At 72.6% G+C, this 57,671-nt stretch carries 46 protein-coding genes and 1 pseudogene (2 of these 47 only partly in view); 19 read left to right on the top strand and 28 right to left on the bottom strand.

Annotation, left to right across the window (positions count from 1 at the left end; all coding sequences use genetic code 11):
* Positions 1-1,390: the 3' portion of an excinuclease ABC subunit UvrA gene (locus AB0J87_RS28525; RefSeq protein WP_350735160.1), read on the top strand. It extends 908 nt beyond the left edge of the window; the window shows 1,390 of its 2,298 coding nt (coding positions 909-2,298); its start codon lies off the left edge, out of view; its stop codon occupies positions 1,388-1,390.
* 34 nt (positions 1,391-1,424) lie between these two features.
* Here the strand turns inward: AB0J87_RS28525 and AB0J87_RS28520 are convergent, their stop codons facing one another.
* Complete coding sequence (locus AB0J87_RS28520; protein ID WP_363969956.1) at positions 1,425-2,294, bottom strand: hypothetical protein; 870 nt, start codon at positions 2,292-2,294, stop codon at positions 1,425-1,427.
* Positions 2,295-2,327: 33 nt separating this feature from the next.
* Positions 2,328-3,221: an LD-carboxypeptidase gene (locus AB0J87_RS28515; RefSeq protein ID WP_363969954.1), complete on the bottom strand. Its 894-nt coding sequence runs from the start codon at positions 3,219-3,221 to the stop codon at positions 2,328-2,330.
* Between the two features lie 58 nt (positions 3,222-3,279).
* Here AB0J87_RS28515 and AB0J87_RS28510 point away from each other — a divergent pair, with 58 nt between their 5' ends.
* Positions 3,280-4,164, top strand: coding sequence for a sulfotransferase (locus tag AB0J87_RS28510; RefSeq protein ID WP_363969953.1), 885 nt, complete (start codon positions 3,280-3,282; stop codon positions 4,162-4,164).
* On the opposite strand, the gene AB0J87_RS28505 is transcribed toward AB0J87_RS28510, so the two are convergent.
* The 4 genes from AB0J87_RS28505 to AB0J87_RS28490 form a co-directional block, all read right to left on the bottom strand.
* Positions 4,136-6,022: an ABC transporter ATP-binding protein gene (locus tag AB0J87_RS28505; RefSeq protein ID WP_363969951.1), complete on the bottom strand. Its 1,887-nt coding sequence runs from the start codon at positions 6,020-6,022 to the stop codon at positions 4,136-4,138. The two genes, AB0J87_RS28510 and AB0J87_RS28505, sit on opposite strands and share 29 nt — an antisense overlap.
* A gap of 288 nt (positions 6,023-6,310) precedes the next feature.
* The gene (locus tag AB0J87_RS28500; protein WP_363969949.1) at positions 6,311-7,126 is read right to left on the bottom strand and encodes an enoyl-CoA hydratase/isomerase family protein; all 816 of its coding nucleotides are present in this window, start codon (positions 7,124-7,126) and stop codon (positions 6,311-6,313) included.
* 151 nt (positions 7,127-7,277) lie between these two features.
* Complete coding sequence (locus AB0J87_RS28495) at positions 7,278-7,493, bottom strand: helix-turn-helix domain-containing protein (protein WP_020547488.1); 216 nt, start codon at positions 7,491-7,493, stop codon at positions 7,278-7,280.
* Positions 7,494-7,606: 113 nt separating this feature from the next.
* Entirely contained in the window at positions 7,607-9,205 is a 1,599-nt protein-coding gene (locus AB0J87_RS28490) for an ABC-F family ATP-binding cassette domain-containing protein (protein WP_363969947.1), read from the bottom strand.
* A gap of 214 nt (positions 9,206-9,419) precedes the next feature.
* Between AB0J87_RS28490 and AB0J87_RS28485 the strand changes: the two genes are divergently transcribed.
* Positions 9,420-10,469: a glycerophosphodiester phosphodiesterase family protein gene (locus AB0J87_RS28485; RefSeq protein ID WP_363969945.1), complete on the top strand. Its 1,050-nt coding sequence runs from the start codon at positions 9,420-9,422 to the stop codon at positions 10,467-10,469.
* A 50-nt stretch (positions 10,470-10,519) separates the two neighbouring features.
* Here the strand turns inward: AB0J87_RS28485 and AB0J87_RS28480 are convergent, their stop codons facing one another.
* Positions 10,520-11,629, bottom strand: a complete 1,110-nt coding sequence (locus tag AB0J87_RS28480) for a histidinol-phosphate transaminase (RefSeq protein ID WP_350735174.1) — start codon at positions 11,627-11,629, stop codon at positions 10,520-10,522.
* Between the two features lie 142 nt (positions 11,630-11,771).
* Positions 11,772-12,860 carry a PP2C family protein-serine/threonine phosphatase gene (locus AB0J87_RS28475; protein WP_363969943.1) on the bottom strand — a complete coding sequence of 363 codons (1,089 nt, stop codon included), beginning with the start codon at positions 12,858-12,860 and terminating at the stop codon, positions 11,772-11,774.
* A 314-nt stretch (positions 12,861-13,174) separates the two neighbouring features.
* On the opposite strand from AB0J87_RS28475, the gene AB0J87_RS28470 reads away from it, so the two are divergent.
* The 6 genes from AB0J87_RS28470 (at position 13,175) to AB0J87_RS28445 (ending at position 22,320) form a co-directional block, all read left to right on the top strand.
* Positions 13,175-15,925, top strand: coding sequence for a hypothetical protein (locus AB0J87_RS28470; protein WP_363969941.1), 2,751 nt, complete (start codon positions 13,175-13,177; stop codon positions 15,923-15,925).
* The gene (locus tag AB0J87_RS28465) at positions 15,925-17,400 is read left to right on the top strand and encodes a hypothetical protein (RefSeq protein ID WP_363969939.1); all 1,476 of its coding nucleotides are present in this window, start codon (positions 15,925-15,927) and stop codon (positions 17,398-17,400) included. The genes AB0J87_RS28470 and AB0J87_RS28465 overlap by 1 nt, the downstream gene beginning before the upstream one ends.
* Positions 17,401-17,532: 132 nt before the next feature.
* Positions 17,533-19,278: an ABC transporter ATP-binding protein gene (locus AB0J87_RS28460; RefSeq protein WP_363969937.1), complete on the top strand. Its 1,746-nt coding sequence runs from the start codon at positions 17,533-17,535 to the stop codon at positions 19,276-19,278.
* Positions 19,275-21,035, top strand: a complete 1,761-nt coding sequence (locus AB0J87_RS28455; RefSeq protein ID WP_363969935.1) for an ABC transporter ATP-binding protein — start codon at positions 19,275-19,277, stop codon at positions 21,033-21,035. The genes AB0J87_RS28460 and AB0J87_RS28455 overlap by 4 nt, the downstream gene beginning before the upstream one ends.
* Before the next feature lie 68 nt (positions 21,036-21,103).
* Entirely contained in the window at positions 21,104-21,940 is an 837-nt protein-coding gene (locus tag AB0J87_RS28450; protein WP_363969933.1) for an NAD-dependent protein deacetylase, read from the top strand.
* 5 nt (positions 21,941-21,945) lie between these two features.
* A complete protein-coding gene (locus tag AB0J87_RS28445; protein WP_350735188.1) occupies positions 21,946-22,320 on the top strand; it encodes a YchJ family protein in 375 nt (124 codons plus the stop codon).
* A gap of 4 nt (positions 22,321-22,324) precedes the next feature.
* Here AB0J87_RS28445 and AB0J87_RS28440 read toward each other — a convergent pair whose 3' ends face one another.
* The 3 genes from AB0J87_RS28440 to AB0J87_RS28430 all read right to left on the bottom strand — a co-directional run bounded on the left by AB0J87_RS28440 (position 22,325) and on the right by AB0J87_RS28430 (position 26,398).
* On the bottom strand, positions 22,325-23,158 hold the full coding sequence (locus AB0J87_RS28440; RefSeq protein WP_363969931.1) for an SAM-dependent methyltransferase: 834 nt from the start codon (positions 23,156-23,158) through the stop codon (positions 22,325-22,327).
* A gap of 152 nt (positions 23,159-23,310) precedes the next feature.
* Positions 23,311-24,408, bottom strand: coding sequence for an arabinogalactan endo-1,4-beta-galactosidase (locus AB0J87_RS28435; RefSeq protein WP_363969929.1), 1,098 nt, complete (start codon positions 24,406-24,408; stop codon positions 23,311-23,313).
* A gap of 10 nt (positions 24,409-24,418) precedes the next feature.
* Positions 24,419-26,398, bottom strand: coding sequence for a beta-galactosidase (locus AB0J87_RS28430; RefSeq protein WP_363969926.1), 1,980 nt, complete (start codon positions 26,396-26,398; stop codon positions 24,419-24,421).
* Positions 26,399-26,578: 180 nt separating this feature from the next.
* Between AB0J87_RS28430 and AB0J87_RS28425 the strand changes: the two genes are divergently transcribed.
* The 4 genes from AB0J87_RS28425 to AB0J87_RS28410 are packed head-to-tail and all read left to right on the top strand — an operon-like array spanning position 26,579 to position 30,625.
* A complete protein-coding gene (locus tag AB0J87_RS28425; protein ID WP_363969924.1) occupies positions 26,579-27,895 on the top strand; it encodes an extracellular solute-binding protein in 1,317 nt (438 codons plus the stop codon).
* A complete protein-coding gene (locus AB0J87_RS28420) occupies positions 27,892-28,776 on the top strand; it encodes a sugar ABC transporter permease (protein WP_350735197.1) in 885 nt (294 codons plus the stop codon). The genes AB0J87_RS28425 and AB0J87_RS28420 overlap by 4 nt, the downstream gene beginning before the upstream one ends.
* On the top strand, positions 28,776-29,633 hold the full coding sequence (locus tag AB0J87_RS28415) for a carbohydrate ABC transporter permease (protein WP_350735199.1): 858 nt from the start codon (positions 28,776-28,778) through the stop codon (positions 29,631-29,633). The genes AB0J87_RS28420 and AB0J87_RS28415 overlap by 1 nt, the downstream gene beginning before the upstream one ends.
* Positions 29,630-30,625 carry a LacI family DNA-binding transcriptional regulator gene (locus AB0J87_RS28410; protein ID WP_363969921.1) on the top strand — a complete coding sequence of 332 codons (996 nt, stop codon included), beginning with the start codon at positions 29,630-29,632 and terminating at the stop codon, positions 30,623-30,625. Before AB0J87_RS28415 ends, AB0J87_RS28410 begins: the two co-directional genes overlap by 4 nt.
* A 36-nt stretch (positions 30,626-30,661) precedes the next feature.
* Here AB0J87_RS28410 and AB0J87_RS28405 read toward each other — a convergent pair whose 3' ends face one another.
* Positions 30,662-32,068: an APC family permease gene (locus AB0J87_RS28405; RefSeq protein ID WP_363969919.1), complete on the bottom strand. Its 1,407-nt coding sequence runs from the start codon at positions 32,066-32,068 to the stop codon at positions 30,662-30,664.
* A gap of 62 nt (positions 32,069-32,130) precedes the next feature.
* Between AB0J87_RS28405 and AB0J87_RS28400 the strand changes: the two genes are divergently transcribed.
* From AB0J87_RS28400 to AB0J87_RS28390, 3 genes are read left to right on the top strand one after another with little or no spacing between them, the layout of a single operon-like run.
* The gene (locus AB0J87_RS28400) at positions 32,131-32,778 is read left to right on the top strand and encodes a nitroreductase family protein (protein WP_363969917.1); all 648 of its coding nucleotides are present in this window, start codon (positions 32,131-32,133) and stop codon (positions 32,776-32,778) included.
* 36 nt (positions 32,779-32,814) lie between these two features.
* Entirely contained in the window at positions 32,815-33,840 is a 1,026-nt protein-coding gene (locus AB0J87_RS28395) for a hypothetical protein (RefSeq protein WP_363969915.1), read from the top strand.
* A gap of 55 nt (positions 33,841-33,895) precedes the next feature.
* Positions 33,896-34,726: an SAM-dependent methyltransferase gene (locus AB0J87_RS28390; protein WP_363969912.1), complete on the top strand. Its 831-nt coding sequence runs from the start codon at positions 33,896-33,898 to the stop codon at positions 34,724-34,726.
* Here AB0J87_RS28390 and AB0J87_RS28385 read toward each other — a convergent pair.
* Positions 34,723-36,108, bottom strand: coding sequence for a GH1 family beta-glucosidase (locus AB0J87_RS28385; protein ID WP_363969910.1), 1,386 nt, complete (start codon positions 36,106-36,108; stop codon positions 34,723-34,725). The two genes, AB0J87_RS28390 and AB0J87_RS28385, sit on opposite strands and share 4 nt — an antisense overlap.
* 150 nt (positions 36,109-36,258) lie before the next feature.
* On the opposite strand from AB0J87_RS28385, the pseudogene AB0J87_RS28380 reads away from it, so the two are divergent.
* A pseudogene (locus tag AB0J87_RS28380) lies at positions 36,259-37,475 on the top strand (RNA-guided endonuclease TnpB family protein).
* Between the two features lie 10 nt (positions 37,476-37,485).
* On the opposite strand, the gene AB0J87_RS28375 reads toward AB0J87_RS28380, so the two are convergent.
* The 15 genes from AB0J87_RS28375 to AB0J87_RS28305 form a co-directional block, all read right to left on the bottom strand.
* On the bottom strand, positions 37,486-39,489 hold the full coding sequence (locus AB0J87_RS28375) for a beta-galactosidase (RefSeq protein WP_363969908.1): 2,004 nt from the start codon (positions 39,487-39,489) through the stop codon (positions 37,486-37,488).
* On the bottom strand, positions 39,486-40,517 hold the full coding sequence (locus tag AB0J87_RS28370; protein WP_363969906.1) for a LacI family DNA-binding transcriptional regulator: 1,032 nt from the start codon (positions 40,515-40,517) through the stop codon (positions 39,486-39,488). The genes AB0J87_RS28375 and AB0J87_RS28370 overlap by 4 nt, the downstream gene beginning before the upstream one ends.
* A 164-nt stretch (positions 40,518-40,681) precedes the next feature.
* The gene (locus tag AB0J87_RS28365; RefSeq protein ID WP_363969904.1) at positions 40,682-41,683 is read right to left on the bottom strand and encodes a LacI family DNA-binding transcriptional regulator; all 1,002 of its coding nucleotides are present in this window, start codon (positions 41,681-41,683) and stop codon (positions 40,682-40,684) included.
* Entirely contained in the window at positions 41,680-42,786 is a 1,107-nt protein-coding gene (locus tag AB0J87_RS28360; RefSeq protein WP_363969902.1) for a Gfo/Idh/MocA family oxidoreductase, read from the bottom strand. The genes AB0J87_RS28365 and AB0J87_RS28360 overlap by 4 nt, the downstream gene beginning before the upstream one ends.
* Before the next feature lie 43 nt (positions 42,787-42,829).
* Positions 42,830-43,678 (bottom strand): amidohydrolase family protein, encoded by an 849-nt coding sequence (locus tag AB0J87_RS28355; RefSeq protein WP_363969900.1) that lies wholly within the window; start codon positions 43,676-43,678, stop codon positions 42,830-42,832.
* A 40-nt stretch (positions 43,679-43,718) separates the two neighbouring features.
* Positions 43,719-44,180 (bottom strand): VOC family protein, encoded by a 462-nt coding sequence (locus tag AB0J87_RS28350; RefSeq protein WP_363969898.1) that lies wholly within the window; start codon positions 44,178-44,180, stop codon positions 43,719-43,721.
* Positions 44,177-45,370 (bottom strand): ABC transporter permease, encoded by a 1,194-nt coding sequence (locus AB0J87_RS28345; RefSeq protein WP_363969896.1) that lies wholly within the window; start codon positions 45,368-45,370, stop codon positions 44,177-44,179. The genes AB0J87_RS28350 and AB0J87_RS28345 overlap by 4 nt, the downstream gene beginning before the upstream one ends.
* On the bottom strand, positions 45,360-46,919 hold the full coding sequence (locus AB0J87_RS28340) for a sugar ABC transporter ATP-binding protein (protein WP_363969894.1): 1,560 nt from the start codon (positions 46,917-46,919) through the stop codon (positions 45,360-45,362). The genes AB0J87_RS28345 and AB0J87_RS28340 overlap by 11 nt, the downstream gene beginning before the upstream one ends.
* Complete coding sequence (locus tag AB0J87_RS28335; RefSeq protein ID WP_363969892.1) at positions 46,901-47,869, bottom strand: sugar ABC transporter substrate-binding protein; 969 nt, start codon at positions 47,867-47,869, stop codon at positions 46,901-46,903. Before AB0J87_RS28335 ends, AB0J87_RS28340 begins: the two co-directional genes overlap by 19 nt.
* Entirely contained in the window at positions 47,866-48,849 is a 984-nt protein-coding gene (locus tag AB0J87_RS28330) for a transketolase C-terminal domain-containing protein (RefSeq protein WP_363969890.1), read from the bottom strand. The genes AB0J87_RS28335 and AB0J87_RS28330 overlap by 4 nt, the downstream gene beginning before the upstream one ends.
* A complete protein-coding gene (locus AB0J87_RS28325; RefSeq protein WP_363969888.1) occupies positions 48,842-49,789 on the bottom strand; it encodes a thiamine pyrophosphate-dependent dehydrogenase E1 component subunit alpha in 948 nt (315 codons plus the stop codon). Before AB0J87_RS28325 ends, AB0J87_RS28330 begins: the two co-directional genes overlap by 8 nt.
* The gene (locus AB0J87_RS28320) at positions 49,782-51,122 is read right to left on the bottom strand and encodes an adenylosuccinate lyase family protein (protein ID WP_363969885.1); all 1,341 of its coding nucleotides are present in this window, start codon (positions 51,120-51,122) and stop codon (positions 49,782-49,784) included. Before AB0J87_RS28320 ends, AB0J87_RS28325 begins: the two co-directional genes overlap by 8 nt.
* Before the next feature lie 2 nt (positions 51,123-51,124).
* A complete protein-coding gene (locus AB0J87_RS28315; protein ID WP_363969883.1) occupies positions 51,125-51,883 on the bottom strand; it encodes an SDR family NAD(P)-dependent oxidoreductase in 759 nt (252 codons plus the stop codon).
* Positions 51,884-51,970: 87 nt separating this feature from the next.
* A complete protein-coding gene (locus tag AB0J87_RS28310) occupies positions 51,971-53,797 on the bottom strand; it encodes an aldehyde ferredoxin oxidoreductase C-terminal domain-containing protein (RefSeq protein WP_363969881.1) in 1,827 nt (608 codons plus the stop codon).
* A gap of 72 nt (positions 53,798-53,869) precedes the next feature.
* Positions 53,870-54,745: an IclR family transcriptional regulator gene (locus AB0J87_RS28305; protein WP_363969879.1), complete on the bottom strand. Its 876-nt coding sequence runs from the start codon at positions 54,743-54,745 to the stop codon at positions 53,870-53,872.
* 265 nt (positions 54,746-55,010) lie between these two features.
* Here AB0J87_RS28305 and AB0J87_RS28300 point away from each other — a divergent pair, with 265 nt between their 5' ends.
* Together AB0J87_RS28300 and AB0J87_RS28295 are read left to right on the top strand one after the other, a co-directional pair.
* A complete protein-coding gene (locus AB0J87_RS28300) occupies positions 55,011-57,509 on the top strand; it encodes a glycoside hydrolase family 3 N-terminal domain-containing protein (RefSeq protein ID WP_363969877.1) in 2,499 nt (832 codons plus the stop codon).
* Positions 57,506-57,671 carry the 5' end (the start) of a carboxylesterase family protein gene (locus AB0J87_RS28295; protein WP_363969875.1) on the top strand. It continues 1,385 nt past the right edge of the window, so only the first 166 of its 1,551 coding nucleotides appear in the window; the start codon lies at positions 57,506-57,508; the stop codon falls past the right edge of the window. The genes AB0J87_RS28300 and AB0J87_RS28295 overlap by 4 nt, the downstream gene beginning before the upstream one ends.

The raw sequence follows: 57,671 nt of genomic DNA, 5'->3' as shown, positions 1-57,671 counted from the left end.
CAACGACCTGGCCGACTTCGTCCGCGGGATCGGCAACCCCGCCGTGGGCCCGGTGCTGGACGGGCTGCGCTCGACACTCGAATCCCTCGTCGAGATCGGCCTGGGCTACCTGAGCCTCGACCGCGAGTCGTCCACGCTGTCCGGCGGCGAGGCGCAGCGGGTCAAGATGGTGCGCCACCTCAACTCCAGCCTGACCGACGTCACGTACGTCTTCGACGAGCCCACGGCCGGGCTGCACCCGCACGACATCCAGCGCATGAACAACCTGCTGCTCCAGCTGCGCGACAAGGGCAACACGGTGCTCGTCGTCGAGCACAAGCCGGAGACGATCGCCATCGCCGACCACGTGGTGGACCTCGGCCCCGGCGCGGGCACGGCGGGCGGGAGCCTGTGCTATGACGGCGACCTCGACGGGCTGCGCGCCTCCGGCACGCTGACCGGCCGCTACCTCGACCACCGGGTACGCCTGCGCGACGACGTCCGCAAGCCGGCCGGCCACCTGTCGATCACGGGCGCCACGCTGCACAACCTCAAGGACGTGAGCGTGGAGGTCCCGCTCGGCGTGCTGACCGTGGTCACCGGCGTGGCCGGGTCGGGCAAGAGCTCCCTCATCCACGGCTACATCGCCGGGCGCGAGGGCGTGGTGGTGGCCGACCAGTCGCCGATCCGCGGCTCGCGCCGGAGCAACCCGGCCACCTACACCGGTCTGCTCGACCCGATCCGCGCCGCGTTCGCCAAGGCCAACGGCGTCAAGCCCGGCCTGTTCAGCGCCAACTCCGAGGGCGCCTGCCCGGCCTGCAAGGGCATCGGCCTGATCTACACCGACCTGGCCATGATGGCCGGCGTGGCGTCGGTGTGCGAGGAGTGCGAGGGCCGGCGGTTCACGCCGGAGGTGCTGACGTACACGCTGCGCGGCAAGAACATCGGCGAGGTGCTCGACATGCCGGTGGCCGAGGCCCGCGACTTCCTGACCGAGCGGCAGGCCCGCACGATCCTCGACCGCCTGGTGGCCGTCGGGCTCGGCTACGTGGGCCTGGGCCAGCCGCTCACCACGCTGTCGGGCGGCGAGCGGCAGCGGCTCAAGCTGGCCATCAACATGGCCAAGAGCGGCACCACGTACGTGCTGGACGAGCCCACCACGGGCCTGCACCTGGCCGACGTGGACCAGCTCCTGGCCCTGCTCGACCGCCTGGTGGAGGACGGCAACACGGTCATCGTGATCGAGCACCACCAGGCCGTCATGGCGCACGCCGACTGGATCATCGACATCGGCCCCGGGGCCGGTCACGACGGCGGCCAGGTCGTCTTCTCCGGCACCCCCGGCGAGCTGGTCGCCGACGGCACCTCGCTCACCGCGATCCACCTGCGCGACTACGTGAGCAGGACCTGACCGTTCCGCGCTCCTGGAGCCCGCCCCAGGCCCTTCAGACGGCCAGGCGGGCCAGGACGCGGGCGAACTCCGGCGGCGGCGCCACCACGAGCCTGGTCTGCCCGTCCTGGGTGACGATGTCGGCCCTGATGAGCGTCAGCCGCTCCTCGTGCCACCAGTAGACCTGCGAGCTCAGCCCGTCCGTGCGCGCCGCGTGCACCCGCAGCCGCTCGATGGCGCGTACCACGCCGATCCCGTCCACCGGGTGCACGAGCAGCGTGTACGGATCGGGCAGCACCACGAGCACCCCGTCGGAGGGCACGGGGAGGTAGTCGCCCAGCCACCGCAGGTGCGTGGCGGCCGCCGGGGTCATGGCGGTCAGCCGCGTCACCGGCGTGCCGGACAGCAGGATCGTCTCCACCTCCAGCCGCTCCTCGCGGCGGACGTTGGAGACGGCCAGGTCGATCGCCTTCGCGGCGGCCACGGGCCAGCACCCGGCCTGCTCGGGCCGCACCGGCCGGGAGCCCGCGAAGAGCAGCTCCACCAGGTCGGCGTTGAGGTGGCGGCCCACCACGCGGGTCAGGTCGGGCACCGCGTCCACGGCGTCCACGCGGGTGCGCAGCAGCGGGCGGGCCTGTTTTAGGTCGCACACGTCCAGCCGCTCGCCCGCGGTGGCCACGGCGTGCGCGAGGTGCTCGGAGACCAGCATGGGCCAGTCCTCCCTGGCCCGGCGGCCCGCCTCGCGGCGCAGTCCGGTGAGCCTGACGACCAGCTCCATGTCGCCTCTGAGCGTCACGGAGCCGCCGTCCTTGGCGAACTCGAAGGAGTATCCGAGGGATTCCGCGACGAGCGAGAGCAGCGAGTCCAGGTCGACATCCTCGACCGGCCGGCGCGAGGGCCGGCGGTCACGCTTGAACAAGCTCACGCGCCGTGTCCCTTTCTGTCGGATTCGTCCCTCCTACCTTGCCTGCCCCTCATCACTGACGATGCCCGCTAGCGAGCACGATTCGGTATCGATAACCCCAAGTCTCCCCAGCCACACACTCATCTGGGGTGACCCGTGCCCCACCGGAAGCCCTGCCAGGACGGGCACTCCGAGCCTCCCGAGCCGGTCCTCGAGCACCGCGTACGGGTCACCGCAGTCGACCCACGAGCCGAGCGCGATCCCGCGCACCCCGTCGAACGCCCCCGCCTGCAGGAGCTGGGTGAGCATGCGGTCGATCCGGTACGGCTCCTCCCCGATGTCCTCCAGGAACGCGATCCTGCCCGCGAACGACGGCTGCCACCGGGTCCCGCACATCGAGGCCAGCAACGACAGGTTGCCCCCGGCCAGCACCCCCTCGGCCCGCCCCGGCACCAGCACCCGCTCGCCCCGGACGCTCTGGGGCGCCCCGAACAGCGCCGCCCGCAGGCTGTCCCACGTGCGCGGCTCGGGCCCCTCCTCGGCGGCCAGCACGTCGCAGGCCGCCATCGGCCCGTGCAGCGTGGGCACGCCCAGCTCGATGGCGAACGCGTTGTGCAGCGCCGTGATGTCGCTCGACCCCAGCAGGACCTTGGGGCCGGCGGCCCGCATGGCGTCCCAGTCGAGCAGGTCGAGGAGCCGGGCGGCGCCGTACCCGCCGCGGCAGCAGAACACCGCGGAGACGGCCGGGTCGCACCAGGCGGACTGCAGGTCGGCGGCCCGGGCGGCGTCGTCGCCCGCCAGGTAGTCGAGCGGCTGACGGTCGAGCGCGTGCGCGCCCACCACCACCTTCAGCCCGAGGCCCTCCAGTCGCTCCACGCCACGCCTCAGCAGCACCGCGCTGGGCGGCCCCGACGGTGAGACGACGGCGACGGTGTCACCGGGTCGCATGGATCAACTCCTCGTTTGGCTCGTACACGTGGCAAACGGTGTCACACTTACCTCTCGTATGCGACTTCCGCCCCACATCCTCGTGGTCAACGGCATCAAGGTCCGCCGGCCGGTCTTCCTGATCGGAGCGCCGCATTCCGGTACGGACCTGCTGGCCCGCGCCCTGAAACGATCCCCCGGCTTCCATGTGACCATGGGCCGCGCGAGTGTGGCGCACGTGGTGTACGCCTTCGCCCGCAAGCCGTCCATCGGCCAGACCTCCGGCGCCGTGCGCGTCATGCGCGACGCGCTCGCAGAGTCGTGGCAGGTGCTGCCCCGGTCGTGCGGCCAGTGCGCCGTGTCGTGCCGCGAGGCGGGCGGTGTCACAGGGACCGGTCCCTGTGTCTCGGCCGGCGACATCACCAGGTTCGGCGACGGCAGCCCCGACCTGCTCTACAGCGCCCCGGTGCTGCTCCAGGCGTTCCCCGACGCGCGGTTCGTGCAGCTCATCCGCGACGGCAGGGACGTGGTCGCCAGCATGCTCGACGACCCCGCGTGCCTGGCCTGGTTCAAGCCGGCCATGCTGACGGAGCAGACCGAGTTCCCCAACCCGTTCCTGGGCGTCAACAAGGACGAGCACCTCGAGCGCTGGAAGGGCATGCCGGCGGCGGGCAAGAGCGCCCTGCGCTGGCGCAGCGCCGTGCGCATGAGCGCCGAGCTGCGCAGGACGCTGCCCGAGGAGCAGCTCCTGACGCTGCGCTACGAGGAGCTGGTGCACAAGCCGGCGCCGTCGGTCGCCACGCTCGCGGAGTTCCTGGAGACGCGGGTGTCCAAGGTCGTCCTGTACGACACCGGCGTCCCCAGGGTCGGCGCCTGGCGCGCCAAGCTCCGGGGGCCCGATCTGGAGCTGGTGGAGAAGGTGGCCAGGGAGGAGCTCAACCGGCTGGGCTACCTGAAGAGGTGAACTGGGTGCGGTAGAGCTCGGCGTAGAGCCCGCCGCGCTCCAGCAGCTCCTCGTGGCGGCCCCGCTCGGCGATGCGGCCCTCGTGGATCACCAGGATCTCGTCGGCCTCCCTGATCGTCGAGAGCCGGTGCGCGATCACCAGCGAGGTGCGGCCCTCCAGCGCGGTCTTCAGCGCCACCTGCACGGCCGCCTCGGACTCCGAGTCGAGGTGGGCGGTGGCCTCGTCGAGCACGACCACGCGCGGCGCCTTGAGCAGCAGCCGGGCCAGCGCGAGGCGCTGCTTCTCGCCGCCCGACAGCCGGTAGCCGCGGTCGCCCACGACGGTGTCGAGCCGCTCGGGCAGGCCCTCCACGAGGTCGCCGATCTGCGCGGCCCTGAGAGCCTCCCAGATCTCCTCGTCGCTCGCCTCCGGCCTGGCATAGCGGAGGTTGGCCCCGATCGTGTCATGGAAGAGATGAGCGTCCTGCATGACCACTCCGACGGTGTCGCGCAGGGAGTCGAGGGTGGCTTCGCGCACGTCGAGCCCGTTGATGCGGACCGCGCCCTCGTTGACGTCGTACAGGCGGGACACCAGTGACGTGATGGTCGTCTTGCCCGCGCCCGAGTGGCCGACCAGGGCGACCAGCCGGCCCGGCGCGGCCGTGAACGAGATGCCCTTGAGCACGGGGTACGACGGGCCGCTGTCCTGCCTGGCGACCGACTCCAGCGAGGCCAGCGAGACCTCCTCGGCGGCCGGGTAGCGGAAGCGCACGTCGTCGAACTCGATCGTGACCGGCCCGCCGGGGATCGGCACGGCGCCGGGCCGCTCGGCCACCATGGGCTTGAGGTCGAGGATCTCGAAGACGCGGTCGAAGCTCACGAGCGCGGTCATCACGTCGACGTGCACGTTCGACAGGGACGTGAGGGGGCCGTACAGGCGCATCAGCAGGGCCGTCAGGGCCACCAGCGTGCCCAGCTCGAAGACGCCGGACACGGACAGGACGCCGCCGATGCCGTACACCAGGGCGGTGGCCAGCGCGGCGACGAGCCCGAGCGCGACCCGGAAGACGGTGCCGTACATGCCGACCGTCACGCCCACGTCGCGCACCCGGGCCGCCCTGCGGCCGAACACCTCCGCGTCGTCCTCCGGGCGGCCGTAGAGCTTGGCCACCATGGCGCCCGCCACGTTGAACCGCTCGGTCGTCACGGAGCTCATCTCGGCGTCGAGCTGCATCTGCTCGCGCGTCAGCGCCGACATGCGCCGCCCGACGAACTTGGCGGGCACGATGAAGATCGGCAGCAGCACCAGCGCGACCAGCGTCACCTGCCACGACAGCGCCAGCATCGCGCCCAGCACCAGGACCAGGCTGACCACGTTGGAGACCACCGACGACAGGGTGCTCGTCAGCGCCCGCTGCGCGCCGATCACGTCGGTGTTGAGCCTGCTGACCAGCGCGCCGGTCTGGGCCCGCATGAAGAACGCCACCGGCATGCGCTGCACGTGGTCGAACACCTCGGTGCGCAGGTCGTAGATCAGCCCTTCGCCGATGCGCGCCGAGAACCACCGCTGCACCAGCGTCAGCCCGGCGTCCACCAGCGCCAGCGCGCCGATCGTCACCGCCAGCCCGACCACGACGCCCGGCCGCCTGGCCAGGATGCCGTCGTCGATGATCGCCTTCATCAGCAGCGGGTTGGCGATCACGATGACCGCGCCCGCCACGACGAGCAGCAGGAACGCGGCAATGTGCGTCCTGTACGGCTTGGCGTAGCGCGCGATGCGCCGCACGGTGCCGGGCCGCAGCCGCTGCTTGGTCACCGAGCCGTCGCGCCGCAGGGACGCCATAACGTTGGGGCCGAAACCCCCTCCCATCATCGCCATCCGGGGGATCCCTCCTTCTCCACGGGAGAGAGCACCGCCGGCGCGCCCGGCGATTCCCCCGTCCGCTCAGCGCGAAAACCCACCGGCGCCGCCGCCCCTCCCAACCTACCGCCCACCCGCGTGACCAGGGCGCTCGCCGCCGTCGCCACGTCCGTCCTTCGGGGAGCATGAGGACGCGAGGCGGCCCTGGGTTCGCCTCGGACGCCCGGATGGGGCAGCGGTGGCGGGCGGCCGTCCGGGGCGAGCCCGTGAGGGCCCCGCGCCCCCGAAGGGCGGCCGTCCGATGGGTCAGGCGAAGAGGGCCTTGATGCGGGCCGCCTGTTCGACCCGCTCGGCCGCACACTGCTCCTCCAGGGAGCGGCCCTGCGCCCCCTGGAGGAGTCGCTTCGTCGCGATCGCCGCGTCCCGGTTGACGGCCAGCAGCTCCGCGACCTTGTCTCGTACGGCTTGATCCAGGTCGCCCCGAGCGACCACTTGCTCCGCGAGGCCGATGCGCATGGCCTCGTCCGCGTGCACGGTCCTGGCGGTCAGGCAGATGTCGATCGCCTTGGCCAGGCCCACCAGCTCGACCAGGGGCTTGGTCCCCGTCAGGTCGGGCACCAGGCCCAGTGCGGGCTCTTTCATGCAGAAGGAAACATCATCGGCCACGATCCGCAGGTCACAGGAGAGCGCGAGTTGGAACCCCGCACCGATCGCGTACCCCTGCACTGCGGCGATGGAAACGATCTCCGGGCGGCGCAGCCACAGGAACCCCGCCTGTGCCTGGCTGATGCGCTGCTCGAAGGTTGCGTCGTCGCTCTTGGCCGCCGAGCTGAACGAGCCCTGTCCGGGCACCCCCTCAGGTGTGAACATCCGCAGGTCGATCCCTGCCGAGAAGGACGGTCCCTCACCTTTCACGACGACTACGCGCACCTGCTCGGGCAGGCTCTCGCCGATCCGAGCCAGCGCCGACCATGTCGCGAACGTCTGCGCGTTCCGCTTTTCCGGCCGGTCCAGCGTGATCGTCGCTATCTCACCGTCCACCTCGAGACGAACTCCGTGCTCCGCCGTGACGGAGACCTCGTCCGCATTCCCCCCGCGCTGTCGCGCCTGTGCTGCCGCCATCGCCCGCTCCCTCCAGTCCTGGTCGCGCAAGGAGTGCGCGCCCAGTGTGCTGACCGTCGCGCCCGAGCCTACAGAACATGGTTCTGGCCCGGGCGCGACGGTATGGCTGACTAGGGACGGGCGGCTGCGGTCGCACGTTCCGAGGCGGCCGTCAGCGCTTGGACTTGCCTCGGGTCGCCCCGCCGCGCCCGCGCAGAGTCACGCCGGACTCGCTCAGGATGCGGTGGATGAACCCGTAAGACCGACCGGTCGAAGCGGCCAGGGCGCGAATGCTCTCGCCCGCGGCGTAGCGCTTCTTGAGATCGCCGGCCAGTTTTTCCCGGTCGGCCCCGGTGACCCGGGTGCCCTTCTTCAGTGTCTCGGCCACGAGTACCTCCTGTAGTGCCGGACTTCCGCAGCGTTACTCCGCCATGATCAGTCATTTCAGCGGGATCGGCTACCTACTCCACGGGAAAAGATCCGTACCCACTCAAATTAAGATCAGGCAAGTGCCACAAGATCGGAAAATTCGTCGCTCCATGCGTCTTCAGTTCCGTCCGGTAGCAAGATCACCCTATCCGGTGACAGGGCGTCAACGGCACCCTCGTCATGTGTGACTAGGACGATTGCTCCTGAATAGGACCTCAGAGCATTGAGAACCTGCTCGCGGCTGACCGGGTCGAGGTTGTTCGTGGGCTCGTCGAGAAGGAGGACATTGGCGCTCGACAGCACGAGGATCGCCAGCGCCAGCCGGGTCTTCTCGCCGCCGGACAGCACCCCGGCGGGCTTGTCGACGTCGTCGCCCGTGAAGAGGAACGAGCCGAGCACCTTGCGCAGCTCGGTGTCGGTGAACTGGCCCCCGGCCGACTGCATGTTCTCCAGCAGGGTGCGGCCGGGGTCGAGGGTCTCGTGCTCCTGGGCGTAGTAGCCGACCTTGAGGCCGTGGCCGGGCCGGATCTCGCCCGTGTCGGGAGTCTCGATGTTGCCGAGAATCCGCAGCAGCGTGGTCTTGCCGGCGCCGTTCAGACCGAGGATGACGACCCTGTGACCTCGGTCGATGGCCACGCTGACGTCGGTGAAGACCTCCAGCGAGCCGTACGACTTGGACAGCCCCTCGGCCGTGAGCGGGGTGCGCCCGCACGGCTGCGGCTCGGGGAAGCGCAACCGCGCCACTTTGTCGCTTTGGCGCTCTTCCTCGGTGCCCGACAGCAACCGGTGCGCACGCCGCATCATGTCCTGCGCGGCCTTGGCCTTGGTGGCCTTGGCGCGCATCTTGTCGGCCTGCGCGAGCAGCGCACCTGCTTGTTTCTCGGCGTTGGCGCGCTCGCGCTTCCTGCGCTTCTCGTCGGTCTCGCGCTGGGCGAGGTAGGCCTTCCAGCCGACGTTGTAGTGATCGATCACCGAGCGGTTGGCGTCCAGGTGCAGGACCTTGTTGACCGTCGCTTCAAGAAGACCGACGTCGTGGCTGATGATCACCAAGCCGCCTTGATGCGAACGCAAAAAATCACGAAGCCACCCGATTGAGTCGGCATCTAGGTGGTTTGTCGGCTCGTCGAGAAGGAGAGTTTCCGCCCCGCTGAAAAGAATTCGCGCCAATTCCACGCGCCTGCGCTGACCGCCGGAAAGCGTTTGCAACGGCTGTGACAGCACGCGATCGGGCAGCCCGAGGCTGGAGGCGATGGACGCGGCCTCGGACTCGGCCGCGTAGCCGCCCAGCACGTGCATCTGGTCCTCGAGCCGGCCGTACTTCCTGACGGCCTTCTCGCGGGTGCGGTCGTCGGCGGAGGACATGCCGAGCTCGGCCTCGCGCAGCTTGCGCATGACCTCGTCGAGGCCGCGCGCCGACAGGATGCGGTCGCGGGCGAGCACCTCCAGGTCGCCGGTGCGCGGGTCTTGGGGGAGGTAGCCGACGCTGCCGCTGGTGGTGACGGTGCCGGTGGCGGGCAGGCCCTCGCCCGCCAGCACCTTGGTGAGGGTCGTCTTGCCCGCGCCGTTGCGCCCGACGAGCCCGATCTTGTCGCCCGGGTTGACCCGGAACGACGCTTTTTCGATAAGCAGCCGCGCGCCCGCGCGCAGCTCTATGTCACTGGCGATGATCATGTTGGCGGAACACTCCCGAGCTAGGAAACGGAGGATTGAGGCGTGCGACGCCAGATCAATCGGGAGTATGCATACGGATCAGTGTAGGCTGTTCGGACCCACGCGTCGGCAGCTTGGCTCCCCGCCGTGGGCAGGGCGCCTGATCGCGAAGGCTTCGTCCCGCGCTCACCTCGCGTACGCCCGGCCGTCCCCGTCATGCCAGATCTTGTCGCGTGTGAACAAGAAGAGATGGCTCGCGGTCCTCGCGACGGCGGCGGTGACCCTGACGGCCACGCCCGAGGCGGCGCTCGCCGACGGGCGGCGTACGTTCGACCTCCAGGCGCACCGGGGCGGGCTCGGGCTCGTGGTGGAGAGCACCCTGCCCGGGTTCGCGAACGCGCTGGAGCTCGGCGTCGGCACGCTGGAGCTCGACGTGCAGATCACCGAGGACGGCCAGGCCGTCGTCACGCATGATAGGCGGATCAGCAACAGGAAGTGCCGAGACACGGCGCCCGCCGTGCCCGGGGACCCCGAGTTCCCGTACGTCGGCAAGTACATCAACACGCTCACCCTCCAGCAGGTCAGGACCATGGACTGCGGGTCGCAGACGCTGGCGGAGTTCCCGGGGCAGCGGGCGGTGCCCGGGGCGCCGATGACGATGCTGCGCGAGGTGTTCGACCTCGTGCGCCGGTACCGGGCGTGGGGCGTGAAGCTCAACGTCGAGACCAAGGTGGAGGCCGGGGCGCCGAGCGAGACGGCGCCCAGGGAGCAGTTCGTCCAGGTGACGCTGGAGGAGATCCGGCGCGCCGGGATGCTGCGGCAGGTCACGATCCAGAGCTTCGACTGGGGCGCCCTGATGCGGATGCGGGAGCTGGAGCCGCGGCTGCCGCTCGTCGCGCTCACCAACCGCGACTTCCTGCAGACCGGACAGCCGGGCGCCTCGCCCTGGCTGGGCGGCATCGACATCGACGACTTCGGCGGCGACCCGCTCAAGGCGGTCAAGTCGTTCGGGGCGGACGCGTTCTCGCCGGTGCACGGGTTCCCGCAGAACGGCAAGGTGACCGACCCCGGCTACCAGGCGTACGTCACCAAGGACATGGTCGACCAGGCGCACGCCCTCGGCCTCAAGGTGATCCCGTGGACGATCGACGACGGGCCGACGCTGAACAAGCTCATCGACGACGGCGTGGACGGCATCATCACCGACTACCCCGACCGGCTGCGGCAGATCATGGCCGAGCGCGGGTTCAAGCTGCCCAAGCGCTACCGGCTCCACCGGCAGTAGCGGGGCCCGCCCGGGCCCCGGCGGAGCGCTGCCGGGGCCCGGGCGGAATCTCAGGCCGACAGCGGGTTGACGTGCCGGTGGTGGACCCCGATGACGGGGATCTCGTGCAGGCTGCCGGAGTACAGGAACTGCGTCATGCCGATGAGCAGCCGCCGCACGTCGTCCTGCGGCCGCACGACCAGGCGGATGAACTGGCTGGTCGTGCCCAGCTTGTTGCCGCACTCGCGCACGTACACGCCGTGCTCGGAGAGCAGATGGTCGCGCAGTCCCACCCCGTCGTAGCCGGGCGGCAGCTTGATCAGCAGGAAGTTGCCCTGCGACGCGAACACCGACAGCCCCGGCATGGTGCTGAGCTGCTGGAACATGGCCCGCCTGTCCGCGCCCACCAGCCTGAGGCTGTTGTGGTACTCGCCCATGAACTGCCGCATCATGAACACGATGACCTCGGCGAACGAGTTGAGGTTCCACTTGGGCAGCGCGTCGCGCACCCGCCCGGCCAGCGCCGGGTTGGCGACCATGTAGCCGAACCGGATGCCGTGCAGGCCGAAGTTCTTGCCCAGGCTGCGCAGCACGATCACGTTCGGCCGGACCGCCGCCTCGGCCGCCAGCCCTGCGTCCGGCTCGCAGTCCACGAAGTCGCCGAACGACTCGTCCACGATCACCAGGTCGAGGTCGATGAGCTCGTCCAGCAGCTGCAGGACCTCGTGCTTGGGCAGGTAGCCGCCGTCGGGGTTGTTCGGGTTGCAGATCACCGCGACCCGGGAGCCGCGCATGCGGATGAACGAGACGTAGTCCTGCACGTCGAGGGTGAAGTTGCGGCTCTCCAGCAGCGGGTACATGTCCACCCGCTTGCCCGTCTCCAGTGGCTGGTCGGTCCAGCGCCCGAAGGTCGGGATGGGCACCGCGAGGCTCTCGCGCACCAGCAGGTGATCGATCCAGGTGATCAACTCGGTCGACCCGTTGCCCATGGCGACCGTCTTCGGGTGGAGGCCGAGCGTGGCGCAGAGCTCCGCGGTGATCGTGCCCGCGTCGCTCGGATAGAACTTGAGAATCGTCTCCAGATTTCTCCCGAGATGCTCGAAGATCTCCGGGGTCGGGAAATATGGGTTGCACGGGATGCAGAAGTCAACCGGCGCACGCTCTCCTGACGAGGCACGCATCAACGAAAAATACGACGGGCTGTGAGCCTGTGCCCGCAAGAGGCTGAGCTCCACGACACCTCCATGGACATGTCCGATGTGTGTAGGTACGCGTGGGTGGAGCGACCGGTTCATGACGGTGCGCGAGCCGGCTCCCGGCAGGTCAGGACTCGGACCGGCGTAGCGTGAGGATCGCGATGTCGTCGCGCGGCGCGGTCCTGGTGAACGCGCGGAGGTCCTCGCCGAGCGCCTGGGCGAGCCGGTCGGGAGGGTCGGGGGCCCAGCCCTCCAGACGCTCCTCCAGCGGATAGAAGGCGCCGCGGGGGTCGCGGGCCTCGGTGACCCCGTCGGTGCACAGCACCAGCGCCGCGCCGGGCGGGAACGCGAACCGCGCGCCGCCGCGCGGCCCGGGAGCGAGCGTGCCCACGCCGAGCGGCACGGACGGCTCCCCGAGGTTGACCTGCCGGGCGTCGCCGCGGTGGATCATGTACGGGGCGATGTGCCCGCAGTTGACCGCCTCGACGTCCAGCCGGCGGCTGATGTCCAGCACCAGCGCGGTGACCAGGCGCTCGGGCTCCCCGGTGGTGGCGGCGAAGGTGTTCTGCCTGGCCACGGCGTTCTCCATCGCCTCGACGACCCCGGCCAGGGTCTCCTCCCGGTAGGCCGCCTCTCTGAACGAGCCCAGCACGGCCAGCGCGGTCCCGATGGCGGGCAGCCCCTTGCCCTGCACGTCGGCGATGAGCACCCGGGTGCCGTGGTGGGAGACGGCGACCTCGTACATGTCGCCGCCCACCATCGTGTCCTCCTCCACCGGCTGGTAGAGGCCGTCGATGACGACGTCGGCGGTGCGCAGCGGAAGCGGGCGCACGATCAGCTGCTGGAGGGCGGCCGCCGCCGAGCGCAGCCGGTGCACCTCCTCCTCGCGCCGCACCCGGTAGGCGCAGCCGAAGACGCTCAGCGCGCCGAACACGGCCGTGAACCCGGCGGCCAGCAGGTTATCGTCCAGCTCGCCGCCCAGGTACGTGGTGACCCCCGCCGCCGCCAGGACCACCCACAGCGACGCGACGATCGTCTGCCGCACGGTGCCCAGCCCGGCCACGATCGCCGGGAGGAAGATCAGCAGCGGGAACAGCCGCACAGCCGTGCCCGAGAGGATGTCGAGCGCGGCCACCACGGCGGTGATGACGACGAGCCCGGCGACGAACGCCGGGGTCGAGAGATTCGGCCCTTCGCGTCGCCCGCCATCCGTCACGAGTTCTTCATCCCCCGTCATGGAACGGCGTAACGGCGGTTTTCTCGAACGTACGGAAGAAAACCGTGAAATGAGCGGCCGAATTCGGGCCGTCGCACCCTGATCTGGCCTCTGTGCAGGGCGGATAAGGGGATGAAAACCAGAAGTAAACGACTCTGCATCTTATGGCGGGATTTGCAGGTGTCGGTGGTCGGGGCGTCATGACTTGCTCATTGATTTCTCATCGACGGTCTCATTGACAAGCAAAGATGATCTTGTAAGCATTTTGAGTTAAGACGTGCCGGGTGTAATTCCGCGCGAGAAGGGGTGGCCGTGTGAGCGAGCAGGACTGGACTTTGCTGCCGGCCGTGACCGTCCGGAGCGCGGGCTTCGCCTGGGAGCTCGTCCGATCCCTGGCCTACCCGCGGGCCGCGGCGGCGGCCGCCGAGGTCGTCCGGCTGGAGCGGCGGGCGCTCGACCTGCTCGCCGAGGCCCCGGCCCACCGAGCCCCAGCCCACCGAGCCCCGGCCGAGGACCCTGCCGAGGCCCCGGCCCGCCGCGCCTCGGCCGAGGACCCCCGTCCGGCCCGCAGCGCCGTAGGCGGGGACGCCCGTTCCGCACGCGGGACGGGCAGCGGGCGGCTGCCGCGTGGTCTGCGCAGCCGCCTGCGTGACCTGCGCCCGCTCCCGGGCGACACGCCCGCGCCCGCCGGCTGGCTCGCCGCCTGGAACGAGGTGACCGGGTCGCTGGAGGACGCCCGGCTCGCCCTGGCGGGCACGACGGCCGCCGACGCGGCGCTCGCCCGCGCGGCCGTGGCAGGGATCGCGGCCGACGAGCGCTTCCTCGACGCCCTCGTGCGTTCGGCGCCCGGCCTCTACCGCGACCTGCGGCGCGGCGTCGCCAAGGGCGGCCGGCTGCGGCGCCTGGTCGGCTCGGTCCTGCAGGGGCTCTGCGCCACGTGCTGCTTCGGGCCGCTCGGCCACGGCCGCGTCGAGCCCGCGGCGGCCGGCGGCCACACCTGGTCGGGCCACCGGGAGCGGCCGCGGCGGGTCGCGTACCCGGCCGACTGGGTGGGCGAGTCGCTCCAGCGGCGCGTCCTGGCCGATCCCGCGCTCGTGGCGGGGCTGGTGCCGCGCCGCCGGACCTGGACGGGCGCCGTGCCGGACGCCGTGCCCGACGCGGCGCCGTTCGTCGCGCTGTGCGACGGGAGCCGGACGCTGGCCGAGATCGCCGCCGAGTCGGGGACGGAGCTGGAGCAGGCCGCCGCGGCCCTGGCGGTGGCGGTGCGCCGCGGGCTGCTCACCCACGACCTCTGCCCGCCGGCCACGGTCGCCGACCCGCTGTCCTGGCTACGCGAACGCCTCCCCGCCGAAACCCCCCGCCCGGACGCCCACCGCCGGGACGTCCCGCGCTCGGACGCCCATCGCCCAGACGCTCCCCGTCCGGATGTCCCGCGCTCGGACGCTCACCGTCCGGACGCCCTCCGCCCGGGTGGTGACCTGTCGGTGGGGCGGTGCGTGCGGGAGATCACCGAGCTGCTCGCCCAGTATCCCGCTGCCTCTCCCGACGTGAAGCTGGCCCTCCAGCGGCGGGTCGAGACGCTGGCCGGCAGCGGGCGCGCGCACGACGACCGGCCCGGGGACGACCGCGTGGTCGTGCACGAGGCCGCGGCCGGCACGCTCCGGGTGACCGTCGGCGAAGGGCTGGCGGCCGACCTGGAAGGCCGCGTGCCCCAGGTGCTCGACCTGCTCGCCGCCGACGCCGAGCTGACCAGGCAGCGCACCAACCGGCTGCTCGCCGGCCGGCTCGGCGCGGGCACGTTCGGGCTGGCCGAGGTGCTGGGGGCGGCCGGCGGCCTGGAGATCCGCCACGGCGACCGCCTCGCCGAGCGGATCGCCGCGATCGTGCGCGCCGCCCCGCCCGGCACCGCCACCGTCGACCTCGCGGGCCTGCTGGACGACCCCGAGCCTCCGGCCGCGCCCGTGCTCTGCTCGGCCGACGTCATGGTGGCCGCGCCGTCGCTGGAGGCGTACGAGCCGGGGCTGACCCCGCTGGTCCTCGGCGACCTCCACGATGTCGCGCTGCTGACGCCGTGGGCCCTGCAGTTCCACCCCGACGGCGCCGCGCTCGTCGCCGAGCGGGACGCGGCGATCGTGCGGGCGCTCGGCGGCCACACCGCGCTCAACGTCATCTCGCGCCGCGCCACCGGCCGGCCGCCGCTGGAGTTCCCCGGGCCGGTGCTGGAGCTGGGCGGCGTGACGGCCGACGGCGGGCGTCGCCGGATCGGGCTCGACGAGCTGTACGTGCACAGCGACGGGCACCGGGCCGTCCTGCGGGCCAAGGGGGTGGACGGGCCGCTGCTGCTGCACAACGGCGAGCACGACGACACGGCGCTGCACACGGCGCTCGCCCTGCCCAGGGTTCGCCGGCCGGACCTGCGGCACCTCTCCCGGGTGCCCCGGCTGACCTGGGACAACGTGGTCATCTCGCGGCGCGCGTGGCGCGTGGGGCGGGCGTCGTTCGAGGCGCTCGGGCAGGCGGTCGGGGATCGCGAGCTGCTGGTCGCGATGGCGCGGCTGCGGGAGACGCACGACCTGCCCGTGACGTTCTTCGCCGCGTCCCCCCGCGAACGCCGGCCGATCCACGTGGACACCCGCTCGCCCGCGCTCGTCGAGGGGCTGGGCCGGCTGGCGACCACGGCCGAGCGGCTCACGCTGACGGAGACCCTGCCGGGGCCGGAGGAGTGCTGGCTGCGCGACGGCGGGCTCCGGTTCGCCGCTGAGCTCCGCTGCGTCTACCTGCGCCCGGCCGGCGGCAGCCCGGCGCCCCGGCCGAAGCCGGAGGCGGCTGACACCTGGCCCTCGGTACCCCGGCCGAAGCCGGAGGCGACCGACACCTGCTCCCCGGCGTCCTGGCCGAAATCGGAGGCGTCCGACACCTGCCCCCCGGCGACGCGTTCGCGGGCGGTCGCCCGCTATCCGGGACCGGCGGACGTGCGCGCGGACTCGTGCTCGCGGGTGGCCGACCCGGTGGCCCCGGGCGCGCGGGCGGCGCATCCGTACCCGTGGCAGGGGGAGTGTCGCTGATGGAGCTGCTCGTCGTCCCGCCGCTCACCGACTTCACCACCGAGGTCGTGCCGCCCCCCGGAGCCGAGGTGCTCGACCTCAATGAACATGTCGTGGAACGCCTCGCCGACCCGTCCCGGCTGCGGGCCGCCGCCGAACGGCTCGACGGCGGGCCGCTCGCGGCGCTGCTCGAGCGGGCGGCGGCGGCCGTCCTGGAACGGCAGGCGTTCGACGACGCCCGCCTCAGAGCGGTGGGCACCGCGCTGCGGCTGGCGGCCGACCCCGCGGTCCGGCTCAGCATCGACGACCTGGAGCTGGCCGAGGGGAGCATGCAGAGCAGCAGGGACGTGCTCGGCGCGGCCGGGCGGTGCGAGGTGTTCCGGCCCGAGGTCGAGCTGGCCGCGGACGTCGCCGGCGGGCGGCGGGCGCACGTCGTGCTGGACGGCGCCCGGCAGCTTCCCGCGGCGTTCGCGCTGGTGGGAGCGCTGGGAGCGGGGCGGGTGACGCTGTGCGGGCGGCTCGTGGCCGAGCACGGCACGGCGCTGCGGCGCGTGCCGGAGCTGGCCGGGGTCGAGTTCTCGGCGTGGTCGCCCGAACGGGTGATCCGCCCCTTGTGGCGCGCGGGCAAAGGGAAGGACACTGACGCCGGGCCCGTCGAGGGGGCACGGTCGCGGGACGCCTCGGACACCCGGCCGGGGAAGCAGGTGCGCTGGGTGACCGGGGCGTGCCGTCCGCCCGCGGGCGGGCCGTGGGCCGGATGGCTCGACGCGGAGCGGGTGGCCGCCTTCCCCAGGGACGTCCTGGCCCGCTGCCGCGGCCTGACGATCGCCGTGACGCGGATCGACTTCCTGGCCGCCGTGACCGGCCTGAACGGGTGGACCGTCAACCTGCGGCGGCTGCTGGCCGCGATCCCGCCGGGCGTGGCGGTGGCGTGCGAGCTGGTGCTGGGCGCGCCCGGAGTGGCCGCGGGCGCCGCGGGGGAGTCCGTCGAGCTGCTGGCGGCGGGCGCCGGCGGGGTCCGGCTGGCCGGGCTGCGGCCGTACCGCATGGCGATCCGCTCGGAGTGGGCCGGGCAGAGCGTGCGCTTCCCGCCGAGGGCCGGGGACGACCTGGTCAGGTGGGTGGAGTTCGACGCGCCCGACACGATGCGGGCCTACGAGGTCACCCGCATGATCAAGGAGTGGCTGGAGCGGCTTCCCGGGCTGCCGCCCGGGCGCCTGGCCGCCTGTTCCGTGGCCGGCGCGGAGCCCGTTCCCGGGTGGGACCCGTGCGCGCAGGTGGTGGCCGGGGGCGCCGGGCCCGACGGGTGCGGGCCCGGGACGTTCGCGGTGAGCCTGCGGTCGGGGCGGTCGTTCCGGCTCAACCCGTACCAGGTCGTGCCCGTCTCCCGGCTGGCCGCCGACGACCCGCACGCCCTCGACTGCCTCCCGGGCCCCGCCCGCGCGCGGCTGACCGACGGGCTGGCGCGGGCCGGGGTGCTGAGGGGGAGCGGGTAAACCGGTTGCCCCGGCCCGCGCGGGGCTGCTGTACTCCCGGGAGCGAGTCCATCGGATCAAGGAGGTCGGCGATGAGGACAACGTTCATGTCCCGCCAGAGCAATGAGACCTCCTATCCAAAGGGCATGACGTTTGTCATCGAGATCATTCGACCAACGGATTCCACCGCATAGCACCTCCGTCCTGCGCCTGCTGCGCCCAGGACCCCGCCGGAGCGCCGCGCTCGTCGCGGCCATAACCGCCGCCACCGCGCTCCCGCTGGCGGCTCCGCAGATCACCCGCCGCTTCGTGGACGACGCGATCGGCGGCGCGAGCATCAGACAGCTGACCCTGATCGCCGTCGGCTACCTGGCGCTGGCCGTCGCCGGCCAGGCCGCCCGGCTCGTCACCGCGTGGCTGGCCGGCCGTCTGGCCTGGGACGGCACCAACCGCCTGCGCGAGCGCCTCGCCCGGCACGCGCTCGGCCTGGACCTGGGCTTCCACGGCCGGCACACGCCCGGCGAGATGATCGAACGCGTGGACGGCGACGTCGTGGCCGTGGCCGACTTCGTCGTCGCGTTCCTCATGGACGTCGTGGCCAGCGTGCTGCTCCTGGCCGGGGTGGTCGTCATCGTGTTCGGCGTCGACTGGCGCCTCGGCTGCGCGCTGCTGGTCTACTGCCTGCTCATCGGGTGGGGCATGGCCCGCGCCCAGCGGCTGGCCGTCCCGGCGGCCGCCCGGTCACGCGCGGCGAGCGCGCGGCTGTTCGGCATGCTGGAGGAGCGGCTGGCCGGAGCCGAGGACCTGCGGGCCAACGGCGCCGGCGAGCACACCGTACGCCGCTTCCACCAGGTCAGCGCCGCCCTCTACCGCGCCGAGGTCAGGGACGCGCGCATCGGGACCACGCTGCTGGCGGGCACGTCGGTGGCGTTCGCCGCGGGCACCGCGATCATGCTCGGGCTCGCCGCCTGGGCGCTGCGGTCGGGGACGCTCACGGTCGGCACCGCCGTGCTGATCTTCCAGTACACGCTGATGGTACGGACGCCGTTCGAGCGGCTCATCGACCAGATCAGGCAGTACCAGGCGGCGCTGGCCGGCCTGGCCCGCATCGCGGACCTGCTGGCCGAGCGGCGCACGCTCCCCGAGGGCACCCGGCCCCTGCCCGCGACCGGCCCGCTCGGCCTGCGCCTGGACGGCGTCGGCTTCGCCTACCCCGGCGACGACGAGCAGGTGCTGTCGGGCGTCACCCTCACGCTGGCCCCCGGCGAGACGCTCGGCCTGGTGGGACGCACCGGCAGCGGCAAGACCACGCTCGCCCGCCTGGCGCTGCGCCTGTACGACCCGACCGAGGGCGCCGTACGGGTCGGCGGGCTGGACCTGCGCGAGGCCGACCAGGCGTCCCTGCGAACGCGGATCGGCGTGGTCACGCAGGACGTGCAGCTCTTCGCGGCGAGCCTGCGCGACAACCTGACGCTCTTCCGGCCGTCCCCGGGGGACGGCCGGCTGCGGGAGGTCCTCCACGGCGTCGGGCTGGGCGACTGGCTGGCCGGACTGCCCGGCGGGCTCGACACCGAGCTGCGCGAGGTGTCGGCGGGGGAGGCGCAGCTCATCGCGTTCGCCCGCGCGTTCCTCGCCGACCCCGGGCTCGTCGTGCTCGACGAGGCGTCCAGCAGGCTCGACCCCGCCACCGAACGCCGCATCGAGCGGAGCATCGACCGCCTGCTCGACGGCCGGACCGGCGTGATCATCGCGCACCGCCTGTCCTCGCTGTCGCGCGTGGACAAGATCGCCGTGCTCGACCACGGCAAGATCGTCGAGTACGGCCGCCGCGCCGACCTCGCCGCCGACCCCGGCAGCAGGTTCGGGCGCCTGCTCGACCTGGCGGGGGTGAGCCGGTGAAGCCGGTCATGCTGGTGGCCACCAGGCTGGCCACGTTCGACTTCCGCCGATACCTCGTCGGCGCGCTGCTCTGGCTGCCCGTCCACGTGATCCCGCTGGCGAGCGGGCTCGTCCTGCAGCGGATCTTCGACGGGCTCGGCGGCGACCTGGGCTGGGCACTGTGGTTGTGCGCGGCGTTCGTGGGCGTGGAGGTCACCCGGGGCCTGATGATCGTGATCGCGTGGACGTACGGGGTCTACTGGTGGGCCGCGGCGGCCACCCTGCTGCGCGCCAACACCCTGCGCTCCGTCCTGACCGCCCGCGGCCCCGCCTCGGCGCGGCTGCCGCACTCGCCCGGCGAGTGCGTCGCCCGCCTGCGGGACGATGTTGCCGACGCGGTCGACTTCACGGACGAGAGCGTCAGCCTGGCCGGGACGACGCTCTTCGCCGTCGCCGCGCTGGCGATCATGGCGTCCGTCGATCCGGTCATCACGCTGGCGCTGGTGCTGCCGATGGTCGCGATCGGCGTGCTGAGCAGGCTCATGCGGCAGACCATCGGGCGGCTGCACCAGCGGGCCAGGACGCTCGGGGCGGCCGTCACGGCGTACGTGGGCGAGATCTTCGGCGGTGTGCTCGCGATCAAGACCGCGGGAGCCGAGGAGGCGGCGCTGGAGCGGCTGCGCGAGCACAACCGGCGGCGGCGCGCGGCCGCCGTCAAGGACCGCCTGGCCACCGACCTGCTGGACGCCACGACCGGCGCGACCGTCGAGCTCAGCATCGGGCTTGTCCTGCTCCTGGCCGCCCCCGCGATGCGCGGCGGCGAGTTCACGGTGGGCGACCTCGCGCTGTTCACCAGCTACGTCGGCTGGCTCACGGCTCTGCCCCGGTCGATCGGTACCGTCCTCTACCGCCTGCCGCAGGCCGCGGTCGCCACCGACCGGCTCACCCGGCTGATGGCGCCGCACGAGAGCGCCGGCGACCTGTCGCGCGGCGCCGACGTCTGGCTGCGCCGCGACCCACCGGCCGTCGCGGCCGTGCCCCCGCACCCGGGCCCGCTCCGGGTGCTGGAGGTTCGCGGGCTGAGCGCGGGCGGGGTGCGGGGGATCGACCTGCGCGTCGAGCGCGGCTCGTTCACGGTCGTGACGGGCGCGGTCGGCTCGGGCAAGACCACCCTGGTACGCGCCCTGCTCGGCCTCCTGCCGCTGGACGAGGGCACGATCTCGTGGAACGGCGTGCCCGTCGGCGACCCGGGCACGTTCCTCGTCCCCGGCCGGGCGGCGTACGCGAGCCAGGTGCCGAGGCTGTTCTCCGAGACCCTGCGCGAGAACCTGCTCCTCGGCCGGCCCGCGACCGACGCCGAGATCGGGCGGGCGCTGGAGCTGGCCGCGTTCGAGCCGGACCTGGCCGCGATGCCCGACGGGCTCGACACGGTGGTGGGGCCGCGCGGGGTGCGGCTGTCCGGCGGGCAGGTGCAGCGGGCCACCGCGGCCCGTGCCCTCGTCCGCGACCCGGACCTGCTGGTCGTGGACGACCTGTCGTCCGCGCTCGACGTCGAGACCGAGCGGCTCCTGTGGGAGCGGATCGCCGGCCACGGCACCCTGCTGGTCGTCTCCCACCGGCAGGCCGCGCTCGAACGCGCCGACCAGATCGTGGTGCTCGACCGCGGCCGGGTCGCGGGGCGCGGGCGGCTCGGCGAGCTGCTGGAGAGCTGCCCGGAGATGCGGCGGCTGTGGAGCGCCGAGCGGATCGCCGAGGCCGAGGAACGCACGGGCGACTGAGCGGCCCGATCTCCGCCGCCCGCCCGTCCTCAGGGCCGGGGGACGGGCGGGAGCGGAGATCGGGCACCATGGAGGGTGTGACAGTGACACGACTGGCCGAGCTGGTCGCGGGCGGAGGCGTGGCGGTGCTCAGCGGAGCGGGCCTGTCGACCGAGTCCGGCATCCCCGACTACCGGGGGCCGACCGGCCGGGCCCGGCGCGCGGAGCCGATGACGTACCAGCGCTTCGTCGGCAGCGCGCAGGCGCGGCAGCGATACTGGGCGCGCAGCCACGTCGGCTGGCGGGAGATCGGCCAGGCCCGGCCCAACGCCGGCCATCAGGCGGTGGCCGAGCTGGAACGGCGCGGGCTGCTCGCCGGCATCGTCACCCAGAACGTCGACGGCCTGCACCAGGCCGCCGGGGCGCGACGGGTGATCGAGCTGCACGGCGGGCTCGACCGGGTGGTGTGCCTGTCGTGCCGCGAGCGCACGCCCCGCGCCGAGCTGGAGCGGCGGCTGCGGGCCGCCAACCCCGCCTGGGAGGCCGCCGCCGCCCGGATCAACCCCGACGGCGACGCCGTGCTCACCGACGCGCAGGTCACCGGGTTTCAGGTGGTCGACTGCGTGGCGTGCGGCGGGGTGCTCAAGCCCGACGTGGTGTTCTTCGGCGAGAACGTTCCCCGGCCCCGCGTGGACGAGTGCTTCGCCCTGGTGGCGGGCGCGAGCCTGCTGCTGGTGCTGGGGTCGTCGTTGACGGTCAGGTCGGGGCTGCGGTTCGTCACCAAGGCCGCCTTGCTCGGCATCCCCATCGCCATCGTCAACCAGGGGGAGACCGGCGGCGACGCCGACGCCTCGCTCACCCTGGACGCCCCGCTCGGCCCCACGCTGACCGAGCTCACGACCCGGCTGCCGGTCCCGGCACAATAGGGGTCATGCCTCGTACATGCCCGTGCGGCCTGCCCGCCTCCTACCAGGACTGCTGCGGCAGGCTCCACCGGGGCGAGGCGGCGGCCGCCACCGCCGAGCAGCTCATGCGGTCCAGATACAGCGCGTTCGGCGTGGGCGACGCCGCCTACCTGCTGCGCACCTGGCATCCGTCCGCCCGCCCGGCCCGGCTCGACCTGGACAGGAAGACGCGGTGGGTGCGGCTGGAGGTGCTGGAGACGACCGGCGGCAGCGTCGTCCACACCGAGGGCACGGTGCGCTTCCGCGCCCACTACGTCGAACGCGGCAATCCGGGGGAGATGGAGGAGAACAGCAGGTTCGTCCGTTTCGAGGGCCGCTGGGTGTACGCGGGCGCGCTGTAATCCCTCATCGGGGCTTGCGCGCGACGGCGCCGGCCAGGGTGTGGCGGGACAGGCCGGGCCAGGCGAGGTCGCCGGAGGCCGGCCGCCATTCCGGCAGCGGCACGAGCCCGGGCTCCAGCAGCTCCAGGCCGTCGAAGCAGGCGAGGATCTCCTCACGGGTGCGCCACCGGCCGGTGCCCAGGGTCTCGTTGAACAGCTTCTCGGCGGCGTACGCCTGGGCGGACGCCTCGGGGTGCTCCGTGCCCGGGTCGTAGAAGTGGGAGACGGCCAGGTGGCTGCCGGCAGGAAGGCGGGCCATCAGGCGGGCGGCGATCCCGGCCGGGTCCTCGTGGTCGGCCAGGTGATGCAGGATGCCGAACATCAGCAGCCCCACCGGCTCGCCGAAGTCGATGAGGCGCCTGGTCTCCGGGTCGTCGAGGACCGCGTCCGGGTCCCTGACATCGGCCTCGACGACCGTGGTGTCGTCGTTCACGGCCAGCAGCGCGCGGCCGTGGACGAGCACGATCGGGTCGTGGTCGACGTAGACGACCCGGCTGCCGGGGGCGGCCGACTGGGCGATCTGGTGGACGTTGTCCCGCGTGGGCAGCCCGGAGCCGAGGTCCAGGAACTGGCGCAGCCCGGCCTGTGCCGCCAGGAACCTGACCACCCGCCCGAGGAACTCCCGGTTCGCCCGCGCCGCCTCCGGCGCGTCCGGGACGATCTCCAGCGTCCGCAGCGCCATCTCGCGGTCGGCCTCGTAGTTGTCCTTGCCGCCGAGCATGAAGTCGTAGACACGGGAGACGTTGGGCCCGGAGGTGTCGATTCCGCGCGGCGCGCGCTCCGGCCGGCGGTCGACCATGGGGCTCCTTCGGGTACGCACCGTGGTGCGGAGGTGGCGTAAAGCGATCATAGTGTCGCGGTAAGCCAGATTTCCGCAATTTCGGTAAATGCCGGTCAGGATTCCGTGTCAGGCCCGGCTCGGCAGCTCCGGGGACGGGTGCGTGCGGGAAGTCAGGCGCGGCCGAGGACGCGCATGGCGGGCAGGGCGCGGTCGGCGTAGTCGAACAGGGCCTGGTTCTCCCAGCCGTTGCCCGACGACGGGTCCGCCGGGTCCCAGCCGTTGCCCTTGACGCCGGTCCAGGTCGCCTCCCAGGTGAACAGGCCGAGGCCCAGCCCGTCCGGGACCTGCCGGACGATGTCGGCGACCTTGGCCAGCATCGCGGCCTGGCCCTGCGGGGTCGCCGGGTAGCCGGGGTACGGCTCCGACGAGACGATGATGTTCGGCCAGCCGTCGTCGTCCTCCGCCGTGAACGGGTACGCCGTCTCCACCACGACCACCGGCCGCCCGTAACGGGTGGCCACGTCGTTGATGTTGGCCTGGAACGTCTCCAGGGTCCCGTGCCAGTACGGGTAGTACGACAGCCCGATCACGTCGTACCGGATGCCGTGGGCGGCGGCGTTGTCGAACCACCACCGGTACAGCCCGTTGTCGCCCCCGTTCGCCAGGTGCAGCACGACCTTGGTCGCGCGCGAGACCCGCTTGACCGCGTCGTACCCGGCGTTCAGCAGGCGGGCGGTGCTCGGCCAGTCGGCGTTGGAGCCGTCCGGCCAGAGCAGGCCGCCGTTGATCTCGTTGCCGACCTGCACCATGTCCGCCGTCGTGCCCTGGCGGCGCAGGGCGGCGAGCACGTCGTACGTGTGGTCGTACACGGCCTGCGCGAGCTGGTCCAGCGTGAGCGACTCCCACGCGGCGGGCTTGAACTGCTTGCCCGGGTCCGCCCAGGTGTCGGAGTAGTGGAAGTCGACCAGGAGCTTCATGCCCCGCGCCTTGGCCCGCTTGGCGACCGGGAGGATCCGCGCCTTGGTGTTGTAGCCGTCGGCAGGGTTCACCCAGACCTTGAGCCGGATGTAGTTGAGCCCGGCGTCCGACAGGATGCGCAGCGCGTCGCCCTCGCGGCCGCGGGAGTCGCGGTAGACGCCGCCGTACGCCTCCGACTTGGCGAGGCTGGAGACGTCCGCGCCCCTGATCCGCAGCACCCCCGCCTGGGCCGGGTGCGCGACGGTCAAGGACGCGAGCACTAACAGGAGCGTGGTCAGGATGCGTTTCATCGAGGTCTCCCTAGGGGGTGGTGGCGACGACCGTGACCGCGCCGGGCGCGACGGTGACCGATCCTTCGTGCCGTACTCCGTCGAACACGCTGGTCCCGGTCACCCCCTCGACCGTCACGGGCTCGTCGCCGTGGTTGATCAGGAAGACGTGGCCGCCCCGGCGGACGAGTTCGAGGGTGTCGGGGAGGCCGCGTGGCCGGGACACGTCCGCGTGGTCGAGCACCTGGCCGAGGAGCTCGCGCAAGCCGGTGACGGGTGCGGTGGCGAGGTACCAGGCGGAGCCCGCGCCCAGGTCGTGGCGGGTGACGGCGGGGTGTCCCGCGTCGGGTCCGGTGGCGAAGTCGCGTACGGCGACCGCGCCCGCCGGGTGGATCCGCTCGGACCAGATCCGGGCCGTGCCGCCGCCCGCCAGCGTCACCGTCTCGTGCTCGCGCAGCGGGTGGAACTCCTCGATCGACAGGCCCAGGAGCTCGCGCAGCGCGCCGGGGTGGGCACCCGGGTGGATGGTGTCGTGCTCGTCGACGATGCCGGAGAAGTAGGAGACGAGGAGGTTGCCGCCCGCCTCCACGTACCGGTGGAGGTTCTTGGCGGACGCCTCGGTCAGCAGGTACGAACTCGGCGCCACCACCACCCGATATCCCGAAATATCGGCGGAAGGGTGGACGAAGTCCACCGTGACGTGCTCCCGCCACAGCGCCTCGTAGAAGGCGTCCATCCGCTCCCTGAACGTCAGGTCCACCGACGGCCGCCAGTCCAGCTCCAGCGCCCAGTACGACTCCCAGTCCCAGACCACCGCCACCTCGGCCCGCACCCGGCTGCCCCGCAGCTCGGACAGCCCGCGCAGGTCGGCGCCCAGCCGGACCACCTCGCGCCACTGCTCGGAGCCGGTCCCCGCGTGCGGCACCATGCCCGAGTGGAACTTCTCGGCCCCGAACCGCGAGGCCCTGAACTGGAAGAACAGCACGCTGTCCGAGCCGCGGGCCACGTGCGCCAGGCTGTTGCGGCGCATCTCGCCGGGGCGCTTGGCGATGTTGCGCGGCTGCCAGTTGACCGCCCCCGCCGAGTGCTCCATGAGCATCCACGGCGCGCCGCCCGCCACCGAGCGGGCCAGGTCGGCGGACATGGCCAGGTCGATGTGGTTGTCCGGCCGCTCGGCCCGCAGGTAGTGGTCGTTGGCGACCACGTCCAGCTCGCGGGCCCACTGCCACAGGTCGGTGGACTTGCAGTTCACGGTGCCGGCGAAGTTCGTGGTCACGGGGATGCCGGGGGTGAGCTCGTGCAGGATGTCGCGCTGGAGCGCGTAGTGCTCGCGGTGCTGGCCGTCGCTGAAGCGGGCGTAGTCGAGGCGCTGGGCCGGGTTGACGACCGTGTGGTTGAACCGGGGGGCGTCGATCTCCGCCCAGTCGGTGTACGTCTGGCCCCAGAACGTGGCGCCCCAGGCCTCGTTCAATGCGGAGACATCCCGGTAGGTGGCTTTGAGCCAGCCGTGCCAGGCCGCCACGCTGTGCTCGCAGTAGCACTCGCCGAGCGGCGCCCCGTACTCGTTGTGCACGTGCCACATGACCACGGCCGGATGCCCGCGGTAGTGCTCGGCCAGCGCGCGCACCAGCCGCGCGGTCGCCTCGCGGAAGGCCGGGGCGCTGGAGCAGGCGCTCTGCCTGCCGCCGAACCCGATCCGCGTCCCCTCCCTGGTCACCGGCAGCACGTCCGGATATTTCCGGATGAACCAGGCGGGCGGGGCGGCGGTCGGCGTGGCCAGGTCGACGGCGACCCCCGCCTCGTGCAGCCGGTCGACGATCTCGTCCAGCCAGCCGAACTCGTAGCGCCCCTCCGCGGGCTCCATCAGCGCCCACGAGAACAGGCCCAGGCTGACCAGGTTGACCCCGGCCTCGCGCATCAGGGCCACGTCCTCCTCCAGGATCTCGCGTGGCCACTGCTCCGGGTTGTAGTCGCCGCCAAAGGCGATGCCGGCAGGACGCTCCGGATACATCCATCCCCCTAGAGAAGCTCTTCTGTGAACGTGCACAGTAGCGCCCACCCGGTCTCGCCGGGAACAGTCGCCCTGACTTATCCCGATAATGGCTGATTAACGAGAGCATAACGACCCCTTGACTGACGTTTCGCGCCTGTTTCACTCTGTGCACGTTCACAGAACTTTCTGGAGGTACGCATGCGCGCCAACCGCCTCGGAGCCGCCCTGGCCGTCGTGCTCACGGCTGCTCTCGCGAGCTGCGGGTCCAGCGAACCCGCCCGAAGCACCGAGGCGGCGCAGAGCCCCACGGCCGCCGCCAAGGGACCGGTCAAGCTGACGTACTGGACCTGGGCCCCCAACATGGACAAGATCGCCGCCGTCTGGAACCAGTCGCACCCGGACATCCAGGTCACGGTCAGCAAGCAGGCGGGCGGTGACGACGCGGCCGCCAAGTTCCTCACCGCGGCCAAGGCCGGCAACCCGCCGGACCTGGTGCAGGCCGAGTACCAGCACCTTCCCTCGTTCGTCGCCGCCGACGCGGTGGCCGACATCAAGGCCGAGACCGCCTCGATCAAGGGCGAGTTCGCCGAGGGCCTGTGGGGCCTGGTCACGCTCGGCACGGAGGGCGTGTACGGGATCCCGCAGGACAGCGGCCCGATGATGCTCTTCTACCGCAAGGACCTGTTCGACAAGTACGGCATCGCGGTCCCCAAGACCTGGCAGGAGTACGCCGACGCCGCGCGCACCGTGCACGGGAAGGACCCGAAGGTGTACCTGGGCACGTTCTCCAGCAAGGATCCGGGAGCGTTCACGGGCCTGGCCCAGCAGGCCGGGGCCCAGTGGTGGTCGATCAGCGGCGAGTCCTGGAAGGTCGGCATCGCCGACGAGCCCACCAAGAAGGTCGCCGACTACTGGGGCGGCCTGGTCAAGGAGGGCGTCATCGACGACATGCCGTTCTTCACCCCCGAGTGGAACAAGGCGCTCAACGACGGCAAGCTGCTCACCTGGCCGTCGGCGGTCTGGGCCCCTGGCGTGCTGGCGAGCAACGCGCCCAAGGCCAAGGGCAAGTGGGCCGCCGCGCCGCTGCCGCAGTGGAACGCGGGCGAGAGCTTCAGCGGTTTCTGGGGCGGCTCGTCCACGGCCGTGTCCGCCAAGACGCCGAACAGGGACGCCGCCGCCCAGTTCGCCACCTGGATGAACACCGACCCCGCAGCCCTGGACCTGCTGGTCAAGGAGGCCGCCATCTACCCGGCCGCCACCAAGGCCCAGTCGTCGCTCGGCCAGGCGCCCGACTACTTCTCCAACCAGCCCGACTTCTGGCAGCAGGCCGCCGCCGTCTCCGCCGTCGCCCGCGGCTTCACCTTCGGCCCGAACGTCGGCGTGACGTACAACGCCTTCAAGGACAACTTCGACAAGGCCGTGCAGAACAAGTCATCGTTCTCCGACGCGGTCCAGGGCATGCAGGACGCGACCGTCGCCGACATGCGCAAGTCCGGATTCCAGATCGCCTCATGAAGAAGTCCGGGAGGGGGGCGTGGCCGTACCTGTTCCTGACCCCCGCGATCGTGCTGTTCACGCTCTTCCTCGCGGTCCCCATCGGGTACACCGTCTGGCTGGCGACGCGCCGTACCAAGGTGTCCGGGCTCGGGCTGGGCAGGGGCGCGCGGAAGGAGATCTTCGTCGGCTTCGACAACTTCTCCGCCGCCCTGTCCGACCCCGAGCTGTGGCACGGCTGGCTGCGCGTGCTCGGCTACGGCGCGCTGGTGCTGGTCGTGATGCTGGGGCTGGCCCTGCTGTTCGCGCTGCTGCTGGACTCGGCGCGGGTGCGGCTGGCCCGGTTCTCGCGGATCGCGATCTTCCTGCCGTACGCGGTGCCGGGCGTGGCCGCCACGCTGCTGTGGGGCTTCCTCTACCTGCCCTCGCTCAGCCCCATCAGGGACGTCCTGGACATCGACTTCCTCGGCGCGAGCACCGTCACGTTCTCCATGGCGAACGTGGCGGTGTGGGGCGGGACCGGCTTCAACATGCTCGTGCTCTACACCACGCTCCGGGCGATCCCGCGCGACCTGTACGAGGCCGCGCGGCTGGACGGCGCGTCCGAGCTCCAGATCGCCCTGCGGGTGAAGATCCCGATCCTCACCCCGGCGATCATCCTGACCACCGTCTTCTCGATCATCGCGACCATCCAGGTGTTCACCGAGCCCACCGCGCTGCGGCCGCTGACCAACACGATCAGCTCCACGTGGAGCCCGCTCATGAAGGTCTACCGCGACGCCTTCGTCACCGGCGACCTGTACTCGGCAGCCGCCACCTCGATCGTCATCGCGGCGATCTCGCTCGTCATGTCGTTCGGGTTCCTGCGCGTGGTCCGCAACCGCGCCTTCGGGGAGGGCTGATGGCCACGACACACCGCGCGACGGTCGCGCGCACGCCGTGGGGGGTGGCCCCGACCGGGCTGCTCCTGCTCGGCGCGATCTACTGCCTGTTCCCGGTGCTCTGGGTGCTGATCGCGGCGACCAAGTCGCCGGGCGAGCTGTTCACCACCTCGACGCTGGCCTTCGGCACCGGGTTCGCCGACAACGTGACCGAGCTGTTCGCCTACCGGGACGGGGTGTTCTGGCTGTGGGCGGCCAACACGCTGCTGTACGCGGGCGGCGGCGCGCTGCTGTCGACCGCGGTCTCGGCGATCTCGGGGTACGCGCTGGCGAAGTTCCGCTTCCCCGGCCGCGACCTCATCTTCAACCTGCTCATCGGCGGCATCCTCGTGCCGGCCGTGGTGCTGGCGATCCCGCAGTACCTGCTGTTCTCCAAGGTCGGGCTGGCCGACACCTACTGGGCCGTCCTGCTGCCGCAGATCCTGCACCCGTACAGCATCTATCTGGCCCGCATCTACGCCACGGCGGCCATCCCCGACTCGCTGCTGGAGGCGGGGCGGATCGACGGGGCCACCGAGTGGCGGCTGATGTACCGGGTGGCCCTGCCGCTGATGGTGCCGGGCATGGTGACGATCTTCCTGTTCCAGTTCGTGGCCATCTGGAACAACTTCCTGCTGCCGTTCATCATGCTCGGCGACGACGGCAAGTTCCCGCTCACGGTGGGCCTGTTCACGCTGCTGGAGTCGGGGGCGAACCAGCCCTCGCTCTACAACCTGATCCTCACCGGGGCCTTCCTGTCGCTCGTCCCCTTGATCGCGCTCTTCCTCACGATGCAGCGATACTGGAAGACCGACCTGTCCTCCGGAGCCGTGAAATGAAGCGCCCTACGATCCATGACGTCGCCGCCGCCGCGGGAGTGTCCCGCGGCACGGTGTCCCGGCTGCTCAACGGCGACAAGTACGTCAGCCCGGCGGCACGCGTGGCCATCGAGCGGGCCATCTCGGAGACCGGCTACGTGGTCAACCGGGCCGCCCGCAGCCTCGTCACCCAGCGCACCGGATCGATCGTGATGGTGCTGTCGGAGCCGCACGAGAAGCTGTTCGAGGACCCCAACTACAGCACGACCATCCGGGTCGCCATCAGGATGCTGGCCGAGCGGGACCTGTCGCTGGTGATGATGCTGGCCGGCGACGAGGGCGACCGCGAGCGGGTGGTCCGCTACGTCCGGGGCGGCCACGCCGACGGGGTGCTGCTGATGTCGACGCACGCCGGCGACCCGTTCATCGACGCGCTGCGTTCGGGTCCGCCCGCGGTCTCCTGCGGCGCCGTCATCGGCAGCGAGGGCGTCATCCCGTACGCCGCCGCCGACGAGCGCCTGGGCGGCCGCCAGATGACCGAATACTTCGTGAACCAGGGCCGCAGGCGCATCGCCATGATCACCGGCCCGATGGACACCCCCGGCGGCATCCAGCGCCTGGAGGGCTTCGCCGACGTGCTGGGCCGCAAGGCGACGAAGAAGCTGATCGCGCACGGGGACTGGACGCAGGCCAGCGGCGAGCGCGCGATGACCGAGCTGCTGGCCCGCACGCCCGACATCGACGCCGTCTTCGTGGCCTCCGACCTGATGGCCGCCGGCGCCCTGGCCGCCCTGCGCGCGGCGGGCCGCCGGGTGCCGGACGACGTGGCGGTGGGCGGCTTCGACGACTCGTCGGTGGCCCTCTCGACGCACCCGCCGCTGACCACGATCCGCCAGCCGCTGGCGGAGGTGGCGCAGGAGACCGTACGCCTGCTGCTCGCGCTCATCGACGGCGCCGAGCACGTGGATCCGGTGATACTGCCCACGGAGCTGGTGATCCGCGAGTCGGCCTGATCCGGTGAGCCGCCGGGCGCGTGCCGGGCAGCCCGGTCAGCCGGCGTTCGCGTTCGCCTTCCTGCGGGCGTACCAGGTGAGCACCCAGAGGACCAGGCCGAGCGCGAGCAGCACGCCCGCGATCTCGTACTGGCCGGAGGGACGTCCGGAGGACCACGGCAGGACCAGGTACACGCACGTGATCGCGCCCACCACGGGCAGGACGCGCCCCGCGCTGAAGTGCCCGGTCGCCGCCCGTTCCCTGCGCAGGACGAGAACGGACACGTTGACCAGCGCGAAGACCGCCAGCAGGAGCAGCGAGGTCGTCCCGCCCAGCAACGACACGACCGGGCTGTCGGGACTCAGCGAGACGAACGTGATCAGCCCGAGGGCGATCACGGTGGTGAACACGATCGCCGCCTGCGGTGTGCGCCGCCCCGGGTGCACCTTGGCCAGGAAGGGCGGCAGCACGCCCTGCTTGCCCATGCCGTAAAGCAGCCGGCTGGCCATCAGCATGTTGATCAACGCGGAGTTCGCCACGGCGAACATCGAGATGAACGGCAGCAGATCGGAGATCGGGAAGCCGGGGGCCGCGGTCTGCACCACCGTCGCGAGCGGGGTCTCGCTCTCGGAGAGCTGTCCGACGGGGACCACGGCGACGGCGCAGATGGACACGAGCACGTAGATCAACCCGGTGATCCCGAGCCCGGTGAACATCATGCGAGGGAAGATCCGGGCCGGATTCTTGGTCTCCTCCGCCATGTTGACCGAGTCCTCGAACCCGACCATGGCGAAGAAGGCCAGCGACGTGGCCGTGCTGACCGCCAGGAACACGCTTTTGTCTGAGGCGGTCTCGAAGGTGACGACGCGGGAGAAGTCGGCGTTCCCGCCGAGGATGAAGTACAGGCTGACCAGGATGACGATCAGCAGACCCGAGAGCTCGACCGCGGTGAGCAGTACGTTGATCTTGACGCTCTCGCCGACGCCGCGGAGGTTGACGGCCAGGACCAGGAGCATGAACGCCAGCGCGATCAGCAGGATGACGCCGTTGCCGACGTCCAGGCCGAAGCCGGTGGCGAGGTTGGCGGCGAAGGCCCGGGACGCCGCCGAGGCAGAGGTGATGCCGGAGCACATCACCGCGAAGCACACCAGGAAGGTCAGGAGGTGCTTGCCGAAGGCCTTGTGCACGTACAGAGCGGCTCCCGCGGCCTGCGGATATTTCGTCACCAGCTCCAGGTAGGAGCACGCGGTGATCAACGCGACGGCGAAGGCGATGGCGAACGGCAGCCAGGCGGCGCCACCCACCTCGCCGGCGATCTCGCCGGTCAGCGCGTAGATCCCGGTGCCGAGAATGTCGCCGACGATGAACAGCAGCAACAGGCCGGGGCCCATCACCTGCTTCAGACTCGGCTCGTCGGCGCCGCTGGTCTCCTCGGCCGGACTGGGGGGTCTGGTTTGGGACATGCGTTAGTCCTTCTCGCTGGGAGCCGCGGGGAAACCGTGATCGCGGGGGGCATGATGGCCGTATGACGATCGAACTGAGCCCGGACGAGCTGCTCACCACCACGCGCAGCGTGCGCAAGCGTCTCGACCTCACCCGGCCCGTCCCCCTGGAGCTCGTGCGCGAGTGCCTCGAGGTCGCGCTCCAGGCGCCCAGCGGCGGCAACCGGCAGGGGTGGCACTGGATGGTCGTGACCGATCCCGAGCTGCGCAAGGCGATCGGCGGCTACTACGAGCGCTCGCACCAGGCGTACTTCGAGTCCGGCTCCTCCGCGCGGGCGCTGTTCCAGGACGACCCGGTCCGGGCGGCGCAGCAGCGGCGGGTGGGCGACAGCTCGCTGTACCTGGCCGAGCACATGGGGGACGTGCCCGTGCTGGTGATCGGGTGCATCACGGTGTCGGGCGACGGGCTGCCCCAGGGGAACCAGGCCGGGCTGTGGGGGTCGCTGCTGCCCGCCGCGTGGAGCTACATGCTGGCAGCCCGCGCCCGCGGGCTGGGCACGGCGTGGACGACGCTGCATCTGGCGTACGAGAGCGAGATCGCCGAGCTGCTCGGCATCCCCGGCGACGTCCGCCAGGGCGTGCTCATCCCGACGGCCTACTTCCTCGGCGAGACGTTCGCCCCGGCGAAGCGGCAGCCGCTCGACGAAGTGCTTCACGTCGATCGCTGGTAGGCGCACAGTAGGAGGATCCGGGAGAAGGAGGCACTCGTGATCCTGCCGACGTCGCTGGTCGGGAGCTACCCGCAGCCGGAGTGGCTGATCGACCGGGCCAGGCTCGCCGGGCGGTTCCCGCCGCGGGTACGGGCCAGGGAGCTGTGGCGGATCCCGCCCGAGCACCTGGCCCAGGCCCAGGACGACGCCACCGAGCTGGCGATCAGGGCCCAGGAACGCGCCGGGCTCGACATCCTCACCGACGGCGAGATGCGCCGCGAGAGCTACTCCAACCACTTCGCCACCGCCCTGGAGGGCGTCGACCTCGACAACCCGGGCACGGCGCTCGACCGCAGCGGCCACCCGAACCCGGTCCCGCGCATCGTCGGCCCGATCCGCCGCCCGGCCCCCGTCCAGGTGGGCGACCTGCGGTTCCTGCGCGCGCGCACCGATCGCCCGGTCAAGATGACGGTGCCGGGGCCGTTCACCATGAGCCAGCAGGCGCAGAACGACCACTACCCGGACGCCGAGGCCGCCGCGATGGACTACGCGGCGGCGGTCAACGCCGAGATCCGCGACCTGTTCGCCGCCGGGGCCGACATCGTGCAGATCGACGAGCCGTACATGCAGGCCAGGCCCGAGGCCGCGCGCGCCTACGGGCTGGCCGCGCTCAACGCCGCCCTCGACGGCGTCGCCGGCACGACGGCGGTGCACATCTGCTTCGGGTACGCCGCCATCATCCACGAGCGGCCGGAGGCGTACTCGTTCCTGCCCGAGCTGGCCGGATGCCCGGTGCGGCAGGTGTCGATCGAGACCGCGCAGTCGGGGCTGGACCTCGGCGTGCTGTCCGACCTCAAGGACAAGACGGTCATCCTCGGGGTGATCGACCTGTCCACGCCGAAGGTCGAGCCGGTCGAGGTGGTGGCCGGGCGGGTGCGCAGGGCGTTCGGCCACGTGCCGCCCGATCGGATCGTCATCGCGACCGACTGCGGGATGAAATATCTGCCGCGCGAGTCGGCCGAGGGCAAGATGCGGGCGATGGCCGAAGCCGCCCGCCTGTTGCGTCACGAAATATCGGCATAAATCGGGGGTTGCCAATTAGGATCATGGCTCCACCCATCCCACCAAGGAGCCGACAGTGCCCGAGAGCGAGCAGGAGCGCGCGCCTCGCGGGATCGACACCAGCAAGCCCAGTGTCTCCCGTGTCTATGACTACATGCTCGGCGGCAAGGACAATTACGAGATCGACCGCCAGGTGGCGGCGGCCGCTCTCCAGGTCGCGCCCGACGCGCCCGAGGCGGCCATGGCCAACCGGGAGTTCCTGCGGCGCACGGTCCACTTCCTGGCGGCCGAGGCGGGCATCCGCCAGTTCCTGGACATCGGCTCCGGCCTGCCGACACAGGGCAACGTCCACGAGATCGCCCAGGCGGTGGCGCCGCAGTCACGGGTCGTCTACGTGGACCACGACCCGATCGTGCTCGTCCACGGCCGCGCCCTGCTCGCCGTGGACGCCAGCACCACGATCGTCGAGGCCGACGCCCGCGAGCCGGGGAAGATCCTCGACGACCCGAAGACGCGCTCGCTGATCGACTTCAGCGAGCCGGTCGGGCTGCTGATGTTCGGGATCCTGCACCACCTGGGCGACGACGAGGACCCGGCCGGCGTCGCGGCCGCGCTCATCGGGCCGCTCGCCCCGGGCAGCCACGTGGTGATCTCGCACTTCCACAACCCGGGCGAGGAGCACCCCGAGGTGTCGAAGCAGGCGTACGAGGCGGAGCGGATCTTCAACGACCACCTCGGCACCGGCCGGTGGCGCACCCGCGAGGAGATCCTCGCCTACTTCGACGGTCTCGAACTGCTGGAGCCCGGCCTGGTGCCGCTGCCCGAGTGGCGCCCGGGCTCCGACGACCGCGCCACGCCGGGCATCACCTACCACACCTTCGTCGGAGGGGTGGCCCGCAAGCCCTAGGCGGGCAGCTTGCCGGTGGCGACCACGTCGCGGTACCAGTGGGCGCTGTCCTTCCAGGTGCGCTCGAGCGTGTCCGGGTCCACCCGCACGATCCCGAACCGCTTGGCGTACCCGTGCGCCCACTCGAAGTTGTCCATCAGCGACCACACGAAGTATCCGCGTACGTCGGCCCCCGCCGAGATCGCCTCGGCCACGGCGGACAGGTGACGGTGCAGGTAGTCGACGCGCCGCTCGTCCCGGATCCGCCCGTCGGGGTCGACGACGTCGGCGAAGGCCGCGCCGTTCTCGGTGATCATCGTGGGCATGGACGGGTAGTCGCGGTTCAGCCGCAGCAGCAGCTCGGTCAGGCCGGTCTCGTCGATGTTCCAGCCCATCTCGGTGTACGGGCCAGGCTGGGGGACGAACTCGACGTCGTCGCAGGCGATCCACGGCGACGCGGCCCCGTCCTGGTGCCCGTCGGCGGTCGCCCGCTCGGAGGATCCGTCCCACTGGCGGACCAGCGTCGGGTTGTAGTAGTTGACCCCGAGCACGTCCAGCGGCTGACATGCGGTGGCCTCGTCGCCGTCGCACACGAACGACCAGTCGGTCACCGAGGCGGTGTCGGCGATGAGGTCGCGCGGGTAGGCGCCCTCCAGCATGGGGCCGAGGAAGGCCCGGTTGGCCAGCGCGTCCGCGCGGCGTACGGCGTCGGCGTCCTGGTCGGACACGCCGCGCACGTGGTGCAGGTTGAGCGTGACCGACATCTGGGCGGCCGGGTCGACGACCGCGCGCAGCGCCTGGACGGCCAGGCCGTGGCCGAGGTTGAGGTGGTGGACGGCGGCCAGGGCGGCGGCGGGCTCGGTCCTGGCGGGGGCGTGCACGCCGGAGGCGTAGCCGAGGTAGGCCGAGCACCACGGCTCGTTCAGGGTGATCCAGGTGCGGACGCGGTCGCCGAGCGTGCGGCCCATGAGGTCGGCGTACTCGGCGAAGCGGTGGGCGGTGTCGCGGTTCGGCCAGCCGCCCGCGTCCTCCAGCTCCTGCGGCAGGTCCCAGTGGTAGAGGGTGGCGACGGGGGCGATGCCACGGGTGAGCAGCCCGTCCACCAGCCGCGAGTAGAAGTCCAGGCCCGGCTGGTTGGCCCGGCCGCCCGGCTGCACGCGCGGCCAGGAGATCGAGAACCGGTACGCGCCCACGCCCAGGCCGACGAGGATGTCCAGATCCTCCTCCAGCCGGTGGTAGTGGTCGCAGGCCACGTCGCCGGTGTCGCCGCCCGTCACCAGTCCCGGGGTGTGGGAGAAGGTGTCCCAGATCGACGGGCCGCGGCCGTCCTCGTTCCAGGCGCCCTCGACCTGGTAGGCGGCGGTGGCGGTGCCCCACAGGAAGTTCTCGGGGAAGGTGGTCATTCAAACTCCTTTTATGGATGCTCGGGCTTTCAAGCCAGAGAGAAAAGGCACACCCGCGTAGCGAGGCAGGAAAGGCGATTCGCCGCCGGGCGGGCCGCCGTCTACTGCAATCGAGCAGTATTTAACTGATCTTCCCGTAGATTGTGAGGCGTGGCGCAGCTCGTGAAGCGGGCCTACAGGTACCGCTTCTACCCGACCTCCGAGCAGGCTTCCGAGCTTGCCCGGACGTTCGGGTGCGTGCGCCTGGTCTACAACAAGGCGCTGGAAGAGCGGACCCGGGCCTACATCCTGGAAGGCAAACGGGTCTCCTACGTGGAGTCCTCCGCCGCGCTGACGGCGTGGAAGAAGACACCCGAGCTGGCGTTCCTGGGCGAGGTGTCGTCGGTGCCGTTGCAGCAGGCACTGCGCCACCTCCAAGCCGCGTTCGCGAACTTCTTCGCGCGCAGGGCGAGGTATCCGACCTTCAAGAGCAAGAAGAAGGCACGCGCGAGCGCGGAGTACACCCGCTCGGCGTTCCGCTGGCGTGAGGGCCAACTCTTTCTGGCGAAGATGGACGCGCCGCTGGACATCGTGTGGTCGCGTCCGCTGCCCGAGGGGGTCGAGCCGTCCACGGTCACGGTGTCGAGGGACGCGGCCGGGCGGTGGTTCGTGTCCATCCTGGTCGAGGAGAAGATCTCGCCGCTGCCGCCGGTGGAGTCGTCGGTGGGCGTGGACGCGGGCATCACGGCGCTGGCCACGCTCTCGACCGGTGAGAAGATCGTCAACCCGCGTCACGAGCGTGCCGACCGGCGCAAGCTGGCCAGGGCTCAGCGATCGCTCGCCCGTAAGGAGAAGGGATCGAACAACCGGGCCAAGGCCCGGCTGCGCGTGGGCAAGGTGTACGCCCGGATCGCCGACCGGCGCCGGGATCATCTGCACAAGGTGACCACACGGCTTGTTCGCGAGAACCAAGTGATCGCCGTGGAGGACCTGACGGTCCGCAATATGGTCAAGAACCGCTCGCTGGCCCGCGCCATCTCGGATGCGGCCTGGCGCGACCTGCGGATGATGCTGGAGTACAAGGCCGCCTGGTACGGGCGCACGCTGGTGGCGGTGGACCGCTGGTTTCCCTCCTCCAAGCTGTGCTCGGCCTGCGGGGCCCTGCAAGGAGCGATGCCGTTGAACATCCGGGAATGGACCTGCGGCTGCGGCGCGGTCCACGACCGGGACGTCAACGGTGCGAAGAATGTGCTCGCCGCCGGGCTGGCGGAGAGCTGAAACGCCTGTGGAGCTGGTGTAAGACCTCAACGAGAGTCCTCTCGGGCGGGCGACCGGCAGTGAAGCAGGAAGGCCAACCGGCGACGGTTGGAATCCCCCTCGTTTGCTAGGGGGAGGAGGTCAATCCGCTCCTTGAACGAGGGCCGCGACGGCCTGGGGAGCCAGCATGATCTGGCCGTCCACGGCGGATCCGGTCAGCCGGTCGGTGGCCGGGTGGGGGAGCGGCACGCGCGCCGCCTCCGAGCCGTGGTTGAGCAGGAACAGCACGTCGCCGCGGCGCACCGCCTCGACCATGGGCGGCAGGTCCGGCAGGACTCCCCGCACGCCCGCGTCGGCCAGCGCCCGCGCGGCCAGCTCGCCGAGCGCGTCCGGTTCGGGCATCGTCGCCACGTACCAGGCGACCCCCTGCCCGGCCCGGTGCCGCAACAGCGCAGGCCCGCCCCCGTCGAATCCCTGGGTGAACTCGGCCACCACCTCTGCCCCCTCCGCGGCGACCAGCTCGGTCCAGGCGTGCGCCGTGAACTCCGCCCCGGTGGCCCACCGGCACCGCACGGGCCCGTCCACGGGCCGCCACTCCTCGCCGGACGCGCCGAGCACCTCGCGCAGCGGCGCGGGGAACCGTCCGGTACGCACGTGCGCCCGCTCGTCCACGATCCCGGAGAACGGGCCGACGACCAGGACCCCGCCGCCGCGTACGTAGGCGGTCAGGGCCACGGCGTCGGCGTCGCGGATCAGGAACAGGTTCGGAATCACGACGAGGGCGTAATCGTCGAGCGCGGCGGAGGGGGGTACCAGGTCCACGGTCACGCCGCGCTCCCAGAACGGCAGGTAGTAGCCGAAGAGCTGGTCGGTCGCGGTGAGGCGGTCGCTCGGCCGGCCGCGCTCCTCCAGCGCCCACCAGCTCGCCCAGTCGAAGACCATCGCCACCCGCGCGGGCACCGGCTGCCCCGCCACGGACGCCAGCTCGCGCAGCTCCCGGCCGTGCGCGCGGACCTCGGCGTGCAGGCGGGTGTCGGGTCCGGCGTGCGGGAGCATCGCGGAGTGGAAGCGCTCGGCGCCGAACCGGGAGGCCCGCCACTGGAAGTAGCACAGCCCGTCCGCGCCGCGGGCGAGCGCCTGCAGCGACTCCAGCCTGAGCCGGCCGGGTGGTTTGGGCGGGTTGTGCGGGCGCCAGTTGACCGCGCCGGCGGCCTGCTCCATCAGCAGCCACGGCCTGCCCTTGGCCAGGCCGCGCATGAGGTCGTGGGTGAGGGCCGTGCGGGCGGGCGCGAGCGGGTCCGACGGGTCGGGGTAGTGGTCGTTGGAGACGATGTCCTCCTCGTCCGCCCACGACCAGTAGTCGACCGGCTTGAACAGGCCCATGAAGTTGGTGGTGACCGGGATGCCGGGGGTCCTGGCGCGCAGGAGGTCGCGTTCGGCGCGGAAGTGGGCGAGCAGCGCGTCGGAGCCGAAACGCCAGAAGTCGAGCTGCTGGGAGGGGTTGATGATGCAGGGGGCGCGGCGCGGGGTGAGGATCTCGGCCCAGTCGCTGTAGCGCTGGCTCCAGAACGTGGTGCCCCACGCCTCGTTGAGCGCGTCCAGGTCGCCGTAGCGCTCCCGCAGCCAGGCACGGAACGCCTCGGCGGAGTCGTCGCAGTGGCAGACCTGGCCGTACTCGTTGCCCACGTGCCACAGCGCCAGGGCCGGGTGGCCCGCGTACCGGTCGGCCAGGTCGCTCACGATCGCCAGCGCCCGCTCCCGGTAGACGGGGGACGACGGGCAGAACTGGTTGCGCGAGCCGTACCAGAGGCGGTGCCCGGCCTCGTCGACCGGCAGGGTCTGCGGCCACCGGTGCCCCAGCCACGGGGGCGGCGAGGCGGTGGGGGTGGCCAGGTCCACCGCGATCCCGGCCTCGCCCATGAGGTCGAGCACCCGGTCCAGCCAGGCGAAGTCCCGCTTGCCCGGCTCCGGCTCGATGCGCGCCCAGCTGAAGACGCCGACCGTGACGAGGTTGACCCCGGCGGCCCGCATCAGCTCGGCGTCCTCGGCCCACACGTGCTCGGGCCACTGCTCGGGGTTGTAGTCGCCGCCGAACAGCAGCCCGCGCCCGGCGGTGAGCGTGTGCGTGCCCAGTCGTCCCGTCACGATCCGGTCCTTTCGCCTTCGCGGGGTGGTGCGGAGCTGTCGCCGACGACGAGGCGGCACGGCAGCAGCCGCTGCGCGGGCGGCCCGTCGCCCTCCAGCCGGTCGATGAGCATGCGGGCGCCGAGGCCGCCCAGCTCGGCGCTCAGCGGCTCCAGCGTGGTGAGCCTGGGGTGGAACATCTCGGCGACCCGCGCCGACGACAGCACCAGCAGCAGCGTCAGGTCCTCGGGGATCCGCCAGCCGCGCGCCGCCACGGCCGCGATCACCCCGACCGCCGCGTGGTCGTCCATCACCGCCAGCGCCGTCGTGTCGGGATGCGCGGCGACCAGCCGCTCGAACGCCTGCCCGCCCTCGTCGGCCGAGCCGGGCCGGAAGTCGTCGACGTAGCCGATCCCGGCCGCGCGGGCGGCCTCGGCGAACTCCGCCCCGGCCCGGATCGCGGGCCCGTACCGCGCCGCGTACCGGTCGGCCGAGAGGTTGAAGAAGGCCAGCTTGCGGTGCCCGAGCCCGGCCACGTGCGTCACGGCGGCCGTGGCCGTGGCCGCGAAGTCGATGTCGGCGTAGTCGATCGAGCCCGGGTCGCGGGTCCGCCCGATCATGCTGAACGGCACGCCCGCCTCCACGAGGAACTCCGTGCGCTCGTCGTCCAGCCCGACCTCCATCAGCAGCACGCCGTCCACCAGCCCCAGCCCCGTGATGTGGCGCAGCTCCTCGACCGGCTCGGCGTGCTCGGGGGAGAGCAGCAGGTGGTAGCCCAGCTCGCGGGCCGCCTCCGCGGCGCCGGTGGCGAACTGCATCTCGGTCAGCCCGAAACCGCTGCGCGGGGTGGGGTACAGCAGGGCCAGGATGCGGGTGCGCTTGCTCTGCAGGCCACGGGCCAGCAGGCTCGGGCGGTATCCCAGCTCGGCCGCCGCCTGCTCGATCCGCCGCCGGGTGTCCGCCGCCACGGGGCGGGTGCCGTTGAGCGCGGCGGACACGGTGCTCACCGCGACCCGCGCCCGCTCCGCCACGTCACGTATCGAAGACATGCCACTGCCGATCCGCTGGGGTCGAAACGTTTCGCACAACGTAGGACGCGGTTTGCGGGGCTGTCAATGGGGTGGAATCGGTCGTCCCAAATCACGGGCCCGCGCGCAGGGCATCGCCCGCCTCCCGGCCGGGCCCGTAGCGGATCTTCGTGACGCCTGACGGCTCAGGGCGGGGGAGCCGTGGACCGGCGCTGGATCAGCTCGATCGGCCCGGCCAGCACCTCCGCCACCGTGTCGTCCGGCTTCAGGCTGGCCAGCAGGGTCACGCCGCGGCGGCCCAGCTCGCCCAGCGGCATCCGCACCGTCGTGAGCGCGGGATTGAGGTAGCTGGCCAGCTCCAGATCGTGCACGGCGACGATCGAGACGTCCCGCGGGATCTCCAGCCCGGCCGCGCGCACGCCCTCCATCGCCCCGATGGCCGAGGCCACGTTGGCGACGAACACCGCCGTCGGCCGCTCGGGGGCGGCCAGCAGCCGGGCCATCGCCGCCGCCCCGCCCGCCGGCGTGTAGTCGGCCGCCACGATCGGCCCCTCCGGCAGCCCGGCCTCGCGCATCGCCGCCGAGTAGCCTGCCGACCTGCGCGTGGCCGTGTCGGCGCGCGCCGGGCCCGCCAGGTGGGCGATGCGTCGGTGGCCCAGGCGTACGAGGTGCTCCACCGCCAGCGCGGCGGCCCGCGCGTCGTCGAGGATGACGTAGCGCTTGACGCTCCTGCTGCGGTTGTTGAGCATCAGCCACGGGATGGCGGACCGGTCGAGCTGCGCGATGAGCCCCGACTCGTCGCCGGTCCCGGCCAGCAGCAGGCCGTCGATGCGGCCCTGCCCGATCCGGTCCATGTAGTCGCCCAGCGCCGCGCCCGACGCGCTGCCGGTGACCAGCACGTAGCCCTGCGAGGCCGCCTCCGCCTCCGCGCCCTTGATGATCTCCGCGTAGACCGGGTTGGCGAAGTCGGGGATGAACAGCCCGAACATGTGCGCCCGTGACGTGCGCAGGCTCCGCGCGGCCACGTTGGGCCGGTAGCCGAGCTCCTCGACCGCCGCCAGCACCCGCTCCCGCGTCTCCGGCCGGATGTTGAGCGTGGGATCCTTGTTGACGACGCGGGAGACGACCGCCCGGTCGACCTTGGCGACGGCGGCGACGTCGGCCAGCGTGACCCGGGAACGCTTCATGACGACGATCCTCCCCTGTCCGCCGGGCGGCAGCGCACGCTCTCGCCGGTGTCCATCGAGCGGTAGAGCGCGTCGAGCAGGCGCAGCGTGCCGAGGTTGTCGGCGCCGGAGGTCTCCGGCTCGCCGCCCTCCGCGACGGCCCGCAGCAGCGAGCCCATCGGCCCGGCCACCGCGTCCGGCAGCCACCGCCCGGTCACCGGGTACGGCAGCCAGCCGTCCGTCGGCAGCGCCCGGCTGTGCACGGCCAGGGTGTCGGGGCGGCCGTGCGGGTAGTCGTACAGCAGGCCGAGCGTGCCCTTGATCGCGCCTTCCGTGCCGTCGACGCGGAAGGACGCCTCCTGGTCGCCGGCGCGGTTCTCGTGCGTGACGTGCACCAGCGCCCGCAGGTCGCCCGGGTACACCAGCGTGCTCATCGTGCGCGTCTCGCCCTTGGCGAGCTGGCCGGGCGTGCGGCTGCCGGTGCAGAAGACCAGCTCGGGGTCGCCCAGGATCGAGCGGATCGCGTCCAGGTAGTGGATGGAGTGGTAGACGATCTCCAGCCGGTCGGTGGTGACCAGCCAGTCCCAGGCGCTCCAGTCGGTGAGGATGTTCACGGTGAACGTCATCGCCGTCGGCTCGCCGATCCAGCCCGCGCGCACCATGGCCCGGGCGGCGGCGATGCCCTCATCGAAGCGGAGTTGCTGGTTGACCGCGACCTTCAGGCCGCTGGCCGCCGCCAGGTCGACGATGCCCCGGCCGGTCGCCACGTCGGGCGCGAACGGCTTCTGGCACATCAGGTGCTTGCCCGCCGCCAGCGCCGCCCGCGCGATGCCGGGCTGCGCGCCGGGCGCGACGGCGATGTCCACCACGGCCACGCGCTCGTCGGCCAGCAGCTCCTCCAGCGAGCCGTACGTCCTGGGCACCCCGTGCCGCCGGGCCACCTCGGCGGCGCGATCGGCGTCGAGGTCGTACAGGCCGGTCACCTCCAGCCCGGCCTGCCGGTAGGCGGGCAGGTGGGCCACGTCCACGATGGCCCCGGCGCCGACGACGGCGACGGGCAGGCGGTGCGCGGCCGGGATGGACAGGTCGGCCGCGGCGGAGATGGGCGCGAACACGTCGATCACGCGGCGGCCTCCCGGGCGAGCAGGCCGGGGATGTGGCGGAGGGTCATGGCGCCTCCTGGAGGCCGTAGAAGCGGGTGGCGGTGCCGCCGAGTACGGCCGCGCGGTCGGCGGGCGGGAGCCCCGACAGCAGGACGTTCGTCTCCCGCCACACCTTCGCGTAGTCGCCGGCGAGCAGCGCCACCGGCCAGTCGCTGCCGAACATCAGCCGCTCGGGGCCGAACGCCTCCAGCGCGTGCTCCACGTAGGGCCGCAGGTCCCCGGCCGTCCACGTGGCGGCGTCGGCCGCCGTGTTCAGGCCGGACACCTTGGCGTACACGCCCGGGCACTCGGCCGCGCGGGCGAGCAGGGACGCCCACGGCTCCCAGCCCTTCTCCTCGATCGGCGGCTTGGCCAGGTGGTCGATCACCATCCGCAGCCCCGGCACCCGCTCGGCCAGCACCGGCACGTGCTTCAGGTGCCGCGGCAGCACCGCCACCACGTCGAACGGCAGCCCGGCCGCGGCCAGCAGCCCGAGCCCCTCGATCACCGGGTCCTGGAGCACCCAGTCGGGGTCGGGTTCGTCGTGGATGAGATGCCGCACCCCCGCGAACCTGGGATGCCGCCGGTACCGCTCCAGCGCTTCGGCCGCCTCGCCGGGCCGGTGCAGCGGCACCCAGCCCACCACCGCGCCGATGAAGTCGTGCGCGTCCGCCTGCGCGAGCATGGCGTCGGTGTCGGCGTAGGAGTCCATCGACTGCACCAGCACCGTGCGGCCGACCCCGGCCGCCGCGAGCTGGGGGATGAGCTCCGCCGGCTCGAACGTGCGGTGGATCGGCCCGTGCTCGGGCGTCAGCCACGGGTACGAGCCCGTCTCCAGGTTCCAGAAGTGCTGGTGGGCGTCGACGACGGTCATCCAGCCTCCTCACGTGATCAATCGTTTGAGCGTGCACATATTAGGGGTTATCCGGCGGTTGTACGAGCTCCAAGGTGATGTCGTCGGGGTCGAGGAAGTAGCAGGCGTAGCCGCCCCGGTTGACCCCCGCGGTGATCGCCTCGGGCGGGTTGACGAAGCGCACCCCGGCCGCCGCCAGCCGGGCGTGCTCGGCGAGGGCGTCCTCGACGGTGAGCGCCAGGTGCGCGGCGCCCGGCAGGTGGCGGGCCGGGTCGCGCGGGGCGCCCTTCGGCCGTACGTACTCGACCAGCTCCAGGTCGTGCGTGGAGACGCCGCGGGGCTGGCCGGGCACGGCGAGCTGGGCCACGCGCAGCACGGCGTCGGGGTAGCCGACGAGCCGGCGGGTGTAGTCGTTGTCCTGCTCCTGCCGGTGCACCAGCGCGAACCCGAGCAGGTCGCGGTAGAACTCCACGGACCTGTCGAGGTCGGAGACCGTGAAGGAGAAGTGCCAGACGCCTCTCACTGGAGCGCCTCCTGTCTGAGGGTCGGTCGCGGTTTCGGGTCGCGTACGCGGCGCACCTGTCTCTGCCTGCCCGCCACGGTGTAGATGGCGGCGGCCACCACCACGACCGTGCCCACGATGACGCCCTGGTAGTTGGCGCCCAGGTTGACCACGTTGAAGCCGTTGTCCAGGGTGAACAGGATCAGCGCCCCCACCACGGACTTCAGCACGCTGCCCAGGCCGCCGAACAGCGAGGTGCCGCCGAGGATGGCCGCCGCGAGCACGGTCAGCTCGGTGCCCTGCAATCCCGTCGGGTTGATGGCCAGCAGTTTGGCGGCGAACAGCACGCCGACGAAGCCGGAGCCGAGCCCGTTCAGGACGAAAGCGCCGATCTTGTAGCGGTTGACGTTGATGCCGGACAGGCGAGCCGCCTCGGCGTTGGCGCCCACCGCGTACAGGCGGCGGCCGATCACGGTGTAGCGCAGCACCGCCCAGGTCACCCCGGCGATCACGATCAGATAGTACGTGGGCTTGCTCAGCCGCAGCTCGAACCCGAGCACCGGGCTGAGCGCGACGGCCACCACGCCCGCGATGACGGTCACCACCCCGGCCCGGCCCGACCGGCGCGCCAGCAGGACCACGCCGGCGAGCACGGCCGCCGCCCCGAGGACCGCCAGGACGTGCGGGACCGTCCAGTAACCGGCTTGCAGCGCGATCAGCGAGCGCTGCGCGTTCGGGTCCTCGGCGGTGATCGTGCGGCCGTCGGTCAGGATGAGCACCAGCCCGCGCACCGCCGTCATGGTGCCCAGCGTCACGATGAACGCGTTGATGCCGACGAGCTGCACGATCAGCCCGTTCACCGCCCCGCACACCAGCCCGGCGCCGAGCGCGATCGCCATCGCGGCGGGCAGGCCGAGCGGGGCGACCAGGCTGAGCACGGTCGCGGCCGAGAACGCGGCCACCGAGGCGACCGACAGGTCGAAGTTCCCGCTGATCAGGACCACCGTGGTGAAGACGGCGAGGATCGCGATGAGGGAGGACTGGTCGAGGACGTTGACGACGTTCGTCGGCGACAGGTAGGACGGGCGGCCCAGCTGGGCGGTCAGCAGCGTCAGGACGGCGACGATCAGCACGAGCGCGTAGACGACGCCCGCGTTGCCCGGCCTGAGGGCCGCCGCCCACCGGGAGCGCCCGGGGGTCTCAGGCGGCATCGTGGGCGCCTCCCTCGCCGAATCCGCCGCCGAATTCGCCACTGAATCCGCCGCTTAATCCGTTCGCCAGCATCAGCAACTCCTCCTCGGATGTCTCGTGTGCCGGTCGTTCGGCGACGATCCGGCCCTCGCGCACGACCAGCACCCGGCTCGCCACCGCGAGGATCTCCTCGAACTCGCTGCTCACGACGATCACCGCGCCGCCGCCGGCGGCGAAGCGGCGGACCAGTTCGAGGAGGTCCGCCTTGGCCCCGACGTCCACCCCGGCGGTGGGCTCGTCGAGCAGGAACACCCGCGCGCCGCCGTACAGCCACTTGCCGAACACGACCTTCTGCGCGTTGCCGCCGGACAGCTCGCCCGGCAGGGCGTCCGGGCCGGGGCAGACGATGCCGAGGTCGGCGATGGCCCGACCGGCCCGCTCGGTCTCGGCGGCCTCGCGCGGGAGCGAGCGGCCCGACGACAGGGCCGCCAGGTCGGGCAGCGAGATGTTCTTCCAGATGGGGAAGGTGCCCACCAGGCCCTGGGCGCCGCGGTCCTCGGGCACGAGCGCCATGCCGGCGGCCACCGCTGCGCGCGGGCCGCGGCGTACCGGACGGCCCTCGACCAGCACCTCGCCGTACGCTCTGGGGTCGGCGCCGTAGAGCGCGTGCAGGATCTCCGAGCGCCCCGAGCCCAGCAGCCCGGCGAGCCCGACCACCTCGCCCGCCCTGACCTCGAACGACACGTCGCGCACGCCCGTCGCCGAGCCGAGCCCGCGGACCGACAGCAGGACGGGGGCGTCCGGCGGCACGGGGGCCGCGCTGCGCCGCTCCACGTCGAGGAGGTCGCGGCCGACGATGACCTGGACGAGCCGGTCCTCGTCGTAGTCCGCGGTCGCGCCCTCGTCCACGACCGTGCCGTCACGCAGCACCGTGACCCGGTCGGTCAGCGACAGCACCTCGTCCAGGAAGTGCGAGACGTACAGGAACGCCGTGCCCTGCGTGGACAGGCGGCGGACCACGTCGAACACCACCTGCCGCTCGCCCTCGGCGAGCGAGGCGGTCGGCTCGTCCATCACGACCAGCTCCGCGCCCGTGGCCAGCGCCTGGAGGACGGCCACCATCTGCCGCTCGCCGATCGCGAGGCCGGCGACCTCCGCGTCCGGGTCGATGGCGTAGCCGACCCGCTCCAGCAGCCGGGCGAACTCCGCGCGCCTCGACCGCGGCAGCCGCCAGGGTCCGGGCGCGCCGAGGAAGACGTTCTCCAGCACGGTGAGCGTGGGGGCGAGCGGCACGTGCTGCATGATCGTCGCCACGCCCGCCTTCCGCGCGGCGCCCGGGGTGCGCCAGACGGCCCGCTCGCCCTTCCAGCGCACGACCCCCGAGGTGGGCGGGTGCGCGCCCGCGATGACCTTGATCATCGTGGACTTCCCCGCGCCGTTGGCCCCGACCAGGCCGTGCACGCTGCCCGCGTGCACGGTGAGGCGGGCGTCCCGCAGCGCGACCGTCCCGTTGGGGAACTCCTTGCCGATGCCCTCCAGCGACAGCAGGCTCACCATTGCGGCGTGCAATCGGCGAGGTTGTCCTTGGTGATGGCCGGGGTGTCGTACGTGACGAAGGCCGCGTCCTGCTTCTTCTCCCCGGTCAGGTGCTTGTAGAGGGTGTCGAGGGCGAGCTTGCCGAGGTCCTCCGGCTTGTAGCAGACGGTGCCGGAGATGGCGCCCGACCGCACGGCGTCGATGCCGAGCTTGCTGCCGCCGATGCCGACGATCTTGGCCTTGGAGCCGGCCGCCGACACCGCCTTGGCGCAGCCCACGGCCATGTCGTCGGACTGGGCGTAGAAGAGCTGGGTGTCGGGGTGGGAGGAGAGCATGTTCTGGCAGGCCGACTGGGCCTTGTCCTGCACCCAGTCGCCCGGCTGGCGGGCCACGACCTCGTACGTGGCGCCCTTGGCCGCGGCCGACGTGGGGAACTCCTGGAAGCGGTTGACCACCTCGGCGAACCCGGCCTGGCCCTCCACGACCGCGAGCTTGCCGCCGCCCGGCACGACGCCGGCCGCGATCTCGCCCGCCTTGCCGCCCGCGGCGTACTCGTCCTGGGTGACCAGCGCCACCAGGCCGGGGTAGACGTCCTTGAGCTTGCGCGCCTTGGGGTCGCCGACCTGGGAGGCCACGGCCACGGTGGGGATGTTCGCGGCCTTGAGCCGGTCGGCCAGCCCCTGGGCGACGCCGGAGTCCACCGGCAGCATGAGCACGCCGTCGGGCTGCTGGGCGATGAGGTCCTGGACGTCGTTGCTCTGCTTGTCGGCCTTGCCCTGCGCGTCCAGCTCGACGATCCGCACGCCGAGCCTGGCGGCCTCCTCCTTGACGCCCTTGCCGATGGCGGCCGGGAAGGGGAAGCTCAGGCCCAGGTTGGAGACGCCGATCGTGTACTGCTTCGTGCCCGTCGCACCGGTGGAACCGCCGCCGCAGGCCGTCGCGCCGGCGATCAGGGCCGCGGCGACGAGGAATGACTTCTTCATGGTGCTCCTGCTTCGGTCAAACGTTTGACTTCCTGAGTGATCCGCGTGGCGTCGGGGACCAGGGCCTGCGCGAGGACCGGCGCCGCGGGCATCCGCACGTCGGGCGCGCCGATCCGGATCGGCGGCGCGGCCAGCGCCACCCCGGCGCCCGCGACCCGGGCGACGATCTCGGCGCCGAAGCCGCCGGTGACGTTCGCCTCGTGGACGACGGCCAGCCTGCGGGTGCGGCGCGCGCTCTCGATCACGGCCCCGGTGTCGAACGGGTTGAGCCACGGCGTCTCCAGCACCTCGGCCTCGACCCCCTCGCCGGCCAGGGCCTCGGCCGCCGCCAGCACCCGGTGCGTCATCGCACCCCAGGTGACGACCGTGACGTCGGAGCCCGCGCGGCGGGTGCGCGCCCCGCCCATCGGCTGGACCGGGCCGTCCGTCCTGACCGGCTCCTTCGGGCCGAAGTACAGCGTGCGGTTCTCGACCACCAGCACCGGGTCGTCGCCGTGCACGGCCGTCACCAGCAGGTCGTAGGCGTCCTGCGGCGTGCTCGGCATGCACACCCGCAGCCCCGGCACGTGCAGGAAGAGCGCCTCCAGGCACTGCGAGTGCTGCGCGCACGCGCCCGGCGCGTTGCCCTGCTGGGTGCGGATGGTCAGCGGGGCCCGCAGCCGCCCGCCCGACACGTAGCGGACGTTGGCCGCCTGGTTGACGATCTGGTCCAGCGCCACGAGGGAGAAGTCGGCCCACATGATCTCGACGATCGGGCGGCGGCCGAACATCGCCGCGCCCACCGCGCTGCCGAGGATCGCCGACTCGCTGATCGGGGTGTCGAACACGCGGTCGCCGTACTGCTTGCGCAGGCCCCTGGTCACGCCGAACACGCCGCCGGGCACGCCGACGTCCTCGCCGTACACCAGCGTCTCCGGCAGCTCCTCCATGAGGCGGTGCAGGGCCGCGTTCACGGCCTCGCCGTAGGACAGGTCAGGCATACAGGTGCTCCCTTGCGGTGGCGGGGTCGGCGAGGGGCGCGGCCAGCGCGCGCTCGGCGGCGGAGGCCATCTCGGCCCGCGCCCCGCGCTCCACGGCGTCCAGGTCGGCGGCCGGTACCCCGTCGGCGAGCAGGCCCTCGCGCAGCCGGGCGATCGGCTCGCGCCTGCCGATCCGCTCCAGCTCGCCGGGCTGCCGGTAGGTCTCCGCGTCGCCGATGTAGTGGCCGACCAGGCGCTCGGTCATGCACTCCAGCAGCGTCGGCCCGCCGCCCTCGCGGGCCACCTCCAGCGCGTCGCGCACGTGGAAGCGCACGGCCTCCACGTCGTTGCCGTCGACGCGGCGACCCGGCATCCCGTACGCGGCGGCGCGGTCGGCCAGGCGCGTGTTGCGCACCATGTCGGCGATCGGGGTCAGCTCGGAGTAGCGGTTGTTCTCGCAGACGAACACCACGGGCAGGGAGAACGCGGCGGCGAAGTTCATCGCCTCGTGCACCGCGCCCTGGTTCATCGCGCCGTCGCCGAAGACGCTCACGGCCACCCGGTTCGAGCCGTCGTGCCGGCCGGCCAGCGCCGCCCCGCACGCGATCGGCGCGCCCGCGCCCACGATCGAGTTCTCGCCGTGGAAGCCGTACTCGGCCGCGGTGAAGTACGCCGAGCCGCCCCGGCCGCCGTTCACGCCCGTCGCCCGGCCCGCCAGCTCGGCGAACAGCGCCTGCGCGGGCACGCCCCTGGCCAGCGCCCAGCCGTGCCCGCGGTAGGTCGCGAACAGCGCGTCGTGCGGCTCCAGCACGTCGCACGCGCCCACCGGGACGGCCTCCTGCCCGATGCACAGGTGCACCGAGCCGACGATCGGCCCTTCCGCTCGCAGGTCGCGCACCTTCTCCTCGAACGCGCGGATCCGCCACATGGCCAGCAAATCCGCGAGCCTGCGTTCACTCATCACATCTCCAGGCTTCGAGCGCCGCGGCGCAGATCGCCTCGGCGTCGCCGATGTAGGACTCGGGCGGGATGGGCAGCGCGCCCAGGCTCGCCAGATCGTCCGGTCCCGCCACGTCGCGCAGCGCGTCGGCCAGCGCCCGCCCGCGCTCGCGGGCCTCGTGCGCCGCCTTGTAGACCAGGTCGTGCGCCCGTTCCCGGCCCAGCGCCGGGGCCAGCCTCATCATGTACGCCTCCGCCATGATCAGCCCGCCCTCGGCGCCCAGGTTGGCCCGCATGGCCTCCGGGTAGACCCGCAGCCCGGCGGCGACCCCGGCGGCGGTGGCCAGCGCGCCCGCGGCCAGCTCGGCCAGGAGCGGCACCACGTACCACTCGACCTGCCACTCGCCGGCGGCCCGCTCGTGGCCGGCCTCCATCGCGCGGAACAGGCCCGAGCTGAGCGCGCCCGCCGTGCCGGACATGCCGATGACGGCCTCGCAGCCGATCGGGTTGGCCTTCTGCGGCATCGTGGAGGACGCGCCGCGGTGGTGCCCGCCCGCCTCGCGCACCTCGCCGACCTCGGTCCTGGACAGGTCCACGACCTCGCGGGCGAAGCGGGCCGCCGTGGCCGCCAGGCTCGCGCAGGTCACGCCGAACTCGGCGACGCCGTCCCTGGCCACGTGCCAGGGCACCTCGGTTGTGCCGAGGCCGAGCACCCCGGCCATGCGCTCGCGCACCAGGCTGGAGCGCTCGCCCATCGCGGCGGACGTCCCGCCCGCGCCGAACAGCGACACGACCCGCACTCGCCGCGCCGCCTCGCCCACCCGGTCGCGCTGGCGCGTCACCTCCGCCAGCAGCACCGCCATTTTCGCCCCGAACGTCGTGGGCACCGCCTGCTGGGCGTGCGTGCGGGCGGCGACGACGGTGCCGGCGTGCGCGGCCACCAGCCGGGCCAGCGCGCCGCCGAACGAGCCGAGCAGCGCCCGCAGGTGGTCGAGGGCCTCGCCCATCTGCAGGGCCAGGCCGGTGTCCATGATGTCCTGCGTGGTCGCGCCGTAGTGGACGCGGCCGTTGGGCCCCTCGGGGAGCGCGGCGGAGATCATCCGTACGAGGGGCAGGATCGGGTAGCCCACGTTGACCGCCTCCGACCAGAGGCGCCGGACGTCGATGTTGGCCGGCACACAGGCCGCCTCGATGGCCCGCGCGTCGGCCTCGGAGATCACACCCTCCTCGGCCTGGGCGCGGGCCAGCGCGGCCTCCGTGCGCAGCCAGGCGAGCACGGTCCGCTCGGCGGAGAAGATCTCGGTCATCGCGCCGTCGCCGAACAGCTCGGGCAGCAGCTTGAACGTCTGGCGCACGGTCAGTTCATCTCCAGTCCGCCGTCGACGTTGAGAGCCTGGCCCGTCACGAACGACGCCAGGTCGCTGGCCAGGAAGAGCACCGCGGAGGCGACCTCCTCGGGACGTCCGGGGCGGCGCAGCGGGGAGCGCTCGCTGACCTCCTTCAGGTAGCCGGCGCCCGCGTCGGGGCCGAACCGCCGGTCGCGGTCGGCGATGATCTCGTCCCACATGGGGGTGAGGAAGACGCCGGGGCACACGGCGTTCACCCGCACGGGGGCCAGCGCCTCGGCCGCCGACTTCGTCAAGGAGAGCAGGGCCGTCTTGGTGGCGGAGTAGTGGGCGGCGTTGGGGCGGCCCGAGCGGGCGGCCACCGAGGCCAGCGTCACGATCGAGCCGCCGCCCCGCAGGGCCATCCCGCGCCCGACGGCCTGGGTGAGCCAGAATGTGGCGTTGAGGTTGACGTCCACGATCCGCAGCCACTCGCCGGGCTCGATGTCGAGCAGCGGGGTGGTGCGCATGATCCCGGCGCAGTTCACCAGCACGTCGATCCGGTCGCGGGCGCCCGCCAGCGCCGCCGCCTGCGCCGGGTCGGTGAGGTCGGCCGGCCGGGCCTCGGCGCCTAGCTCGGCCGCCGCCTCGCTCAGCCGCGGGCCCTCCAGGTCGGAGAGCACGACGTCCGCTCCCGCGTCGGCCAGCGCGCGGGCGCACGCGAACCCGAGCCCTCCCGAGCCGCCCGTGACGAGCGCCGTCCGCCCGTCCAGGTCGATCGTGACAGCCATCCCCGATGGTCTCCCGTCTCTCGTTCAAACGATTGACCAGACCATAACGCGAACCGCGCAAACCGGACAAGAGCGTTTTTCGGGAAATCAGCCCCAGCCGAGCTCCTCGTAGAAGGCGGCCCGGGCGAGCTCGAACGAGGCGCGGTCCAGCACCGCGCCCTCGTGGGGCCCCGCAGCGACGGGCTCCTCGTGCATCCGGGGCGGCAGCTCGTCGGGACCGCCGCCCTCACGGGTCGCGTAGGCGCGCATCGCGTCGAGCCGCGCCTGACCGGCCGCCAGCAGGTCGTCCAGGGTGAACTCCCGCCCGAGGACGGCGGTGACCAGGGCGCTCAGGTGGTCGAGGGTCAGCGGGCGGGTGGGGGAGGAGGCGAAGACGCACAGGTTGAGCGCGTCGAGCCCGCTCCACAGCCGCAGCAGCCGGGCGGTGCGCCGGCCCCGCTCGGCGTCGAGCCCGGCGACCGGCGCGGGCTCCGCCCCGATCCGCCGGGCCTCGCCGAAGCTGTAGGCCAGCCCGGCCACGGGGTCGAAGTCGAGGTCGTGCTCCAGCGCGTCGTAGCGCGGCCCGCCGGGGGCGATCGCGTACCCGAGGCCGATGCCCGGCTGGACGCGGGGGTCGAAGCAGGGCAGTTCGGCGCCCTTGACGGTCATGGCGTACGGGGCCGCGGCCGGACCGAGCTTCGCGGCCGCCCGCGCCGCGCCCTCGGCCAGCAGGTCGCCCATCTCGCCCGTACGCCCCGCCACGTCGTCGATCAGCCCGGGCAACGCCTCGGGGTCGCCGAACGCGGGCCCGCCGGGGAGCAGCCCGCGCTCGGCGCACTCCATGGCGAACGCCAGCGTGCCGCCGAGGGAGACCGGGTCCAGCCCGAGGTCGTTGCAGCGGGCGTTGGCGGCCAGCACGGTGTCGAGGTCGTCGATCCCGAGGTTCCAGCCGAGCGACAGGAACGCCTCCTGCCCCAGCCCGCCGGTCCGCCGCTCGGCGAGCCCAGGGGGCGCGTACACCTTGAGGCAGTCGTTGGGGCAGCCGGGGCAGGCCCCGGTGGTCGCCACCGCGCGCCCGTCGTAGTCGGCCGCGGACGGGACCCGCAGCCCGTGCGCGCCGGTCACCGAGAAGTTGCGCACCGCGGCGTACCCGGGGGCGGGCGGATCGCCCACCCATCCGGCGAAGCCGGGCATCCCTGCCTGGATCGCCGCCAGCGGGTTCGTGGCCATTGAGTCGCGGTAGTAGGCGGCCAGCCCGGCGATCGCCCCGGGGTCGGCGACCTCCGCCGCGCTCTCCGTCGTGCTCTCCGCCGCGCTCTCCGTCGTGCTCTCCGCCGCGCTCTCCGTTGGGGCCTCGCCGACGCACACGACGGCCTTGAGGTTCTTGGCCCCGAAGACCGCGCCGAGCCCGTAGCGCCCGGCGGCGTAGGCGTAGTCGGTCACCACGCTCGCGTACCGCACGAGGTTCTCCCCGGCCGGCCCGATCGCGGCCACGTGCGCGCCCTGGCCGTGCCGCGCCCGCAGCGCGTCCGTCGTCGCGGCCGTGCCCAGCCCGCGCAGCTCGGAGGCGTCGTGCAGGGACACCTGTCCGTCCTGGACGAGCAGGTAGGACAGCCGCGCGGCCCGCCCCGTGACGGCCAGCGCCTTGGCGCCCGCCCCGCGCAGGCCCGCCGCGAACGGCCCCAGCGCGTGGGACTCCCCGGCCACCCCCGTCAGCGGCGACTTCGCCAGGAACACCGCCTTGGCCAGCCCCGGCGCCGCCGTCCCGCCCAGCACCCCGGCCGCCACGTACAGCAGCGCCCGCGGATCGTACGGATCGAGCCCGGCGGGCGTGCGCCCGGCCATCAGCCGCAGCCCGAGCACGGACCCGCCGATCTCGCCCGGGTGCTGCTCCTTCTCCACGTTCCCGCTGGTCAGATCCACAATGAACGGCACGGTCAAGCCTCCAGAGCGAAAGAGGAAAGCGAGCCGCACCACATCACACAACACCCGCGAAAGGCAACCCCGTCAGGGCCGCCCCGGGTGCGACTGCAGCCAGCGCGACAGCCCGCGGGCGGCGCCGACGACGGCCGGCACGAGCGTGCCCGGCTGCTGCTGGCCCACCCGCACCACGACCGACAGCGCGGCGATCACCTCGTCCGCCGCGTCCCGCACGGGGGCCGCCACCGACACCGCGTCCAGCGTGACCTGCCGGTCGCTGATGACGTACCCGTGTCGCCGCACCTCGGCCAGCACCCCCCGCAGCCGGCCGGGGTTCGCGATGGTCCGGTCGGTGAAGGCCGCCAGCGGCCCGGCCAGGTACGCCTCCTGCGTCGCGGGCGGCGTGTGGGCCAGCAGCGCCAGCCCGACTCCGGTGGCGTGCGCCGGGAAGCGCCCGCCCACCCGGCTGCGCACGCCGACCGCGTCCCGGCCGGAGATCCGCTCCAGATAGAGCACGTCGGGCGCGTCCAGGACGGCGAGCTGGGCGTGCTGGTGGGTGACCTCGTACAGGTCCTCCAGGAACGGCATGGCGGCCTCGCGCAGGCCCAGCCCGCGCGGAGCCAGCGCGCCCACCTCCCACAGGTGCAGCCCGATCTGGTACCGGCCGTCGCGGTCGCGTTCCAGCGCGCCCCACGACATCAGCTCGCTGACCAGCCGGTGCGCCGTCGTCAACGGCATCGAGGCGCGGCGGCTGATGTCGGACAGGCTCAGCCTGGGGCACTCGCCGGAGAACGCGCTGAGCACGCTGAGGACCCGGCTCGTCACGGTCCGGCCGGCGGGCCGCCGCGCACTTCCGGAAGCCGTCCGGCCCGCCGGCTGCTTGGCCGGCTGTTTGACACTGCCGGGCGCGTGCACGCCGCGGCGCATCGTGGCCGCGGCCGGGCCGTCGTCGGTTGTGGTCATGGTCGCCGCCTCCCGGTTCGGACCTGTCACCCCGCGATGTTCCGGTTTTTATGTTGTTTGCGGCAACGTAAACCCGTGCTGCCTGCGGGTCCAGTCCTCGAAGCCCCAGAGTTTGTTGCGATGGGTAACAATCCAGAAACACACCGAACGACGTTCTGAAAAGTCTTCCGTTCAACGGAGAACGCGGTTACGCAACCTCTCCGCGGCTCATATGTTGCGGGCGCGACCCCAGCCGGTCGGCCCGTTCCTCGAAGGAGCTGTTCACATGGCTGAAGCGCTCAACCCGTCGCTGACCCGCCGCGACGCGGCCCGGCTGCTCGGCGCGGCCGCCCTGGCCGCGGCCGTCGCCCCGCAGTGGACCGCCCCCAGCGCCGTCCGCCGGGTGGACGTCGACGCGCTCCTGCGGCAGCTGACGCTGGAGGAGAAGGTCTCGCTGCTGCACGGCGGCACCGACCCCGCCTCCAAGGGCCAGGCCGGGTACGTGCCCGGCGTGCCCCGCCTCGGCATCCCCGAGATCCGCCTGGCCGACGGGCCCGCCGGCGTGCGCGTCACGGCCAACGCCACCGCCCTGCCCGCGCCGGTGGCGCTCGCCGCGACGTTCGCCCCCGACCTCGCCCGGCGGTTCGGGGCGGTCATCGGCAGGGAGGGCCGCGCGCTGGGCATGGACGTCCTGCTGTCGCCGATGACCAACATCGTCCGGGTGCCGCAGGCCGGCCGGAACTTCGAGACGCTCGGGGAGGACCCGCTGCTGGCCGCCGCGCTCGTCGCCGGCGAGATCCGCGGCATCCAGGGCGAGGGCCTCATCGCCACGGTCAAGCACTACGCGGCCAACAACTTCGAGAACGCCCGCCAGACGATCGACGTCAAGGTGGACGAGCGGACCCTGCGCGAGATCTACCTGCCGGCCTTCGAGGCCGCCGTGCAGGCGGGTGTGGGCGCCGTCATGGCCGCCTACAACCACGTCAACGGCGTGTACGCCGCCGAGCACCCGCACCTGCTGACCGGGATCCTGCGCGACGAATGGCACTTCGCCGGCTGGGTGATGTCCGACTGGTTCGCCACGCACAGCGGCGCGCCCGCGCTCACCGCCGGGATGGACATGGAGATGCCCTTCGGCGTCAACTACGGGGGCCTGGCCGCCGCCGTCGCCTCCGGGCAGCTGGCCGAGTCGGTGGTGGACACCGCGGTGCGCCGCGTCCTCGTCCAGCTCGACCGGTTCGGCCTGCTCGGCGGCGGCCGGCCGCGGCCCTCCCCGGACCCGGCGGGCGGCGCCCGCACCGCGAAGGAGATCGCGCTGGCCGGCGCCGTGCTGCTGCGCAACGAACGGGACCTGCTGCCGCTGGGCCGCGCCGACCTGGCCGACCTGGTCGTCATCGGCCCCACCGCGGCCAGCCCCCTGGTGGGCGGCGGAGGAAGCGCCAGGGTGATCCCCGCGAGCGCCGAGAGCCCGCTGACCGCCCTGCGCCGCCAGGCCGGCCCGGGCAGCCGCATCCGCTGGGCCACGGGCGTGGACCTGGAAGGGGTCCCGGTGCCCGCCTCCGCGCTGGTGCTCCAGCGCGCCCAGCAGGGCGGCACCCCGCAGGCCGCCGCCCAGGTCGACCACACCGGCGCGGACGCCCTGCCCGCCGGCTCGTCGTGGACATGGACGGGCACGCTCACCGCGCCCGCGACCGGCGACTACGACCTGCGCATCCAGGGCGCGGGCGGAGTGCCGTCGTTCAACGGCTCGATCTCGCTGACCCTCGACGGTGTCAGGATCGGCTCGGTCGGCGCCCTCATCGGCGGCAACAGCAGCCTCATCGCGACCTCCGGCGGCCTGACGAACGCCGGCGCGACCGTCCGCCTCGAAGCCGGGGTGGCCAAGCCCGTCACCGTCGCGGCCACCGGCATCGCCGGCACGCCGCTGCAGGTCAGGCTGGCCTGGGTCACCCCGCAGCGCCGCCAGGAGGCGCTGCGCGAGGCCGCCGCGCTGGCCAAGGGGGCGCGGGCGGCGCTCGTGTTCGCCTTCAACGAGGGCACCGAGGGCGCCGACCGGGCCGCCCTCGCCCTCCCGAACGGCCAGGACCCGGTCATCGGGGCCGTCGCCGCCGCCAACGCCCGCAGCGCGGTCGTGCTCAACACCGGCGACCCGGTGCTCATGCCGTGGGTGCGGAACGTGTCCTCGATCCTGCAGATGTGGTACCCGGGCCAGGAGGGCGCCGACGCCACCGCCACGCTCCTGCTCGGCGGGGCCTGCCCGGGCGGCAAGCTGCCGGTGACGTTCCCCGTGCGGGCCGAGGACGTGCCGACCGCGCAGCCCGAGCGCTACCCGGGCGTGGGCGGGGTCGCGGACTACAGCGAGGGCGTGCTCGTCGGCTACCGGCACTACGACGCGCACGGCATTGAGCCGCTGTTCCCCTTCGGGCACGGCCTGTCCTACACCCGCTTCCAGTACGACGGCCTGTCGGTGCGGGCCGCGGGCGGCGGGCTCAGCGTGTCCTTCACGGTCGCCAACACCGGCCGGCGCGCCGGGGTGGAGGTGCCGCAGGTGTATCTCGGCTCGCCGCCCGGCCCGCCGGTCCCGATGCCGCCCCGCGCGCTCGCCGGGTTCGCCCGGGTGCCGCTGTCGCCCGGCGAGCGGCGCCGCGTCACCGTGACGGTGCCGCTGCGCGCACTGCAGTACTGGTCGGACGGCCGATGGACCCTCGCGAGGGGCCGCCGTACCGTCCACGTCGGGTCCTCCTCCAGGGACCTGCGTCTACGTCAGGAGGTCACAGTCCGATGAGACGATTACTGATCGCGCTCGCCGCGGCGGCCCTGGCCGCCGCCTCCCTCCCCGTGCCCGCCGCCGCGTCCGGCGGCGACCGGCCGACGGCGCGTACCGACACCGGCTTCGTACGCGGGGCTCGCGCGGACGGCGTCGACCGCTTCCTCGCCCTCCCGTACG

Source organism: Nonomuraea sp. NPDC049625 (genome assembly GCF_040675285.1).
GTDB classification, from domain to species: domain Bacteria; phylum Actinomycetota; class Actinomycetes; order Streptosporangiales; family Streptosporangiaceae; genus Nonomuraea; species Nonomuraea angiospora_A.
Note: the sequence above shows the minus strand (reverse complement) of the source record. Positions and strands in the feature narration are given on the sequence as shown.

Excerpts from the sequence above, each read along its gene's own strand:
- AB0J87_RS28435 (WP_363969929.1), bottom strand. The coding sequence starts at position 24,408 with ATGAAACGCATCCTGACCACGCTCCTGTTAGTGCTCGCGTCCTTGACC.
- AB0J87_RS28450 (WP_363969933.1), top strand. The coding sequence starts at position 21,104 with ATGGAGGGTGTGACAGTGACACGACTGGCCGAGCTGGTCGCGGGCGGA.
- AB0J87_RS28400 (WP_363969917.1), top strand. The coding sequence starts at position 32,131 with ATGACGATCGAACTGAGCCCGGACGAGCTGCTCACCACCACGCGCAGC.
- AB0J87_RS28355 (WP_363969900.1), bottom strand. The coding sequence starts at position 43,678 with ATGACCGTCGTCGACGCCCACCAGCACTTCTGGAACCTGGAGACGGGC.
- AB0J87_RS28500 (WP_363969949.1), bottom strand. The coding sequence starts at position 7,126 with ATGGCGGCAGCACAGGCGCGACAGCGCGGGGGGAATGCGGACGAGGTC.
- AB0J87_RS28345 (WP_363969896.1), bottom strand. The coding sequence starts at position 45,370 with ATGCCGCCTGAGACCCCCGGGCGCTCCCGGTGGGCGGCGGCCCTCAGG.
- AB0J87_RS28315 (WP_363969883.1), bottom strand. The coding sequence starts at position 51,883 with ATGGCTGTCACGATCGACCTGGACGGGCGGACGGCGCTCGTCACGGGC.
- AB0J87_RS28305 (WP_363969879.1), bottom strand. The coding sequence starts at position 54,745 with ATGACCACAACCGACGACGGCCCGGCCGCGGCCACGATGCGCCGCGGC.
- AB0J87_RS28300 (WP_363969877.1), top strand. The coding sequence starts at position 55,011 with ATGGCTGAAGCGCTCAACCCGTCGCTGACCCGCCGCGACGCGGCCCGG.
- AB0J87_RS28335 (WP_363969892.1), bottom strand. The coding sequence starts at position 47,869 with ATGAAGAAGTCATTCCTCGTCGCCGCGGCCCTGATCGCCGGCGCGACG.
- AB0J87_RS28465 (WP_363969939.1), top strand. The coding sequence starts at position 15,925 with ATGGAGCTGCTCGTCGTCCCGCCGCTCACCGACTTCACCACCGAGGTC.
- AB0J87_RS28365 (WP_363969904.1), bottom strand. The coding sequence starts at position 41,683 with ATGAAGCGTTCCCGGGTCACGCTGGCCGACGTCGCCGCCGTCGCCAAG.
- AB0J87_RS28505 (WP_363969951.1), bottom strand. The coding sequence starts at position 6,022 with ATGGCGATGATGGGAGGGGGTTTCGGCCCCAACGTTATGGCGTCCCTG.
- AB0J87_RS28325 (WP_363969888.1), bottom strand. The coding sequence starts at position 49,789 with ATGAGTGAACGCAGGCTCGCGGATTTGCTGGCCATGTGGCGGATCCGC.
- AB0J87_RS28480 (WP_350735174.1), bottom strand. The coding sequence starts at position 11,629 with ATGCGTGCCTCGTCAGGAGAGCGTGCGCCGGTTGACTTCTGCATCCCG.
- AB0J87_RS28420 (WP_350735197.1), top strand. The coding sequence starts at position 27,892 with ATGAAGAAGTCCGGGAGGGGGGCGTGGCCGTACCTGTTCCTGACCCCC.
- AB0J87_RS28490 (WP_363969947.1), bottom strand. The coding sequence starts at position 9,205 with ATGATCATCGCCAGTGACATAGAGCTGCGCGCGGGCGCGCGGCTGCTT.
- AB0J87_RS28515 (WP_363969954.1), bottom strand. The coding sequence starts at position 3,221 with ATGCGACCCGGTGACACCGTCGCCGTCGTCTCACCGTCGGGGCCGCCC.
- AB0J87_RS28410 (WP_363969921.1), top strand. The coding sequence starts at position 29,630 with ATGAAGCGCCCTACGATCCATGACGTCGCCGCCGCCGCGGGAGTGTCC.
- AB0J87_RS28415 (WP_350735199.1), top strand. The coding sequence starts at position 28,776 with ATGGCCACGACACACCGCGCGACGGTCGCGCGCACGCCGTGGGGGGTG.
- AB0J87_RS28385 (WP_363969910.1), bottom strand. The coding sequence starts at position 36,108 with ATGACCACCTTCCCCGAGAACTTCCTGTGGGGCACCGCCACCGCCGCC.
- AB0J87_RS28330 (WP_363969890.1), bottom strand. The coding sequence starts at position 48,849 with ATGCCTGACCTGTCCTACGGCGAGGCCGTGAACGCGGCCCTGCACCGC.
- AB0J87_RS28440 (WP_363969931.1), bottom strand. The coding sequence starts at position 23,158 with ATGGTCGACCGCCGGCCGGAGCGCGCGCCGCGCGGAATCGACACCTCC.
- AB0J87_RS28445 (WP_350735188.1), top strand. The coding sequence starts at position 21,946 with ATGCCTCGTACATGCCCGTGCGGCCTGCCCGCCTCCTACCAGGACTGC.
- AB0J87_RS28405 (WP_363969919.1), bottom strand. The coding sequence starts at position 32,068 with ATGTCCCAAACCAGACCCCCCAGTCCGGCCGAGGAGACCAGCGGCGCC.
- AB0J87_RS28430 (WP_363969926.1), bottom strand. The coding sequence starts at position 26,398 with ATGTATCCGGAGCGTCCTGCCGGCATCGCCTTTGGCGGCGACTACAAC.
- AB0J87_RS28425 (WP_363969924.1), top strand. The coding sequence starts at position 26,579 with ATGCGCGCCAACCGCCTCGGAGCCGCCCTGGCCGTCGTGCTCACGGCT.
- AB0J87_RS28510 (WP_363969953.1), top strand. The coding sequence starts at position 3,280 with ATGCGACTTCCGCCCCACATCCTCGTGGTCAACGGCATCAAGGTCCGC.
- AB0J87_RS28370 (WP_363969906.1), bottom strand. The coding sequence starts at position 40,517 with ATGTCTTCGATACGTGACGTGGCGGAGCGGGCGCGGGTCGCGGTGAGC.